44 protein-coding genes, 1 tRNA gene and 1 pseudogene are annotated in these 52,729 nt (G+C 33.9%); 21 read left to right on the forward strand and 25 right to left on the reverse strand.

Annotation, left to right across the window (positions count from 1 at the left end; all coding sequences use genetic code 11):
• Positions 1-302: 302 nt before the first annotated feature.
• The 6 genes from H2O64_RS18945 to H2O64_RS18970 all read right to left on the reverse strand — a co-directional run bounded on the left by H2O64_RS18945 (position 303) and on the right by H2O64_RS18970 (position 6,035).
• Positions 303-953, reverse strand: coding sequence for a response regulator transcription factor (locus H2O64_RS18945; RefSeq protein WP_187563799.1), 651 nt, complete (start codon positions 951-953; stop codon positions 303-305).
• Positions 954-1,111: 158 nt separating this feature from the next.
• Positions 1,112-2,938 (reverse strand): tetratricopeptide repeat-containing sensor histidine kinase, encoded by a 1,827-nt coding sequence (locus H2O64_RS18950; RefSeq protein WP_187563800.1) that lies wholly within the window; start codon positions 2,936-2,938, stop codon positions 1,112-1,114.
• 253 nt (positions 2,939-3,191) lie between these two features.
• The gene (locus H2O64_RS18955; protein ID WP_187563801.1) at positions 3,192-3,881 is read right to left on the reverse strand and encodes a DUF6498-containing protein; all 690 of its coding nucleotides are present in this window, start codon (positions 3,879-3,881) and stop codon (positions 3,192-3,194) included.
• A gap of 87 nt (positions 3,882-3,968) precedes the next feature.
• Entirely contained in the window at positions 3,969-4,583 is a 615-nt protein-coding gene (locus H2O64_RS18960; protein ID WP_187563802.1) for a hypothetical protein, read from the reverse strand.
• An 8-nt stretch (positions 4,584-4,591) separates the two neighbouring features.
• Positions 4,592-5,293, reverse strand: a complete 702-nt coding sequence (locus tag H2O64_RS18965) for a hypothetical protein (RefSeq protein WP_187563803.1) — start codon at positions 5,291-5,293, stop codon at positions 4,592-4,594.
• Between the two features lie 103 nt (positions 5,294-5,396).
• The gene (locus tag H2O64_RS18970) at positions 5,397-6,035 is read right to left on the reverse strand and encodes a tetratricopeptide repeat protein (RefSeq protein ID WP_187563804.1); all 639 of its coding nucleotides are present in this window, start codon (positions 6,033-6,035) and stop codon (positions 5,397-5,399) included.
• A gap of 186 nt (positions 6,036-6,221) precedes the next feature.
• On the opposite strand from H2O64_RS18970, the gene H2O64_RS24245 reads away from it, so the two are divergent.
• The 4 genes from H2O64_RS24245 to H2O64_RS18985 all read left to right on the forward strand — a co-directional run bounded on the left by H2O64_RS24245 (position 6,222) and on the right by H2O64_RS18985 (position 8,344).
• Positions 6,222-6,353: a hypothetical protein gene (locus H2O64_RS24245; protein ID WP_262890651.1), complete on the forward strand. Its 132-nt coding sequence runs from the start codon at positions 6,222-6,224 to the stop codon at positions 6,351-6,353.
• Positions 6,354-6,393: 40 nt separating this feature from the next.
• On the forward strand, positions 6,394-6,753 hold the full coding sequence (locus tag H2O64_RS18975; protein ID WP_187563805.1) for a hypothetical protein: 360 nt from the start codon (positions 6,394-6,396) through the stop codon (positions 6,751-6,753).
• Positions 6,754-6,764: 11 nt separating this feature from the next.
• Complete coding sequence (locus H2O64_RS18980; RefSeq protein WP_187563806.1) at positions 6,765-7,301, forward strand: hypothetical protein; 537 nt, start codon at positions 6,765-6,767, stop codon at positions 7,299-7,301.
• Between the two features lie 113 nt (positions 7,302-7,414).
• Complete coding sequence (locus tag H2O64_RS18985) at positions 7,415-8,344, forward strand: hypothetical protein (RefSeq protein ID WP_187563807.1); 930 nt, start codon at positions 7,415-7,417, stop codon at positions 8,342-8,344.
• Here the strand turns inward: H2O64_RS18985 and H2O64_RS24250 are convergent.
• From H2O64_RS24250 to H2O64_RS18995, 3 genes and pseudogenes are all read right to left on the reverse strand, one after another.
• A complete protein-coding gene (locus H2O64_RS24250) occupies positions 8,327-8,452 on the reverse strand; it encodes a hypothetical protein (protein ID WP_262890652.1) in 126 nt (41 codons plus the stop codon). The two genes, H2O64_RS18985 and H2O64_RS24250, sit on opposite strands and share 18 nt — an antisense overlap.
• Positions 8,453-8,825: 373 nt before the next feature.
• Positions 8,826-9,797, reverse strand: a complete 972-nt coding sequence (locus H2O64_RS18990) for a methyltransferase domain-containing protein (RefSeq protein ID WP_187563808.1) — start codon at positions 9,795-9,797, stop codon at positions 8,826-8,828.
• A 317-nt stretch (positions 9,798-10,114) separates the two neighbouring features.
• Positions 10,115-10,291: pseudogene (locus H2O64_RS18995) on the reverse strand (SusD/RagB family nutrient-binding outer membrane lipoprotein); the annotation flags it as partial.
• Between the two features lie 262 nt (positions 10,292-10,553).
• On the opposite strand from H2O64_RS18995, the gene H2O64_RS19000 reads away from it, so the two are divergent.
• From H2O64_RS19000 to H2O64_RS19010, 3 genes are read left to right on the forward strand one after another with little or no spacing between them, the layout of a single operon-like run.
• Positions 10,554-10,943, forward strand: coding sequence for a DUF4345 domain-containing protein (locus H2O64_RS19000; protein WP_187563810.1), 390 nt, complete (start codon positions 10,554-10,556; stop codon positions 10,941-10,943).
• A 54-nt stretch (positions 10,944-10,997) separates the two neighbouring features.
• Complete coding sequence (locus tag H2O64_RS19005; RefSeq protein ID WP_187563811.1) at positions 10,998-12,278, forward strand: FAD-dependent oxidoreductase; 1,281 nt, start codon at positions 10,998-11,000, stop codon at positions 12,276-12,278.
• A gap of 4 nt (positions 12,279-12,282) precedes the next feature.
• Positions 12,283-12,750 (forward strand): DinB family protein, encoded by a 468-nt coding sequence (locus tag H2O64_RS19010; RefSeq protein ID WP_187563812.1) that lies wholly within the window; start codon positions 12,283-12,285, stop codon positions 12,748-12,750.
• A gap of 756 nt (positions 12,751-13,506) precedes the next feature.
• On the opposite strand, the gene H2O64_RS19015 is transcribed toward H2O64_RS19010, so the two are convergent.
• Both H2O64_RS19015 and H2O64_RS19020 read right to left on the reverse strand, forming a co-directional pair.
• Complete coding sequence (locus H2O64_RS19015) at positions 13,507-14,238, reverse strand: hypothetical protein (protein WP_187563813.1); 732 nt, start codon at positions 14,236-14,238, stop codon at positions 13,507-13,509.
• 617 nt (positions 14,239-14,855) lie between these two features.
• A complete protein-coding gene (locus H2O64_RS19020) occupies positions 14,856-15,029 on the reverse strand; it encodes a hypothetical protein (protein ID WP_187563814.1) in 174 nt (57 codons plus the stop codon).
• Between the two features lie 366 nt (positions 15,030-15,395).
• On the opposite strand from H2O64_RS19020, the gene H2O64_RS19025 reads away from it, so the two are divergent.
• Positions 15,396-18,599 carry an AsmA-like C-terminal region-containing protein gene (locus tag H2O64_RS19025; protein ID WP_187563815.1) on the forward strand — a complete coding sequence of 1,068 codons (3,204 nt, stop codon included), beginning with the start codon at positions 15,396-15,398 and terminating at the stop codon, positions 18,597-18,599.
• Positions 18,600-18,850: 251 nt separating this feature from the next.
• Here H2O64_RS19025 and H2O64_RS19030 read toward each other — a convergent pair.
• The 3 genes from H2O64_RS19030 to H2O64_RS19040 all read right to left on the reverse strand — a co-directional run bounded on the left by H2O64_RS19030 (position 18,851) and on the right by H2O64_RS19040 (position 21,079).
• Positions 18,851-18,923: transfer RNA gene (locus H2O64_RS19030), tRNA-Met, on the reverse strand.
• A gap of 58 nt (positions 18,924-18,981) precedes the next feature.
• Positions 18,982-19,164, reverse strand: coding sequence for a CPXCG motif-containing cysteine-rich protein (locus H2O64_RS19035; RefSeq protein WP_187563816.1), 183 nt, complete (start codon positions 19,162-19,164; stop codon positions 18,982-18,984).
• Between the two features lies 1 nt (position 19,165).
• Positions 19,166-21,079 carry an ABC-F family ATP-binding cassette domain-containing protein gene (locus H2O64_RS19040; RefSeq protein WP_187563817.1) on the reverse strand — a complete coding sequence of 638 codons (1,914 nt, stop codon included), beginning with the start codon at positions 21,077-21,079 and terminating at the stop codon, positions 19,166-19,168.
• 85 nt (positions 21,080-21,164) lie between these two features.
• Between H2O64_RS19040 and H2O64_RS19045 the strand changes: the two genes are divergently transcribed.
• Positions 21,165-21,554: a DUF983 domain-containing protein gene (locus tag H2O64_RS19045; RefSeq protein WP_187563818.1), complete on the forward strand. Its 390-nt coding sequence runs from the start codon at positions 21,165-21,167 to the stop codon at positions 21,552-21,554.
• Between the two features lie 16 nt (positions 21,555-21,570).
• On the opposite strand, the gene H2O64_RS19050 is transcribed toward H2O64_RS19045, so the two are convergent.
• The 11 genes from H2O64_RS19050 to H2O64_RS19100 all read right to left on the reverse strand — a co-directional run bounded on the left by H2O64_RS19050 (position 21,571) and on the right by H2O64_RS19100 (position 35,635).
• Entirely contained in the window at positions 21,571-22,680 is a 1,110-nt protein-coding gene (locus H2O64_RS19050; RefSeq protein ID WP_187563819.1) for an NAD(P)/FAD-dependent oxidoreductase, read from the reverse strand.
• A gap of 188 nt (positions 22,681-22,868) precedes the next feature.
• Positions 22,869-23,765, reverse strand: coding sequence for a type IX secretion system ring subunit PorN/GldN (gene porN, locus H2O64_RS19055; protein ID WP_187563820.1), 897 nt, complete (start codon positions 23,763-23,765; stop codon positions 22,869-22,871).
• A 19-nt stretch (positions 23,766-23,784) separates the two neighbouring features.
• Positions 23,785-25,347 carry a type IX secretion system motor protein PorM/GldM gene (gene porM / locus H2O64_RS19060; RefSeq protein WP_187563821.1) on the reverse strand — a complete coding sequence of 521 codons (1,563 nt, stop codon included), beginning with the start codon at positions 25,345-25,347 and terminating at the stop codon, positions 23,785-23,787.
• A 51-nt stretch (positions 25,348-25,398) separates the two neighbouring features.
• Positions 25,399-26,031: a type IX secretion system motor protein PorL/GldL gene (gene porL, locus H2O64_RS19065; RefSeq protein ID WP_187563822.1), complete on the reverse strand. Its 633-nt coding sequence runs from the start codon at positions 26,029-26,031 to the stop codon at positions 25,399-25,401.
• A gap of 95 nt (positions 26,032-26,126) precedes the next feature.
• The gene (gene porK, locus H2O64_RS19070) at positions 26,127-27,488 is read right to left on the reverse strand and encodes a T9SS ring complex lipoprotein PorK/GldK (RefSeq protein WP_187563823.1); all 1,362 of its coding nucleotides are present in this window, start codon (positions 27,486-27,488) and stop codon (positions 26,127-26,129) included.
• Between the two features lie 150 nt (positions 27,489-27,638).
• Positions 27,639-28,808: a formimidoylglutamase gene (locus H2O64_RS19075; RefSeq protein WP_187563824.1), complete on the reverse strand. Its 1,170-nt coding sequence runs from the start codon at positions 28,806-28,808 to the stop codon at positions 27,639-27,641.
• Positions 28,808-31,315, reverse strand: a complete 2,508-nt coding sequence (topA, locus tag H2O64_RS19080) for a type I DNA topoisomerase (protein WP_187563825.1) — start codon at positions 31,313-31,315, stop codon at positions 28,808-28,810. Before topA ends, H2O64_RS19075 begins: the two co-directional genes overlap by 1 nt.
• Positions 31,316-31,420: 105 nt before the next feature.
• A complete protein-coding gene (locus H2O64_RS19085; RefSeq protein WP_187563826.1) occupies positions 31,421-32,617 on the reverse strand; it encodes a hypothetical protein in 1,197 nt (398 codons plus the stop codon).
• Complete coding sequence (locus H2O64_RS19090; protein WP_187563827.1) at positions 32,604-33,200, reverse strand: RNA polymerase sigma factor; 597 nt, start codon at positions 33,198-33,200, stop codon at positions 32,604-32,606. Before H2O64_RS19090 ends, H2O64_RS19085 begins: the two co-directional genes overlap by 14 nt.
• Positions 33,194-34,261, reverse strand: a complete 1,068-nt coding sequence (locus tag H2O64_RS19095; RefSeq protein WP_187563828.1) for a hypothetical protein — start codon at positions 34,259-34,261, stop codon at positions 33,194-33,196. Before H2O64_RS19095 ends, H2O64_RS19090 begins: the two co-directional genes overlap by 7 nt.
• A gap of 138 nt (positions 34,262-34,399) precedes the next feature.
• Positions 34,400-35,635 (reverse strand): LVIVD repeat-containing protein, encoded by a 1,236-nt coding sequence (locus H2O64_RS19100; protein ID WP_187563829.1) that lies wholly within the window; start codon positions 35,633-35,635, stop codon positions 34,400-34,402.
• Positions 35,636-35,801: 166 nt separating this feature from the next.
• Between H2O64_RS19100 and miaB the strand changes: the two genes are divergently transcribed.
• The 12 genes from miaB (at position 35,802) to H2O64_RS19160 (ending at position 52,393) form a co-directional block, all read left to right on the forward strand.
• Entirely contained in the window at positions 35,802-37,247 is a 1,446-nt protein-coding gene (gene miaB, locus H2O64_RS19105) for a tRNA (N6-isopentenyl adenosine(37)-C2)-methylthiotransferase MiaB (RefSeq protein WP_187563844.1), read from the forward strand.
• A gap of 40 nt (positions 37,248-37,287) precedes the next feature.
• Positions 37,288-38,241 (forward strand): hypothetical protein, encoded by a 954-nt coding sequence (locus tag H2O64_RS19110; RefSeq protein WP_187563830.1) that lies wholly within the window; start codon positions 37,288-37,290, stop codon positions 38,239-38,241.
• A 48-nt stretch (positions 38,242-38,289) separates the two neighbouring features.
• The gene (locus tag H2O64_RS19115; RefSeq protein WP_187563831.1) at positions 38,290-39,279 is read left to right on the forward strand and encodes a hypothetical protein; all 990 of its coding nucleotides are present in this window, start codon (positions 38,290-38,292) and stop codon (positions 39,277-39,279) included.
• Between the two features lie 18 nt (positions 39,280-39,297).
• Entirely contained in the window at positions 39,298-40,557 is a 1,260-nt protein-coding gene (locus tag H2O64_RS19120; protein WP_187563832.1) for a sigma 54-interacting transcriptional regulator, read from the forward strand.
• 6 nt (positions 40,558-40,563) lie between these two features.
• Positions 40,564-41,067 carry an LptE family protein gene (gene lptE, locus H2O64_RS19125; protein ID WP_187563833.1) on the forward strand — a complete coding sequence of 168 codons (504 nt, stop codon included), beginning with the start codon at positions 40,564-40,566 and terminating at the stop codon, positions 41,065-41,067.
• A 1-nt stretch (position 41,068) separates the two neighbouring features.
• A complete protein-coding gene (locus H2O64_RS19130) occupies positions 41,069-42,061 on the forward strand; it encodes a hypothetical protein (RefSeq protein WP_187563834.1) in 993 nt (330 codons plus the stop codon).
• 5 nt (positions 42,062-42,066) lie between these two features.
• Complete coding sequence (gene secG, locus H2O64_RS19135) at positions 42,067-42,420, forward strand: preprotein translocase subunit SecG (protein WP_187563835.1); 354 nt, start codon at positions 42,067-42,069, stop codon at positions 42,418-42,420.
• 150 nt (positions 42,421-42,570) lie between these two features.
• Entirely contained in the window at positions 42,571-42,849 is a 279-nt protein-coding gene (locus H2O64_RS19140; RefSeq protein WP_187563836.1) for a co-chaperone GroES, read from the forward strand.
• A gap of 84 nt (positions 42,850-42,933) precedes the next feature.
• Positions 42,934-44,568, forward strand: coding sequence for a chaperonin GroEL (groL, locus tag H2O64_RS19145; protein WP_187563837.1), 1,635 nt, complete (start codon positions 42,934-42,936; stop codon positions 44,566-44,568).
• Between the two features lie 124 nt (positions 44,569-44,692).
• Positions 44,693-47,035, forward strand: a complete 2,343-nt coding sequence (locus H2O64_RS19150) for a hypothetical protein (RefSeq protein ID WP_187563838.1) — start codon at positions 44,693-44,695, stop codon at positions 47,033-47,035.
• Between the two features lie 161 nt (positions 47,036-47,196).
• Positions 47,197-49,533 (forward strand): hypothetical protein, encoded by a 2,337-nt coding sequence (locus H2O64_RS19155; protein ID WP_187563839.1) that lies wholly within the window; start codon positions 47,197-47,199, stop codon positions 49,531-49,533.
• Positions 49,534-49,936: 403 nt separating this feature from the next.
• The gene (locus H2O64_RS19160; protein WP_187563840.1) at positions 49,937-52,393 is read left to right on the forward strand and encodes a hypothetical protein; all 2,457 of its coding nucleotides are present in this window, start codon (positions 49,937-49,939) and stop codon (positions 52,391-52,393) included.
• Positions 52,394-52,729 lie beyond the last annotated feature (336 nt).

Genomic DNA, 52,729 nt, shown 5'->3' on the forward strand with positions numbered 1-52,729 from the left:
TCGCTTCGCTTTTAGAAACGGCTGCGCCTTTGGTATCGCTTCGCTGTTAGATTCACTTCACTTCGACAAGCTCAGTGTGAACGCTCTTGGTATTTTAGTTGGTTTGCTTTGTCATTCCTGCGAAGGCAGGAATCCATTTCATTTTTTGGCACGAGTTACATTTGTTTTAGCAACTTTATGTGACCTTGAAGCAAGTTCAAGGTGACGAAATCTTCAAACAGATCTAAAAATCTAACTTTCTAATAAAGTCCAATAATCTAAATGAGTCCAACAAATCTAACATGTCTAAAAATCCAAGAAGTCTAAATAAGCTTCTGCGATTTTGCTTTTTGAACGGCTTCCATTTTGTTGTGTACTTGCAATTTTCGGTAAGTATTTTCAATGTGTTTTCGGATCGTTCCAGAAGATATAAATAGATTCTCCGCAATTTCATTATAATTCAGGCCTTTGCTTAGTTGTAATAAAACGTCCGTTTCACGTTTGGTGAGTTTTACTTTTTCCACATCGGAATCAACAGTAATAGTTAACGGATTCCTGAGTAAATTCAGCGCTTTTAACGCAATACTTGGCGACATTGGCGCGCCGTCATTCACAACTTCCAAGATTGATTTATGAATGTTTTCCGCGTTGATTTCTTTCAACAAATAACCATCTGCGCCCGCTTGAATTGCTTTAAAGATATGTTCTTCATCATCAAACACTGTCAACATTATGATTTTAATTTGCGGATGTTTTTCTTTGATGATTTCCGTTGCTTTGATTCCATCCATTACTGGCATTTGAATGTCCATCAAAATAACATCTACATTATGATTTTCTTCTAATTTCCCAATCATTTCTGCACCATTTGCCGCTTTAAACTTAAATACAAAATCGTCAAAGAAAGATAACTTTTCAATGACGGCTTTTGCCAAAAAGTGATTGTCTTCCGCGATGGCTATTTTGAGTTTCATGGTTTTTGGATATTAGGTATTAGGTATTAGGTATTAGGTATTAGGTATTAGGTAAAATATTATTTCTTTTAAAATTTAAAAATAATCATCAACACTTTTTAATTTCGCTATCCAAACATTTTCAAATTTTCAAATCAACACATTGATAAATTGCTACATCAAATATGATATTTCACCGTAATTGTCGTTCCTTTTGATGGTTCGGAATGAATATCAATATTCGCGTTGATTTCATCCATACGTTTTTGCATATTGTACAATCCGTTTCCAAGTTGAACGGTTTCTTTTTCAAATCCAATTCCGTTGTCTTTTATTTGTACTCGTAATTGCTTTTCCGTTTCGCTAAAATCTACTGTTACTAAGGTTGGTTCTGCGTATTTCAGTGAATTATTTACTGCTTCTTGAACAACTCTGAATAAATGCATTCCTTCAATTGCTGTAAATACAATTGGCATTTCTACTTCATTATTGAACTCAAATTTAACGTTCTCCTTTGCCTTTTTTGCTTTTTCAATAAACGCCAATACTCTACTTTGTAAGTCTGTAATAGAAATTTCATCTTTGTTCATTGCCCAAATCGTATCGCGTAATTGATCAATCGTTGCAGATGTAAATTCACTAATGTAACTGAGTTTGTCTTTGAATTCGTCTGAAGTTTCTTTGGAAGCGTATTTTAAATTATCAATCGACGAAATGATAAACGATAGTTGTGCGCCAATATTATCGTGTAAATCGCGTGAAATTCGTAACCGCTGTTCTTGCAATTTGTTTTGTGTTTCTATTTCTCTCAACGCAACTTTTAGCTTGTTTTCCTTGACTAATTGTGTGTTTTTTAATTTTTGTTGATTGTAAAATAGATAGCCCAAAATAAAGATTACCAATGCCAAACCTAACGCGCCATAGATTTGATATTGCCGTGTATTTAACAATAATTGTTTTTCGGCAATATCTGTACGCTGTTCTAAAATTTCGCGCTCTTTCTCGGCAGTTTTATACTTGGTTTTTGCTTCTGAAATTCCATCCGCAAAACGTTTGTCGAAATTTACAATACTCAATCCGTAAATAGAATCGCCAAAACTACTCGCAGCTTTAAAATCTTCCATTTTCACCAACGTGCGTTTTTTTTCTACATACGCATATAATAACGATGGATTATCGTCAGCATCTTTATACGTTTTGATGGCTTTATCTAACATTTTATTAGCCTGTGCGTATTTTTTATCTTTTGCTAACAAGTTTCCCTTTTTAATCAATGCGAAGCCTTCTTGACTCAAGCTTTTATCTTTTTTGGCAAAATATATTGCGCTGTCTAAAAGTCGAAGTGCTTCTTCTTTGTTTTTTTGCTGGTTATACGCTTCTGCCAATAAACTGTAATTGGAAGCGAGTTTAGTATTATTTTTTCTTTTTCGATTGATTGAAATCGCTTGATTTAATCCAATAATTGCATCGTTAAACAATGCTGGATTTGGTAGTAGCATACCATTTTCAATATCGAGAGCGCCAACATTCGCAATAGCACTCGCTTTCAAATCTTCTGTAACATACTGGCTATTTTCTATGACAGCTAACATATGTACTTTGGCTTCTTCTCGCCTGTTTATGTAGTAATAACAAATACCGATTTTATAACGTCCGCGATAGTAATTTTTGTAATCATCTTGTCGTTTGAAAAATTCCGCTGCTTTTAGCAATACGTTCATTGCTTTATCCGATTGTGTATCGCGGATTAACATAGAACCTCTGATTAAGTCTGCTCTGTAATTATAGGATGAATCTTGCGTTTTGGGAAGTAACGCGTCTAACTTTGCTAAGTAGACTCGCATAGAATCGAGTTCGCGTTTTTGAATGAAGTCTTCGCTTTTTTGCTCGTAGAGTTCAAATAATGCACTGGCTTCTTTTTTCGCTTTCGCTGAATTTGACACTGTGTTTTGCCCAATTAGCAAGCCAGAGAATAAAAGCAAGAATGTTAGTATGCGTTGTTTCATCTTTATAAAGATAGAAAAATGTTTTGGTTGAGTGTGTTTTGTGTGATTTTATCACACTAACAATATTCCATCTTTTTTAGTAAAATTCCAATACGATGAGTTGCGTATTTTTTTGAATAGTTTTATTCGATTTGTCATTCCTGCGTGGTCACTGAGTTTATCAAAGTGAAGGCAGGAATCTTTAACGTCATTTAGATTTCTATGACATTTGCAAACGATTTTGGCAAAAGTCTGATTCGCATACGGATTGGTTTTAAGGATTTTTCATTTTGGAAAAGTCTATTTTACCTTTGAACAAATTTTTCTCTGGATTTGATACAATATAGAAATCAATCAGTGCTTTTATTCCAACAATGAGCAACGCCACAATATCGATCGCAAACGAGAAGATGAAGAAGAAAAATCCGAGTATTACAGCAAATTGCTGCACCACAATTCTCCCGTAAGGACCTAAAAAACTTTGCTCTATTGTGATGTTTTGATACGCTTTTGGCACTATGAAATTCAGATAGAAATCTGCAATGTTAAAAATAGCTAATGATATTAAAATTGGGTAGATTCCTTCGTAGGTTGTTAAGATATGTTCTATGTTTTGCAGAATGCTGAATGGATCAATTTTAGGGTCTTTCATTTCCAATAATACAAAGACAAAAATAGATTGAATCGCCACAAAAAACGTGTAATGAACTATGAAAAAAAGAATCATTCCGCCGCCATTATTTGCTGTACGTTTCACTCCTGTTGTATTGGCATACTTTAAAATTCTGTACATTTTCACAACGTGAATCGCGCCAATGATTAGCGTTTCCATAAAATACGCCATTACAATCGAAAACGCATCCGTTTCTCCTGTGAGCAATAAAGTTGCCACAAAGAGTACGTTAAACCATATAAATGCGTTTTGACGATTGGGAATGATCTGTATGTTTATTTTTTGTTTCATTTTAAAAGAATACAGATACGTACATATGTTATATTCTAGCTTCTTGTGTGATGCTGAATCAAGTTCAGCATGACGATTATTTAGTATTTACCTTAAATATTCAAAAGTTTTCCAAACAGTTGAAATTGCAAGTTTGTCTTTGAAGTCTTCATAAATTTTTACTTGATCATCTCTTGCCGCCATAAGCATGATAATGTGTGTGTTTCCATGAGGATTTGGTTTCGCGATGACATTGAAGAAATAACGTCCAACAAATAGGTCACTTAGTCCTTCTTTCATTGTTCCAATGGCTTGTAATGACAAGTATTTTTCTCCGTCAAATTGTAACATTCCCATAGTATCTTCTTCTATTTCGTATCCGCCACTTTTGAGCATATCACGGATTTGCTTCATAAACGCTTGTCCATCTTTTTCTAGTGACATTCCATCCATGGTAATGTAGCCAAAAGAAAACATTTCGGTTACGATACTATCTTTGTTAACTTCTTGAATCATTCCGTACGAATAGCCTTTTTTGCCTTCTACAGGTTTTTCTAATTTTAATTGCTTTGGAATGTCTACTATGAAATGAACTTCTGGTTTGTCTATTTTTTCAGCAAATTCGGGCGTTACTTCATACGTAATAACTTCTTGTTTGGTTTCGCATTGAACAAAAGCGAAGTGTATGATAAGTGAGAATGCGATGAGTTTTATTTTTTTCATCGGTATTATTATTTGTGCTCTACAATTTTCATAGTGTTCATCAATTCATCACACATGTGTATTTTAACAGTTTGATTATTGAATACATTTTTAGACAATTTGTCTTTAAACATATATAATAAACTAACGGTATTTTTGTCTTCTATTCGACTTTTGTCTAAAACCATTTTAAAAATGTAAGCATCATTTTCTTTGTCTAATGCGACTGTTTTACGGTTTTGATCGTCTGAAAAACCAAATTCAATTAAGAAGTCTTTTAACTTTTCTGCTTCGGCAAGTGTTACATTTTTAGTATAACGAACTTCCGTTGCTTTTGCCATAATTGTTTGTATAGCATCTGCCAATTTGTGTACGCGCAACGTAGTAAACGAATCGTCGCACAAGTGCAAATCAACAGGTAAATCCATATAGTCTGAGAGTTCTTTTGGGAAGATGTTAAACACGCTTTCCATCGATTTGTCATTCAAAAAATCGTCTTTGATTACCATTTTAAAAATATAATTTTCACCATCTTTTAAAAACTGCACAGATTTTCCAGCTCCATCAGCAAATCCAGAAGTGACCAAGCTTTCGCCTAATTTATCTGCTTGTGCTTCTGTGACTCCATCTTTATAATAAACTTCCGTTCCGTTGAAGATCTTTTTTTCGCCATAGTTAGCACAGGAAACTAATAATGCGATTGCAGCAAGTAGTGTGATTATTTTTTTCATAATGATGTTGTTATTAAGTTATAAAAGTCATTTTTTGACATTTTTCATTGTTACAAAACTCAGCATTTCTCTAAGTTTTAACAATACGACGAATTACGTATTTTTAAGGCTTTTTGCATTTTCCATAATACCGATTTACGTTTCCTGTATATCCAAGTGCTATTGCTTTCTTCCAGTTTTCACAAGCTTTTACAAGGTTTTGCATCATATCGTATACATTTCCTTTATTGGAATAAGCTTTTGCATAATTTGCATCATACCCAATGGCTTTTTCAAAATAACTCAAGGCTTCAGCTACATTTCCTTTTTTCGCATGGCACACTCCAATACTATTGTACACTTTTGGCTGATTTTCGTCTATGCCTACCGAATTCATGTAATCTAATATTGCTTCATTTAAAAAACCCATTGCATCGTGTGCGCCACCACGATAAAAGAAAGCTTCTGCATGTTTCGGTTCAAGTTCAATGACTTTGGTATAATTGGCTATTGCCGCTTTATAATTTTTATAATCTTCTCCAGCGTTTTGCTTGTTGATTAATGCTGTGTGAAATCCTGCTTTATATAAATAAGCTGTTGTCAATGTGCTGTCTAAAGAAATGGCTTGCTCACAAAGTTTAATGCTTTCTTTGTAGTGATGTTGTTCTTTTTTAACCAAAGCACTATCTAATAATACTTTTGTAGTTTGCGCATTCGCGAAAGAAAAAACGCTTAAAAAAATAACTATGTACGTATGTTTCATTTATTAAAAAGTTTACACCTTAAAATTCCGTTTTTATAGGGTTTAAAACAATACGAAGAATTACGTATTTGTGAAGTCATACAATATGAACAGTTCTCTGTTAGATTTGACGCTTCTCAATAAAAATATGTACATTGCTTGTGTATAGTCACAAAAAAATAACCCTAACCATTAAAGCTTAATCGTATGAATGAAACCTCTATTCCGTGTCCTGTTTGTAAAACATCAATTGCAGTAAATTTTCAACAATTATTAACAGGAACACCATTTAAGTGCAAAGGATGTGAGTCTGAAATCAGTCTTGGAGATAAAAATTAGTACTAATACCAATAAGACTCAAAAAACATAAATTATAACTATGTTGAACGTACTTTTTGTCGTTATTATTGGCTTTATCACAATTGCTATATTTGATGCTATTGGCGCTATTCTTTCTAGAAAACTAAATTTTAATTATGCGCTATTAACGATAGGCTCAATTAGTATTTATGCAACTATTGCCGTTTATACAGCAATATATGGCGGCATACTTATCGGAATCATTTCTAGTTTTTTAATGGGTTTGTTTGATGCAACTGTTGGATTAAAAATTTCAGAAAAATTTAAAGCAAATATCCCTGATAAAAGCATTACATTTAAGATAGATTTTAAAACAGTATTCGCTGTAAGTATTTTTGCCACAGTTATTGGCACAATTGCTATTTTACTCATCCTTTAAAAATAAATTTTATGAAATCTAATTTTACGTACATCGTACTTTTTCTGAGTTTACTTTTATGTGTGAATTGTGCTGAAAAAGATAAAAAAACAGCAAAGCCAACGACTGATATAGAAGCTGAAAAGCAAGCGAAGTCAAAGGATTCTATCAAAGATGCAGCAACAATAGAAGAAATAGAAAACATCAAAAGCAAGATTGTACACCACTATATTTGTTACAAAAATGATGACAAAACTTCAATGCAACTTTCTATTGCTTTCAATGATGAAGGAAATGCATTGTTTGTAAAATATAAAGGTCAAAAAGGTACAATTCCATTAAAAAATGTAAAAGAAGATTATGAAGAAGGTGGCGCATATCCAACAATTACGCAGTTTTATCATGAGATGTATGAAGGTAAAAAGAACGGCGTTTACGAATTAACACATTCGGGAAATTGGGATTACGCAACGTATACCAGTGAAAAAGATGGTGAACAATTCAAATTTACAATTGATCATGAAACGACTGTTGTTGCTGGCGAATACAGAAAGACACCTTGTTTTTAAGCAATTAAAATAGCACAAAAAATTCAAAAAGCAACTTGTATACATGAGTTGCTTTTTTGTTGGTATACTTATTGGTGTAGTTAAAAAGTTATTATTTCCTAGAGCCTAATCGCATGAACAACAAACTTTTACTAGCATTCTTTTTCTTCATTTGCAACCAATTCGTTCAGGCGCAACATTGTGAATATGACAATGCACAATTGATCGGAATGCTGCCACATGCAGAAAATTCAAATCAAATTATTGAAGGTTTAAAAATTACATGGATTGATAAAGACGGAAATCCTGTGTTGTTAAATAAGACACCATATCAAGATGATCCAAAAGCATATTCAATAGAAAAATCATCATTAATTGCTTGGCGAAATCCTCACTTATATCTTTCATTTTTAAATGAAAAACGAAACTTACAAAAACGGTACTTTCCATTCGCAAGTAATCATTATATATTGATAAGTAGTTTTTATGGACAAGATATTTTCGTTAAAATAGAAGATATTGACAAAGAACATAATGGTGGACATTTTGAAACCAAAATAGTGACTGTTCCCGCAGCATATATTCTAAAATTATGCGGCTATCGACATCCTTCTCTCAAACATGAAACTACTTATAAAGCAATCAATATCGAATTAAAACGTTTAGATAAAGACAAAAAAAATGCTGTTGAGAAGCAATTTGGAGATTATAATTTTGATGGATTTGAAGATTATAGAATTCTCACACAAGTATATTACGCAAGCTATGATTATTTTATTTACAATACCACTACAAATACGTACATAAAAGATACGTTTTTAAGCACGATGAGTAACACCATTTTCGATTGGACACATAAAAACTTTCGAGGTGGGCAGTTAATTATTTTAAATAAACTTTCGCGACAAGCGGATCACTATGATTTTTACGAAGGAAAATTAACGGTCGTACATCGATCTATTTGCACACAAGTACATGAAAACTCTGAACGCAGTGATTGTACCATTTATAGATTAAAAAAAGGAAAATTAGAATTTGCCGAATATTTACAAGGTGCAGAGTAACGTACTTTTACATAGTTCTTTTTCTCGTTCGGGCAGAATCTCCATGTTGTCCCACAATCCTGTTTGAAGCGTGGCTGCATACGAAACTGAAAATTCGTTTTTAAGCATGATTTTCACGGCTTCTTCATGATTATACTTAATGTATAATAGTTCACGCTAAAACCATCTGTAAAATCGTAACCGCAATCAATAGAACCAATTGCCAAATGGTGACGTTGTCCATGATTTTACAGTTATTATATTTTACTACTTTTGTTTTTAATCAGTTAACACTTCATTGCAAATGTTTTTACACGGAACTTTTGATCTTGGGCTCTCCGATTACCTTTTTTGGGTTGGTATGATTTTAATAGTGATCATCATTATCGCCGTCTTAAAAGCACTGTTTACTACTAAAAAGTAATTACCGTTAAGTACTCTTTATAATTGTGATTAGTATGCGAATGTATTTGCGTTTTTGACAGATGATGTCAAAAATGTTTTATTTTTTAAAAATTAAAGTTCCACGTTGATATCTGCATACGTCTTTCACATTTTGAAGCTGCTTATATTTTTTAATCACATCTTCATGAATTTCGTCTGCTGACAACGGATTATGCGCCCTGTAATTTTCTCCTTTAAAGTCAATCACAGTGAGATCATTTTCTTTACACAATTCAAGATAAAACAGATACGAAAGTCTATTTGTATACGCAATATCGTTTCCTGCCCAGTACTTCCAAGTCTTATCTGAATACTTTAAAAAGTTGAACTCCGAGATGTTTTTGTCTTGAAAAAATCCTGGATTTGTAAAATGATCTATAAAATTAATAGTATGAACCGCAAAACCATCTTTCGTTAACCAACTTTTCATTTTCTGGAATAATTCCGTTAAAAATGTTGGCGGAATATGCTCAAAAACAACTTGCGAACAGATATAATCAAACGAAGTACTTTGTTTCTCAATATCGCTCAATGTGTACTTTGGAATGTATGTAATATTGCAAGATTCAAACAAACTTTTGAGGGTTTGAAACGATTGTAGTTGCGCTATTTTTTCTTTAATTTCAGTCGAACTGAATGTGCTTTTTGCTGCAATTCTCGTTAAGAAATCATCATGATCAATGTGTTTAATTTGCTTCTGGAACGTTTTGATTGAAACATCTTTGGAAATATCCACCGTGATAATTTTGTCAAATCCTAACAAGTGTAAAATCACAGGCGAAATCAACGAATATCCTGTCCCGATTTCCAACGCTGTTTTTGTATTTCCTGTTTTCATCTCGACTCCGCTCGATGTGACAGTTGTTGAATGTTGAGTTTCATCAAACTTACGCAAACATTCATACGCTTGATACAGACAGACATTTTTGTGATAGTCTTTTTTCAACGTAGCAGGAATGTGATTGAGCTTATCGCCAATCTTCGTAAAATGCAATAGCTTTTGTAGGCTTGCTTTTAGTTTCCAGTTCATGCTTATGGTTCTAGGTTCTAGGTTCTAGGTTCTAGGTTCTAGGTTCTAGGTTCTAGGTTTAAAATTAAAAAATGTTTTTTTTGCCACGAATTCACAAATGCTTTTTCTTCTCAATACTCAATACGAATAGTTAACTTCTTGTTCGTTATTTGTTTCACTCTTCACTCATCACTTTTAACTCTTAACTTATATTATTTGCTTGCGAAAATACGAAAACTGAGCATTATTGAGATTAAAATATATTTTGATCGAAAATACCTAGCGAAGCCATCGAAGTTTTACATTTAAAATTCAACATTTAGAATTTAAAATTTCCTTTATTCATTCCGCCAAACAAGAACATTAATACTATTTCCATTCGTTGCTTGTGCTGCTTGATTGTAATTTATAGTGTTTAACGTCGCTTCTTCCGCAGGATATGGCATACGTACAGGAATCAATCCGTTGTTGAGACTCGCCGAAAATGCTGGCAAATTCGGAAATCCTGTTTTTTGAACTTTTTCAAGAATTTGTGCGTTAAAGTATGAGAAACAATTTTTCTCCACCAACAATTGTTTTGTGCTGCGATTCTTCTTGAGAGGAATTTGCAAAGATCAAAATTGCAGTCGCATTTGTTGGTTTCAACACGTAAGTTATAAGGTGTTTTGTAATATTTGGGTTTAGTTAGCTAATTTATTAAAACCTTACACTTGTTTTTTATTTTTTTTGACTAATTTTAACATATATTTAAGAAAATATTGAAACCGATTACACAAATTGAAAGAATTAAATAAAAACCTACATTTATCTTTGTCTGCCATTGCCGTCGTGGTTGTTGGCATCACCTACGGATTGTATCCGAGCACTTTTTTGCCTTTATTTTTTGATTTTAATGTAGAAACAACTGATCTTAATCATGTTTTTAGAGCTATGATGGGTTCTTATTTTGCACTTGGAATGTATTGGGCATATAGTGTGTGTTTTCATAAACATTGGCGTGGTGCCACCTATTCTGTTGTGTTTTTTATGGGCGGATTAGCAGCTGGACGTTTGTTAAGTATTTTTATAGACGGCATTCCTTCGTTAGCATTTACCATTGGAACTGTATTGGAAATTATTTTCGTGATTTGGGGCTGTTATAATTTGAAAGCATATCCTGAAAGTTAATCATATTACAATAGTTTTAATTATTTTTATGGTAATTTTTTAGTTCAAATTATAATGAAAAAAGAAGCGTATAAAATTTATATTGTTGGTGCTGGAATTAGTGGATTGATTGCTGCAAAAGTGCTCGAGAATCATGGTTTTCATCCTATAATTATTGAAGCGACCGATCGTGTTGGTGGACGTGTAAAGACAGATATTGTGAATGGTTATCAACTTGATCATGGTTTTCAAGTTTTGTTAACAGCGTATCCAGCGGCAAAAGCCTATTTGGATTATGAAACACTTGATTTACAAGAGTTTTTACCTGGCACAACTATTTTTTCTGATGGAAAGCGGCAAACTATTGGCGATCCGTTGCGAAAACTTTCTTTGTTGTTTCCGACTTTATTTTCTGGAATTGGAACTTTTTCCGATAAGCTAAAAATTCTAAAGTTAAATACTTCTTTAAAGAAAAAATCACTCACTGAAATTTTTGAACAACCAGAAACAACTACGCTTGCCTATTTGCAAAATTTAGGTTTTTCGGAAGCGATGATTTCTCAGTTTTTTAAACCGTTTTTTAGTGGAATTTTTCTAGAATCGAAATTGGAAACTTCTAGTAGAATGTTTGAGTTTGTGTATAAGATGTTTGGCGAAGGATTTGCCGTACTTCCAAAAGCTGGAATTGAAGCGATTCCAAAGCAACTTTCATCCAAATTAAAACAGACTACGTTTCACTTTAATACGCGTGTACAAAATATTGAAGATGGAAAAATCACGTTAGAGAATAGTGACATTTTAGAAAGTAATTTTACAATTGTTGCCACAGAAGCGAGCAACTTGATTTCAAATTTGAAATCGCAAGAAACGGAATGGAAATCATGTGATACCTTGTATTTTGAAACTTCAAAACGTATGATTTCAAAACCTTTGATTGGATTGATTGCAGATTCAAACAGCCTTATAAATAATATTTTTTATCATCATAGTTTGCAAACAACTTCGTCTGGCGACAAGGAATTGTTGTCCGTAACAATTGTTGATTCGCATGATTTATCTAGCGAAAGCTTGATTGAAAAAGTAAAAGAGGAATTGAAACTTCATTGCGGAATTGATTCGTGTACTTTTTTGAAACAGTATACAATTCCGAAAGCATTGCCCAATTTGCAACAACTTCAATATACGATGTTGCCATCCGAAACGCGTTTGACCACACATACTTTTTTAGCAGGCGATGTACAACTCAACGGCTCCGTAAATGCTGCAATGTTGGCAGGAGAAGCCGCAGCGTTAGGTGTGATTGAAGCGTTGAAAAGCTCTGTAAACCCTGATGATTTAAAATCTGAATATTCTTAATAGTATGAGATTAGCAACACATATCGCAAAACATTTTAGAGAAGTTCATTTTGGAGGAAATTGGACAGGCACAAGTTTTAAAGAAATTATGGAAGGCATCACTTATGAGCAAGCTACGACCAAAGTGCAAGACTTGAATACGATTCTTACGTTGGTTTTTCATGTTAATTATTATGTTGCGGCTGTTTTGAAAGTGTTTCAAGGTGAAGCGTTGAATGCGAAAGATGAATTAAGTTTTGATCATCCACAAATTACTTCACAAGCTGAATGGGAAGTTTTTTTAGCGAAGGTTTGGAAAGATGCCGAACAGTTTGCTGATGAAGTAGCGAAGTTACCTGACGATTGTTTTGATCAAGATTTTACCGATAAAAAGTATGGGAGTTATTACCGAAATATTCATGGAATTATTGAACATACGCATTATCATATTGGGCAGATTTCATTGATTAAAAAGCTATTGTTGAAACGATAATACTGCTTTTTTAATCTTAAGAAAGCTTATATAAAACAGAAAAGTCGAAAGAAAAAATCTTCCGACCATAATTGTCTTAAGTTCGTTTTAAAAGTTAGCGTTATCTAAAACGCCTTTTCATATTCCATGCAATGGAATTTGAGTTACTAAATACTGTTGTTTTAACTCCTGTTTTAGTTACTGCGGATACTGTATTACTAATTGTTTTCATGTTGATAATTTTTTAATTGTTTTTTTGAATGATGAATTTGTTCTCACTATAATAGACGAGCTATGATTTCTAATGTTACACATTCATGATTACTTAACAGATGATTAACTTATAACATGCAAACTGTTAAAAGAAACCAAATTAATCTATCGTTTAATAACAGAAAAAGCCAGAAGAAAAAATCTTCCGACTTTGAATGAACCGTAGTTCGCTTCTAAAATGATTTAATTTATAGTCTATGGCAATCTCTACGATTGGTATCAGTACATATTGTCTGATTATCAATCGTAATTCTATTTCCTCCTTTAATATTGATAAAGTTAGAAATAGATATTTTGTTAAGTTTTAGTGACTTTAAATTTCTTTTTTTCATGATAATAAAATTTTGATTAAATAATAAAATATGAAAAGAAATTATGAATTACTTACGGTAACACCATACTTAACATTTAGATTATAATTCAAGATAAGGCATCATTTTATAAAAAAACCTCCTTGAGAATTCAAGAAGGTTTTAGCTATGTTAAACGGAGTTATACCTGTTTTTAGTCTTCTAAGAAATCTTTTAGGATCTCTTTTAATACTAGTGTATCATTTTCCGTATTTCGAATTAATTTGTTTGCTTCGTCACATTCAAATTGAGCATGATTGATCTTCATGTAACGCATACTTTTATTGAGAACAGCTTCTTTTTTAAGCTCGTCATAGTATTTTATTTGTGCTATTCGTGCTTGTTCTTTTTCATCCAATTCACTAACCGCAGTCGTTTGCTTGAAAAATTCAATGACTAGTTTTAAGTCTTTGTAATACGCATCTAAAGGTAGCTTTGTTCTGCCTTTTCCTCTTTTGTGAAGATTTCCTACTAAGGTGTCAAACGTATGTTTTCTTGAGGCTTTTTTGTCTAATAATTCATCACATAGATTTATGAGATAGTTCTCATCACTGTTTTGAATATCGAGTAAGTGTTGTTCTTTTTTGCTGATCTCAGGAATCACTTCTTTTGGCTCATATTCCTTACCTTCTCTCACGATATACCAATATGTATTTTCCGTTCTTCTTTCGGCATGTACCGTAGGTATTTTTGCGAGTTCCGATTTTTGATCTAGTCGGCGCAATACTTTTCGCATTGGAAACCCTTTTTTTTCATCTTTTTCAAAGATCCCAGCTGCAACTAATGCAGGCATGATTGTTTTTACTGGAATCCAATCAATAGTAGGGTTTGCATTAAAATACTGAGCTATTGCCTCATTAATCTTTGCTATATTTTCATCAGTCATACGATTGTATTTTACCAGTTTCGCTTTAAGTTTGAGTCATCCTAAAATAGGTTGACAGTTTTCATATAAATTAAGCCCACAAAAGTAAGTGTTTTAAAGTTAAGACTCTAATGAGGTCTTTTATCATTTTCTAAAAATTAATAGAAGACTAGAATTTCATGTTTTTAATGGATGCATACATTTTTTGAAAAGCATTCAGATCTTTTGAAAGCTTCATGAACTAATCTTAATTATACATTTAGATAAAATGTTTATTTTTAATGAAGAAAACTATTACTAAATAATAAAATCGAATAAAGGGAAAAAAGAAAAATGGTTCCCTTCAAAAAACTTTAATGGTTGATTGGCACAATATTAGTTCCATTAGTAATTTATTTGTTAACTCTGATATTTTTACCTCAAAAAAAGGTGTCTAGTAACCCACAATAATTAATGGGGATCACAATACAATCATATAAAATTCCCATAGAAAAACCCTATAAGGATGTTTTATTTAATGCATTGGATATCATTTAATCAGGTTTTAAATGAACAATAAATATTCTAAAACTTCTTGATATAAATAGAAAGCAAAAGAAAAGCGAACCAAAGTTCGCTTTGTTCAAGATTCTTAATCACTAAAGACGGCATACCGTATCTGCACATTTAGTGTCTTGACAAGGATCTGGAGGTGGTAAGGTACAATCTCTGTGCCTTGAATACCAACATTCGCCATTTAAATCTCTAGAACGTTTTATGCCACCTGCAACAATAGAAGTCATTGATTCAGTATTTAAATTGGCAATACCCATTTTCTTAATACTAAGTTTTTTAATGCGTTTTTTCATAATAAATGATTTTAAGATTAAATATGTAAGCAAGTAATAATAAAAAGTAAGAGCAAAAAAGGAAAATAAGTGACGTTTTATAAAATATCAACCTTAAAAACAAAAACTCCAATCATTACAATTGAAGTTTTTAGGAATCAATATTTTTCTATAATCAAGAGAAAATAATGAACTTACTATATCCATGCTTTAAGGAAAAAATGACTTTAAAATATCTAATCAATGAATGCAGTTGATTCAAAACTAAATCATGTTCTAAAACAAGGTTTTTTCATACTAATTCGTTACTTTTAAAGCCAAACACCTTTCTAATTCTAAAAGACAGCTACTTTGAAGATTAAAAAATTATGGAAACGAATTTTATTAGGACTCATCTTAGTTCCTATTTTATTAGTAGGAGGTCTAATATTATATGTTCAGAGCAACCAATCTGAAATTATTAAAGGAGAGATCGCAAAATTAAATACAGAACATAAAGGCCTTATTAGTGTTGGTGAGAGTGAATTATCCCTTTTTGGCAACTTCCCATATATCTCTGTAAAGGTGTATGATTTACAAATTTTTGAAACAAAAGAAGACAATGCGCCTGTCATAATGGATGTAAAAGATATTTACATTGGTTTTAACCTTTGGGATATTGTAAATGGAAATTATGATATTCAATCTTTAGTAGTTGAAGATGGCACTTTTAATATTGTTATTCACGAAAATAATACTACTAATATTCAAAACTCCCTAGCTAGTACTTCTGATACAGAAACTCCTGCTACTAATATTCATCTAAAAAAGATTAAACTTAAAAATCTAGATATTCACACTTTAGATGAAGCCACTAATACAGATGTCGAAAAATTTATATATGCTGGCACAGGTAGTTTTAGCCAAAAAGACAGTATCATCGCTGGGCATATCGACACAGATTTTGAATTAAATGTGATAAAAAATAGAGATACAACCTTCATTCATAAAAAACATTTTGAAGTTCATACAGATCTGGTATTTAATGAATATACTGGTATTCTTGACATACAACCCTCAGGTATTGTAATGGAAAATGGTGATTTTGAGTTAGAAGGTTCTATAGATATAAAAAATGACGTAGACCTTGACCTTTCTATTAAAGGAACAAAGCCCAATTTTGATATGCTTATAGCATTTGCTCCAGCAGATGTAATACCTGTATTAGAGAAATACAGAAATGCTGGTAAAATCTATTTTAATGCTAGTATACAAGGACCAGCTAATAAAGGAAATAGGCCTTTTATTAACGCCCGTTTCGGAGCTGAAAAAGCTTTTTTAGAAAATACTGAAAGTGGGAAAAAAATAGATGAAATGGGCTTTAATGGTCATTTTACGAATGGAGAAAATAGAGATGCAAGTACCATGGAATTTTCGCTAACCGATATGACTGCGTCTTTGGAAAAGGGAGAATTTAAAGGAACTCTTTTTGTGAAGAATTTTGAATCTCCAGAAGTGAACATGCAAATAAACTCAAATTTTAACCTCAATTTTATTGCAGATTTTTTTGACCTAAAGCAAGTAGAAGATGCCTCAGGACAAGTTTCGCTGAAAATGAGTTTTCACGATATTATTGATATTGATAACCCCGAAAAGGCGTTACAAAAACTCAATCAAGCCTACTTTGCAGAATTAATTGTAAAAGATGTAAGTTTAGTTGCGAAAGAACTTCCTGCTCCTTTAGATAGTTTAAATGTACACTTGGTGATGAATGGCAAGGAAGCAACCCTAAACCAGTTTAAACTATTGATGGGAAATTCAGATCTATCTGTAAGTGGTTTTCTTTCGGACTTACCTGCAATTGTACATCACACTGACATTCCAGTAGAAGTCCATTTAGATATTGCCTCTAATTACTTAGATATTGCCCAATTAACTAGTTTTTCAAAACAAGACACAATACAAACCGGTTTCGATGAACAAATAAAAGAGCTGAGCTTAGGGCTTTCTTTTAAAGCGTCTGCAAAAGATTTTACAGAATCTAAATATTTACCGAAAGGTGAATTTTTTATTGATAGTTTATATGCAGACTTGAAACATTATCCCCATAAATTACATGATTTCCATGCCGATGTATTAATCGACAGCTTAGACTTGCAACTAGCAGATTTCACGGGATATATAGATGATAGTGATTTTCATTTTGATGGACTCATACATGATTATGCCTTTTGGATGCAACCCGAACTTAACGGAGATGTAGACTTAGATATCAATCTTACTTCTAAGAAGCTACGATTGGAAGATGTTTTTTCGTATATGGGAGAAAATTATGTTCCAGAAGATTACAGACATGAAGAATTTGATGATTTGGCATTACATTTTACCTCTAGTATGCATTATAAAGACTCTGCTTTACACTCCATCGATTTGGCTTTAGATAAATTAGATACAAAAATGAAAGTACATCCACTTCGCTTTCATGATTTTAGAGGAAACATACATTACGAAGATCAACATGTGGTGATAAAAGACTTTCATGGTGAAATAGGAACCACCAATTTTAATTTCGATTTAAACTATTATTTAGGGGAAAATCAGCAAATAAAGAAAAGAGATAATTATCTCAAATTAAAAGCAAATTATATTGACTATGATGCACTTTTCAATTTTGATTTAAGTCCACCAAAACCAGCAGCGGCTGTTGCTTCAAAAACTGCAGATGTAAAAGAACATGCAGATGCCTTCAATTTATATGAATTGCCATTTACGGACATGCAATTTAAAGTAGATATCGCTCACTTTATGTACCATAGAATTGATCTTCAAAAGATCAAAGCAGATTTAAGAATAACACCCAACCATTATATTTATGTAGATACGTTACATATGGATGCTGCAGGAGGGAATATTCGATTAAGCGGCTACTTTAATGGTAGCGACCCAAAACATATCTATCTGCAGCCAGATTTAGTGATGAATAATGTTGATTTAGATAAATTACTGTTCAAATTTGAAAATTTTGGGCAAGACCATCTCGTTTCAGAAAATTTACAAGGAAAACTCACCTCTAGAATTACAGGAAAGATTAGAGTATACCCAGATTTGGTGCCTGATTTGGACCAATCAACTATAGAAATGGACGTAAAAGTATTAAATGGAAGATTAAAAAATTACGATCCAATGCTGGCACTTTCAGATTATATGGGAAATAAAAATCTGCAAAACATTCGGTTTGACACCTTACAGAATAGCTTGGATATAAAGAAAGGGAAAATTAACATTCCCTCTATGACGATCGAATCTACTTTGGGTCATATAGAATTGTCTGGCACACATGATCAAAATCAAAATATCGACTATTACATACGTATTCCTTGGAAAACTGTAAAAAAAGCTGCTTGGCAAAAATTATTTGGACGCAAGAAGGATACTATTACTAATGAAGAACAAGAAGATGAGATTGTAGAAATAGATCCTAACAAAAGAATAAGATATCTCAATCTAAAGGTCAAAGGAAACATAAATGACTATAAGATTTCATTGGGTAAAAAGAAGAAGAAGAAGAAAAAGTAAAAGTGCATCACACTAGTAACCTTTTCACAACTGATAATTCCCTCGCAATTAGCGCCAGTAGATTAAGTTTAAAAAAACACTTTCAGTTATTTAGTAACATGCCAAAAATTCAAAGAAGACAATCTTAAGTAGCTATAAATCATCTATTTTCGGCTTATAGAAATTCTATTTGGAATGCATCTATGCCTTTTCGTTAGATAAAAACGCCTAAAAACAAAAAAAGCCTCACATTTCTGTGAAGCTTTGCTTAGTAGCGGGAACTGGACTCGAACCAGTGACCTTCGGGTTATGAGCCCGACGAGCTACCTACTGCTCTATCCCGCGCTATTGGATTGCAAATATACAAGGTTTTTTGATTCTACCAATAAAAAAATTATTTTTTTTATTGTTCTATGTTTTGAGCATCAAATCCCATGATTATTCCGTCTTCACTTTGCACTGTCAGCTCAATGGGATTACAGCAAACCTCACAATCTTCAATGTACTTTTGCTCACGGACTGAAGTGTCAATTAACATAGATATTTCTTCCCAACAATAGGGACATTGAAAAAAATGTTCGTTCATATTAACTTAGTTCATCCATTTGTTCTTGTAATTCTTCCCAATTTTCCATCAAAGTTTCCAAGGTTTTCTTTTTCCCTTGATACGAATCAAAGAAGTTGGGCTTGGCAATCGTTGCTTCATAATCAGTCGCCAATTCCATATCAATGTCTTTGATTTCTTTTTCTAAATCAGAAATACTTCGTTCAACTTTGTTGAGTTTGTTACTGAGCGATTTTAGCTTTTTCTGTGCTTCGTACGTTTGCTTGGTATCTTCCGTTTTTACAACTTCTTGTTTCACAACTGTTCGCTTTTCTACTTCGCGTAAGTTGGCAACTTTTCGTTCTTCTAGGTAATAGTTAATATCGCCGAGATATTCTTTTATTTTTTGATCTTTGAATTCGTACACTTTGTTTGTTAAACCTTGTAAAAAATCACGATCATGCGAGACTAATATTAAGGTTCCTTCAAAGTTTTGCATTGCCGTTTTTAAAACATTTTTAGATTTGATGTCTAAGTGATTCGTCGGTTCATCCATCACTAACACATTAAACGGCTGCAATAGCATTTTACACAACGCCAAACGGTTTCGTTCGCCTCCCGAAAGCACTTTTACTTTTTTCTCCGCTTCTTCACCTCTGAATAAGAAAGCACCAAGCATGTCACGTACTTTTGGACGTGTTTTTTCGTCAGCAGCTTCAATCATGGTTTCTTCTACTGTCAATTCGCCATTTAGATATTCTGCCTGATTCTGCGCGAAATACCCAATTTGTACATTATGACCTAAAGCTAGTTTTCCGCCATGCGAAATTTCATTGACAATGATTTTTGCTAAGGTCGATTTTCCTTGTCCATTTTGACCGACAAATGCAATTTTACTGCTTCTTTCCACAAATAAATCTACATTTGACAATACTTGCTTTTCGCCGTATTGCTTTGAGATGTTTTCTCCTTCTAGGACTACTTTTCCAGGTTGAATTGATATTGGAAATTGAATTGTCATCACCGAATTGTCATCTTCATCGACTTCGATACGATCAATTTTATCCAATTTTTTTATGAGCGATTGTGCCATCGTTGCTTTGGAAGCTTTCGCTCTAAATTTCTCAATTAACTTTTCAGTATGCTGAATCTGCTTTGCTTGATTTTTTTGTGTTGCTTTTTGCTGCTCGCGAATTTCTTCTCGTTGTATTAAATATTTCGAATATGGTTTGTTGTAATCGTAAATTCTACCTAATGAAATTTCAATGGTTCTGTTGGTTACATTATCGAGAAACATTTTATCGTGCGAAACAATAATTACAACACCTGGAAACGTTTTTAAGAACTGTTCTAACCAAATGATAGATTCTATATCTAAATGGTTTGTTGGCTCATCTAAGAGTAGAATATCGTTTTTTTGAAGTAGGAGTTTTGCCAACTCAATTCGCATACGCCAACCACCAGAAAATGTGTCTGTTTTTTTGTCAAAATCTTCTCGGTTAAAACCCAATCCTTGTAAAACACGTTCCGTATCTCCTTTGTAGTTGTATCCACCTAAGATTTCATATCGTATGGTATATTCACTTAAGTCTTCTATGAGTTGTGTGTACGATTGGCTATCATAATCGGTTCGTTCTGCTAATTGATGATTTATTTGATCAATTTTAAGTTCCAATTCACGAATTTGTCCAAAAGCTTCATAACTTTCTTCAAGTACCGTGCGTCCTTGCGTAAATTCGATATCTTGTTTCAAAAAACCAATTTCAATGTCTTTATCGGTTGCCATTGATCCTTCATCAGGTTCGCTTTCCTTGGCTAGAATTTTTAATAACGTGGATTTTCCTGCGCCATTTTTTCCAATGAGTCCAACGCTGTCGCCAGCATTCAAACGGAAAGCTATGTCTTTGAATAAGTAAGTTCCGCCAAAAGCAACGGCTATGTTATGAATATTTATCATGTGTGTGACAAAAGTTACAGTTTTATGAAATGGAAGTCTTATTTTTGTGTGAAGTAAGACTAGCTATTTAATCTATATTTTGCAAATGTTAAAAAAAGGATCGAAATTATATAGTATTTTAACGGGAACTTGTCCAAAATGTCATAATGAACGCATGTATAAGGTTCGAAATCCGTATAAGTTAAATGCTACATTGAAAATGAACGAAACATGTGCACATTGTGGAACTCGCTATAAAATTGAACCTTCATTTTTTTATGGTGCCATGTATGTTAGTTATGGTGTTGGAATTGGGTTTGCATTTGCCGCATTTTTTGTTTCTCGATATTTGATTGGAACCAACTTATTGACTTCCTTTTTTGCTATTATGGGAACAATGATTGGTTTTATGCCTGTGATTATGCGTTTGTCGCGAAATATCTGGATTAATCTTTTTATGTCTTACGACAAGAATTTAGATCGAAATAGCAAGTAATTATTTTAACTAGAAACTAATCTTTTCGGTTTAAATTGTCTGCTCTTCGTTTGTCGTCCAACTCTTTGGCAACACTTTTTCTATAACGTTTTTCAAAGCGTTTGATATCGATTTCCTTTGGCAGCTCTGCTTGATGCGCTAGATGGTTATAGAGTTGTTTTGCAACTGTAGGTCCAATCATTACACCACGTGTTCCCAAACCGTTTAAAATAGCCATTTTCGGATGCATTGGATGCGTTCCAACTAAAGGTCTTCTATCAACTACCGTTGGGCGAATTCCAGCTATTTGATCTACAATTTCATAATCAGATGTGATCAGTTTTGATAATTTTTCTACAAGTTCAGTTTTTGCTTCTTCGGTTATTGTATTTGTTTTGTCTTCCCAATTGTACGTTGCACCAATTCGATAGCGATCATTTCCCATCGGAATGATGAATACTGATGATTTTAGCACGCTGTTTACTTTTAAATCGGGCGCTTTTATGGTGAGCAATTCGCCTTTTGTTCCGTTTAGTGGCAAATAGTTAAAGTATGGATTTTCCTTGATTCCGAAACCCTCACAGAAGATGATATTTTTTGCTTCTATGTTTTGATAGCTCACTGAAGTTTCATTAAGAATTAGATTTTCATATTGAAAACGCTCCGTACGCAACCCATTTTTAGTTTCGAGATAGTTTCGATATGCTTTGAGGAGTTTTGCTGTGTAAATTCTCCCTGTTTCTTTTACTTTACCAAGTGAGAAAGGCGCATTCACAGCTTTGTTTGTGTTTACAACAAGATTCGTATCAAGGTATTTTGAGAGTTTTGGTTTATCGGAAGCTTCAAACCATGTATTTTGTTCTTCTACAGTGGCAAATCTTCGCATCACCACTAGTTTATCATCGAACTGAGTATCTAGCTTTTTTTCTAATGCTTCGTAAAAAGGCAACGCAATGGCAAGTTGTTCATCTGCGTTCCAAGCAAGCGTAAATCGTTTTAGCGTTACCGGATTGTATAATCCGCCAGCAACAGTTGATGAATGTTGCGAATTGTCTTCAAAGACGACATACGTTTTCCCTGCTGCTTCTAGTTGTTCACAAAAAGCAATTCCGGCTAAGCCCAATCCAACAATTATATAATCTACCATAGTGCAAAAATAGAAGGTCTTGAGTTTGAGTACAAACTATCAACAATAAAAAAAAATCAGCTTCAATTCAACTTACAATCTCTAGTACTTCTAAGCGACTTCTCAAAGTAAATTTATGATCAAAAGTGATTGTAAAAAAAAAGACTGCCTTTTCAGACAGCCTCTTTTGTATTGTTATGTTATGAGTATTAGTAATTCCACATATCTTGTTCTCTTCCTCTAATCTTTTCTTTGATTCGTTCAGATTCTAATAACTGCATGAGTGAATTTTCTTTTACATATTCTTTTACACGTCGATCTCCTTGAACGTTTTCCTCTTTATAGATTAATCCATTAAAGCGTCGTGCGTTTAATAGGTGATCAAATGATAAAGGTTTTGCTGCATTTCGATCATTGAATGCTTTTGATTCATGAAGGATTTCTCTAACATCTGGATAAAATACCCAAAATAACTCGATTAAATCTTGTTGAGCTCCATCTTGATCAATAAATTTTACATCTGGTGCTACAGGAGCGATTGCTAATAATCTATATTTCAATTCTCCTTGACGTTTGTCAAAATACCAAACACCTTTTACGTGATATTCTTCAATATCAGCAGCAGTTAGATCTCTAATTTCAATGTATTCATCAGAAAGTTTTTCACCTCTGTTGAGTTGGTCAAAACCAGCATCTAATGTATCTACTGTTCGTAAACTGTTTAGAATTTGCTCGTACGTTCTAACTTCTGTAAAGTTTCCATCAGCATATACTTTTTCAATGCTTTTGCTTTTTACGTTTCTTATAAGTACATCGTATAAAGAACGTCTGTCAGCACGCATACCGATACTATCTATTGGATAATATAATGGAAAGTTTATTCTTTCATCCAAATCAATGATTTCCCATGTCGTAGCTGACCAAAGAATGTCTCTATCATCTACATATCCATACGGTAATGGACCATCGTTATCCGCATCTTTTTGTGCTTGCGTTTTTGCTCCTATTTCACCAGGATCTTTGGCATTCAATAAATTTGCTTGCCCAAGTACTGTTCCTGTGATTAGGAATGCAAATGCTGCTGTAAATAATCCTTTCCAATTCATAACAAATGTTTTAATAATTTTAGTTTGTAATTTCAATAATTACAGGCGCTACTCTTTTGATGAGCGGACCAGAACTTTTAGCCTTGATATTAAGGATTTGTACTGTTTGCCCTCTTTTCGCTCTATTTAAAGCACTTTTAGCTCTTGAATCTAATTTGCTACCGTTCACCGTAATTGTTGGTTGTCCAGGCACTTTAAAATCAAATTGTGTTACTCTTAATGGTAAATCAAAATCGAAATCATCTAGTTTCGCTTGAACCGTTCCTTTTTCTACACCTGATTTACTCATTTTTGTAGATCCAGCAACTCCTCTAAAGTAACCTGTTGGTGCAGGAATTTCTTTAATTCTGAATTCCTTATTGTCACCAACTCGTGTTCCATCATCTAAAGTTGCAGAAACGCTAATCGTTACCTTTGCCCCACCTTGTGGCTTCATGTTATATTTACCAGTACTTACTTTATTTAATCCTGGTGCTGTTGCACTTACTTTATTGTCTGATACTCCCGCAAATGATATTGTCATTGGGTTATCAACTCCACGATATACAACGTTCATTTTGTCTGCAGAAATTGTTGCAGAGTTTGGACGTGGTACTACAACGTAGTTTCCAACGAATGGGATCGGTAATTCTTCTCCTTTTTCAACAAACGTGAAAACTCCTTTTACTTCGTGCTCTCCTACATTTCCAGTTTTAAACTTTAAACGTGCATTTCCAACAGAATCTATATTACCCTCTTCTGTAAGTGAAATATCCTTTCCGTTTACATTTAATTTTGAAGGTGTTACATCTGCATACTTACCTAATACAACTGTTCCTCTAAATTCTTCTCCAGCGAAGAATGCATTTTTATCAGGAATTACAATTGCTGTGTAATTTTTCAATGTAATGGCTTCGTCAAGTGAATTCCCTAAGAATAAGTTATACAGGTTTGCTTCTGTAGTTTTAACATCATTCTGCATTGCTGTAATTTTAGCATACGAAGCAATTGCAGGAAACCCTTTGAAGTTGTAGTCTAAATAACCTAATTCATCGCCTTCTTCATTAGTTATATCTGACAAATCAAAACGTTTCTCAAAGTTCTCAATTGCTGCTCTGTAACTTTCATCATTACCAAGTACACCTCTAATATCTGATTTGTATTTGTTTATTGATGCCATTACTGAATCACCTTTAATAGTAAGTCTATCTCCGGTAAACCATTGTTCATCAAGGTAGTCACCTTTATCCATTTGCTCATAAGGTAAGTCGCCATTTTCTTCTCTTTCATATCCACCACCTTCAACGATATCTTTCTTAAGATCTGCAAGATACGAGTTAAACCTATCTGAGATTCCTTTAATTACTTTTGCCTTTTCAGCTGGAACTTTAAATTCAACCTTCTCTTCTGCTTTTTGTTCTAAACCTTTAAGAAGTGTTTCATTAGATTTATCTGTTAATTCGTTTGTACTTACGAATTTTGAGTTCATTGAACCAAACGCTGATAGTACTTCTTTGGTCATTGTCATCGCGATCATCGCAATGAATACCAAGTACATCAGGTTTATCATTTTCTGCCTTGCGGATTGTTTTCCTCCTGCCATTTCTAATTAGTTTTTTTGTTAATTTTTTGTTGAATTAAATTATACTACTAATTAGTTTTTGTTCATTGCAGATAACATTCCACCATATACACCATTTAAAGAGGAAAGGTTTGATGCTAATGATTGCATTTGCTCTTTTAGTTTCGTTGCATTTTCAACAGCTTCATCGTTAATCATTGCTTGACGGTTAGCGCTGTCCATCTGCACTTTGTAAAGACTGTTTAGAGACTCCATTTGTGCAGCCGCTAATGACATTTCTTCACTATATTTTTTAGTTGAAGCAATTGCATCAACAGTTGGAGAGATACTTTTTGCAACTCCTTCAAAGTTACGGATGCTTGATCCTAAGCTTACCATTAACTCGCTATCAATTTTAGCATCTTTTAATAAGTTATCTAATTTTTTTGACAATAATCCTTCTGCGTCCTTAGCTTCTTCTTTCTTAGCTTTTGCTTTAGCAGAACCTCCTGATAATTCAGGGTATACTAATGACCAATCTAATTCGTCTGATTGTCTTTCAAAAGCTGAATATGTAAATACTCCTGCTTCTACGATCATTCCAATCGTTAAGATCAAACTTCCATAAGGCCAGTGTTGAATTTTAAATAATGCTCCTAATATTACAATTGCCGCTCCAAGTCCATATACCATGTTCGTTAGCGTAATCTTGCCATTCTTTGCCATAATAATCTAATTTAGTTTAGTGTTTAGTTAATAAAATTTAAGTGTTGGGTTAACCTAGATTTTCTTGTTTAGTATTTAGTTTAATAGTGTTTTTATTATCTTGGACCTTGTCCTACGACATCAGTTCCCATGTAACTTTGCACAGTTCTGAACCCGATGTAACTTCTAGCTGAATCTCTGTATTCGAAGTCTCTTGTACTTACTTGTAAGAAGTACTCAACATCTTTCCATGATCCACCACGAATTACTTTACGCGCATTTAAGGTGTCATTTACATTTGGACTCATTGTAGACATATATTCATACGAACTAGGATCATAAGACGAAGCTGTCCATTCAGCAACGTTTCCTGCCATGTTGTATAAGTTAAAGTCATTTGGCTCATACGCATCAGCTTCAACAGTGTATAAAGCTTGATCGGCTGCGTAGTTACCTCTTAGTGGCTTAAAGTTCGCCAAGAAACATCCTCTATCATTCATTGTGTAAGGTCCTCCCCAAGGGTAAGTTGCTCCTTCTAATCCACCTCTTGCAGCATATTCCCATTCTGCTTCAGATGGCAATCTGAATTTATTGATTTGATGACGTTTTCTTTCTCTTCTGTAGATATTCTTTTTTAATGTTCTCCATTCACAGAAGGCTTTTGCTTGTTTCCAAGTAACACCAACTACTGGATAGTCATTGTATGCATCATGCCAAAAGTAGTCATTGTGCATTGGTTCGTTATATGAGTATTCGAAGTCTCTAATCCAAACGGTTGTATCTGGATAAATTTCTAAGTTTTCTCTTTTGATGAATTCAGTACGCTTTAAACCTTTGTTTTTCGCTGCACTTTCAATATCCATCCACGTGTATTGGAATCTTACTTTCGTCCAATTGAGTGTACGTTGTCCATTATATGATTCTGCTTCTGGAATTAACATAGAGTCCATTACTTCAGCATAGAATTCATCAGGAATTTCAGAGTAATCCCAAATTAATTCTTCATCATTTAATCTTCTACCTTCATAACCTGTAACTCCAAGACCTACATAGTTATCTAAGTTATACTTTTCCCAAGGTGTTAGGTCTGCTGTATCCGCATCTTTAAAAGCGTATTTTGCAATACCATCTTCTGCAGGATCAGTTTTTCCTTCTTCATCAGCTAGAATTGCTAGTTTTGTTCTGATAATAGAATCTCTTACCCAATACACGAATTCTCGATATTCACTGTTTGTGATTTCGGTTTCATCCATGTAAAACGAAGGTACTGTAACGGTTTTAGTAGGTGCATTTTTGGTTTGAGCAATGTCATCATCAGACTTACCCATAATGAACGAACCACCAGGAACTAGTGACATTCCAAATGGCTTTTCAGGATGCCATTTTTTTCCTTTGACACCAACTAGCTCACCTCGATCTTTAGAACCACAGCTGTAAAGAAATGCTAAAAGGGCTGTTAATACAACAATCTTTTTCATACGGAATTATTGAGGTTAATACGTTTTTTATAGATTTTAAGGGCGTAAACCTATCTATTTATTTTCAAAAAAACAATTTTTTATTCTAAAAACTAATGGTTTTAGATTGCTTTTTTAAATATAATTTTTAGGTTTTGTTAACACGCTTATTTAATTTATACTTTTTTTATACGCCATCCACCATCTTTCAGGGATTATTTGATTGCATGCATTCAAATAATCTTGGTGTGTGCAAGGTAATAACGTATGTCTTTTTAATTTATTATTCAAACTTGAAATAAATGGTATTTCTATCCACCATCTTTCAGTTCTGTTACTTTTGTAAAAGATCATCTCTTCTACATCATTTGGCACAATATACTTCAAATAATCATCTTTTGACGCAAATGGATAATCATTAACACGATAATTTACCCCTTCAATGAAATACCAGATCATTTGCGCTACCAACATTGCTGTGATTTCTTCGTCTCTAGAATTTTTATATTCAAAGATTCCAAATGAAGATACTTTGTCGCTAATTCCCGCATAACGACTGATGGCACAGATTTCTTTTCCGTCCAACCCGTTTGGTGATGTATTTTGGTTTCCGCTTACTTCAGAAGCTTTTACCGCAGACAAATCGATTCCCACAATATCCGCATCACGCGTAATTGGCTCAACAATACTTATGTCATTTGATACCTTTCCTAAACGATACGTATCAAAAAACAATTTCTGCATTAAGTCTATTTCTTCTTGTGCATTGAAATAGGTTTGATAACCAATGTTGCTGTAATTAAATAAATTGTGTGGCGCTTCAACAATAATTTTCCCCATGTACGAATGATTGCTCACCGTTTGACTCACTGCACCAAAATCAAATTTATTGTCAACATTGACAATGTTCACCATTTGCTCCAAGTTGTCATACGCTCTGTACATAGCGTACATTAAATCTTGACTTCCACCTATGATGATAGGAATGATATTTTTTTTGAGTAGCGGCTCCATGATTGTTTTTAAAGCTGCATACGTATCATCTACCGTTTCACCTTTATGCAGATTTCCAAGATCTACTATTTTATGACTCCAGTTTCCTGGAAATAAACTAAAAAGTGCTTTTCTAATTTCTAATAGATTGAGTTCTTCGCCCAAATAGTTGATATCACTCCGATTTTCCAATACGGCAATTATTGCAAATTTTGCATCCGCTACCGTTTCAGGAATTCCATGTTTGGAAGTATGAACCGTTATTTGGTTTCCTAATGCTTGTTTGGACAGTAATTCATTATGAGCAATCAATAAATCATTGACTGGTGATAGAAATTCAAATTCCATTATTTTTTAGCTTTTGCTTTTGCTTTAGGCTTCGCTTTTGCCTTTGCTTTCGCTTTTTTCTTCGGAGTTTTCTCCTCAATCATTTTTTGAACTTCTTCCAACGTTAGTTTTGTTGCATCTACCGTTTTTGGAAGTTCTATTTTTATTTTTCCTTTGAGAATGTTGCTGCGTCCCCAACGTGCTTTTTCCACGCGGATTCCTTCTGCTTCCCAATTATGGATAACTTTATCAATCTCTTTTTGCTTTTTCTCTTCTATCAATTGCTCAATATCTTCTTGCGAAAGATTGTCAAAGTCATATTTTTTATTCACATTGATAAAGATTCCGTTCCACTTAAGGAAAGGACCAAAACGCCCTACTCCTTTGGTTACATCATGCGTTTCGTATTGTGCTATTGGCGCATCTGCTTCTTCACGTGCTTTAATCAATTCCAAAGCTCTGTCCATTTCTACACTTAATGGATCTTCTCCTTTGTCAAGTGAAATGAATTTTTTACCCAATTTTACATACGGACCAAAACGACCGTTGTTTACCTCAACAGTTTCACCTTTGTACTCTCCAAGTGCTTTTGGCAACTGAAATAAATCCATTGCTTGTTCAAAAGTGATCGTGTTTAATTGCTGATCAGGACTTAGACTCGCAAATTTTGGTTTTTCTTCATCGTCAACGGTTCCAACTTGAACCATCGGTCCAAATTTCCCTAAGCGCACACTTACTTGTTTTCCTGATACTGGATCTTTTCCTAAGATACGTTCTCCAGATTCGCGCTCAGCATTTTCTTTTACATCTTCTACTTTTGGATGAAAGTCATTGTAGAAAGTTTTCATCATGTCTTTCCACTCTTCTTTTCCTTCTGCAATATCATCAAAGTCTTGTTCTACTTTCGCTGTGAAGTTATAATCTAGAATTGAAGCGAAATTTTTCACCAAGAAATCATTTACAATCATTCCAATATCGGTTGGCACTAATTTCCCTTTGTCCGAACCAACTTTTTCTGTCAATTCTTTTTCAATGATTTTATTCGCTTTTAAGGTAAGTTGCTCGTAGTTTCTTTCTACGCCATCAACTGTTCCTTTTTCAACGTAACCTCTGTTTTGAATTGTAGAAATGGTTGGCGCATAAGTAGACGGTCTTCCAATTCCTAGTTCTTCTAATTGTTTTACGAGAGATGCTTCCGTAAATCTATAAGGTGCTTGTGTATATCTTTGTGTGGCAGTTATGTATTGGTTTGCAAGTTTTTCACCAACTTTTAGCGCTGGTAACATTCCGTCTTGCTCTTCGTCTTCATCATCTTTTCCTTCTAGGTATACTTTTAGGAAACCTTCAAATTTTAACACTTCTCCGTTTGCTGTAAAGCGTTCATTGTGCGTATCAACTTCAATTTTAGCATTGGTACGTTCCAATTGTGCATCGCTCATTTGAGATGCAACAGTACGTTTCCAGATTAATTCGTATAAACGAACCTGATCGTATTCAGCACTTACGCTATGGTTTTCCATATTCGTAGGTCTGATTGCCTCATGCGCTTCTTGTGCACCTTTTGCTTTGCTTTTATAGTTTCTTGGCTTGCTATATGCTTCTCCATACGAACGAATGATTTCTGCTTCCGCTGCACTTTTTGCATCGTTAGACAAGTTTACACTATCTGTTCTCATGTATGTAATGTAACCTGCTTCGTACAAACGCTGTGCCAATGTCATTGTTTTACTTACTGAGAAATATAGCTTTCGCGATGCTTCTTGTTGTAGTGTTGATGTCGTAAATGGCGCGGCTGGTGATTTTTTTGCTGGCTTTGTTTCTAGGTTGGCAATTTTGAAGTTTGCGCCCACATTTTTAGCCAAAAAATCTTTTGCTGCTTGATGCGTTGGAAATGTTTTGTTGAGTTTTGCTTTGAATTTTTTTCCTTCAGAGTTTAAGAATTCGGCAGCTACTTTGAAAGATGCTTGTGGCTTGAAGTCTTGAATACTGCGTTCACGCTCAACTATTAAACGTACAGAAACCGATTGCACTCTTCCGGCAGATAATCCACCTTTTACTTTTCTCCAAAGTACTGGCGACAATTCATATCCTACTAATCTGTCTAAGATTCTTCGGGCTTGTTGTGCATTTACTAAGTTGTAATCAATGTCTCTTGGATTGTCTATTGCTTTTAGAATCGCGGTTTTGGTAATTTCATGAAAAACGATTCGCTTTGTACGCTCTGGCGTAAGCTTTAATGTTTCTGCCAAATGCCATGCAATTGCTTCTCCTTCACGATCCTCATCACTAGCGAGCCAAACCATTTCTGCTTTCTTCGCTAAGTCCTTTAGCTTTTTTACAACTGCTTTTTTATCATCGGAGACAATATATTGTGGTTCAAAATCACCATCTACATTTACACCTAATTCTTTGGAAGGTAAGTCTGCAATGTGTCCAAAACTCGATTCTACTTTATAATCTTTTCCAAGAAATTTTTCGATCGTTTTTGCTTTTGCGGGTGACTCAACAATTACCAGATTCTTTGCCATACATTGATTTTTCAGAGTACAAAAGTATATAGATTTTTAAATATTGACGTACTTTTTTTGTTTTTATACTTTTTTTATACTTAGAATGAATCATTTTTGGGAACTTTAAAAATCATATTTTACTCCAATGATAAATCCTCCATATTTCTTATTTCCGAGATAATCAATGTAAGGTGAGAGTTCATATTTGAATACAAGTGCAATTTTCTTGTAGTTCAATGCGGTCGCCAATCCGTAATTAATTTTTTGCTCAAAAAAGTTTGCGTTAATGTTGTTGAAAAGCTCATTGTTTGGCGAGTAGATTTCATATCCTAAGTACGCACCAGCTTCTATTCCAAAATTCCCAAACCTTTTTTCGATATTCGTATTTATATTTAGACTCAATTCACCACTATTGAAACTGATAGAATCATTTTTGAACCTTAAATTCCTAAATTGCAACGCAGCTCCATAGTTAAGAGAGTAGTTGTTTTTTAGCTTTTTTTCTTTTGTATACGATACTTCTATGACATACGATTTTGAAATTTCGTAATTGTTAGAAGTGAAAAACCCGTTCAGCCCAACCATTAAGTCTAAGTTTTCGGAGAAGTCAGTTGCTTTTGCCTTTTTAGATTTCTTTTTACGTTTCTTTTTGAGTGTTTCTGGCGTGATGAGTTCCCAAGGAAATAGTTTTACACCTACATTTTCTAGCAAGAATGCTTCATCTCCATCATTTTCAGCAATACCAAATTGATTTTTATTTTGCGAGTTTGTGATCGAGTTTAACTTATTATTGGATGCAGCTTTATTTTTTTCGTTGTTTAATTTTGAATTGATTCCTGCCTTCGTTTCCACAATTCCATTTTCATTTCCAGAAACCGTATTTGAAGTTTTACGCGGTTGTTTGTTTGTTGCAGCTTTTGTTGCTGACGTGTCCGTTCCAGCTTGACTGGTATTATTTTTAGAGATTAAAGTGGAATCTGAAGTAGCGTCTGAAACTGAAGTTGAATCAAGATCTGAAGTTGAAATCACCTTTGTATTTGCGCTATTGTTTGAATTGTTATTGTTGCCAGATTTTATTTGTTGTAAATTTTTGTTCGTTACCGAATTGTTCTCAATGTCACTATCGGAATTGAAATTGATTCCTTGATAGATTCCAAAAGAACCCAAAAGTGCAAACAGGAAGATGAAAACGAAAAATATGCTGCGCTTTTTACGCTTCATTTTCCCCTGAATATCATTCCAACCGCCTTTGGAAGGAACTGCTGTACGATTTGAAAGCTCGCTTTTGGCAAGCGCGTCTATGTAATCAAAATCTTCCATTGGACTTTTTTATGGTGGTTATTTGTTCTTTTAATAGTTTTCGGGCTCTGAATAAACGTGTTTTTGAAGTCGGCTCTGGTATTTTTAAGAGTTCTGAAATTTCTCGATGCGAATATCCTTCTATCGCATAGAGATTGAAAACCACTTTAAACTCCATAGGGAGCTGCATGACTAAACGCTGAATTTCAGAGACTTCTTCTACAGGTTCCTGATAGGTTTTTTGATGTTCTAAAATCGTTTCACTTTGATCGGAGATGATGAATTTCTTTTTCCGTAGAAAAGACAAACTTTCTCTAATCATAATTTTACGGACCCAACCTTCAAAACTTCCTTCCGATTTATATGTTTTGATGTTGAAAAAGACTTTTACAAAACCATTATTCATAACTTCTTCCGCCATGGAACGATCAGAAATAAAGTTCAAACAAGCACCTAACATTTTGGGTGCGAGCGATTCGTAAACTGCTTTTTGAACCAGTTCGTCGCTTGCCCGCAATCCATCAATGTTATGTATTTCCTTTTTCGTATTTCCCAATAATGGTTGACCTATTTGGTGGTTTTGTATTTTTATTACTTTTAGCAACTTATAGACTGAATTTCAATTGGTATGAGTATAAAATCTGTGCTCCCAATATAATCAATACGCACATATATTATTTGCACACTCGCTGTGTTTTGATACGAAGTTTGCGACAACGGATTGACTTGATTGTTAGCATCTTCTTCAGTTTCGTAGAAAGCAATTGTATCATCTATTGTGAGTTCGTCTAAGTTACTTATTTGAATAATGCAAGGTATGTAATCTTCAAATATAAATTCTGAAATTTCTGAACCAACAACATCTTCACATTCTACAAAGACCAATGTAGTACAGTAATTTTCTTCGTCACATTCTTTTGTTAGTAAAAATGTTCCTGTGTCATTTGTAAACGTCATTTCATCGTTTGATAAAAGTTGTGTTTTCCAATCAAAATTCCAATCGATTCCAGTCATATCAGTCATATCAATAATGTTAATTGTAATGTTTGTATGTAATTCGTCTTCAATAAAGTACACAATTCGCGCACCTTCATATTCAATTCCGTTGTTGTAGAATTTTAAGGTTCCGTCGTTTGCAATGTTGAATACCGCATTTTCATAGGTGTCTTCGCCGTCTGTGTGACTTACAATCCAAACGCATTCTTCTTGTACTAAACGACAATTCCCTGCTATTTGATCTTGTTGTGCTAAAATACAATCGTCAATTGCTTGTTTGAGTTCGTCTTTGTTTTGAATTAAAAATTCATCGCCATTGTCAAGAATACTTTGAATTGGAAAACTGATTCCAATACTGTTTCCGGCTGCGATTCCTTCTAAAATGCTACTAAATTGCGGATCGCTTGAAACTACATGTTGTGCTACTGGCAATAAATCAGTATTAAATTCTAACAGTGTAAACGAATAGAGAAATTTGATACACGTAATTTCATCATCATCGTCTGTTTCGGCTACGCGCTCAATGAGACCGAATAATTCAGATTCTTTTTGAATTAGGTTTTCAATATCGACAGTTCCGACTTCTTCATTATCGTCCAAATCGGAACACGAAAAAGTGAAGAATCCGATAAAGGCGAATATTGCTATTTTTAAAAGTTGATTTTTCATTATAATGGTTTTGTTAATGTTTCTATTGGTATAGACGTGTTGATTTTTGAAAAGGTTCCCAAAAAGAATAAAAAAAGCCTACTTTTTTAAAAATAGGCTTGTATCAAAAGCGTTCTGCTGATATGTTTTTATATTTATTTATTGAATTGTAAACTCGCTTAAGAGTTCAATTCCTGTATCAGTGTAGCTATATTGTGTTAGTTTGTTAGCGCCGATCATAAGTAATTTATCTCCTAACGGAATGACATCATACGCATTGATACTTGCGTATGTTTGAAGTAGTTGCAAGTTTGACACATCTGCTTTGTTGTATACTTTTAATCCGGAAGCACCATCACATATAAATAAGTGATCGTTTTTGATTCCTAAACCATACGGTTCGTCCATGAAATAAGTTTCTTCCAGTTGCGGATTGTAAATGTCTGTGATGTTTATAATTTCTAGTCTACTTTCCAACATTTGCGTTTCGCCATCCATACAACTTGCGCCAGCACGAAGGGTTACATACGCATAGTTCCCATCAACTACCACAGGATCACAAAATTTTAAATGATCAAAATCTGAAATGTATTGTGGTGAACTTGGTTGTGAAATGTCATAAATATACATTCCCGATCTGGTTCCGATGAATAACTTATCATTTTCATGAAAAATAGTTTCTGCTTCCCAAGTGACATATTCTTCATTCACTTTTACAGGCGAAGTTAAATTTTGAATATCAAATACATTTATTTTAGAATTATCTACTGCATATAAATAATCGTTTACAATTTTGAAGCGCGCTAATGATCCTCCTGAACCAGAAGAATTACCGCTTGAATCACCTACTGAGATCGCTTCGTCATCATACTGTATCACTTCTCTACGCTCAACGGTAACTTGCCAACCGACAATGATATCGTTTTGATAATCATAGTCATCCCAATTATAAAACTGGGCTTCTTCAGGGTATTCAATATAGTTTTCAAGAACATTTTCTACACGTCCAACCATTTGTATATTATTAATGTCAGCAATATTAAAAACGACTAAATCCATTCCGCTATCTGCATACAAATAATCACCTTTTATAGAAACATCTCTGTTTAATGGAATTTTTAAGAAGTTGATTCTTGATGGCTGCAACGGATTTCTATTGTCAATGACATGAACACCTTTGTCTACATCATTTATAAAAATATACTGTTGATACGCATATATTTTTCCAGATGTTGTAATATTCTGTACAGGTAAGATTTCTACGGAAGATCGCAATTCTTCGACACTTAATGTAATTGGTTTTGCAACTTTATAATACTCAAATTGCTGATCGTCAGAAGAACAGGATACGAAAAGACATCCTATTAAAAATAAGAATAGATACTTAAATTTCATGGCGCGTTGGTTTTAATTAGATACAATATAGATACATTTTCACAAATAGGGTTGCGTAGCGCTGCAAACTATTTTTATTTAACATGTCATTATGTCACTTGTTTTGAAATAATTCTATCTTTGCATCTTAATTGATAGAGAACTCACGGATCACATTATACTTATGGTGGAGAAGATTATAGACGAAGAGAAACAGGGAGAACATATTGTTTTAACCCAAAATCCTACAAACACACGAAAACTATATATTGAAAGCTATGGTTGTCAGATGAATTTTGCAGATAGCGAAGTAGTGGCTTCTATTTTAGCAAAAGAAGGATTCAACACCACAAATCGTTTAGAAGAAGCTGATTTGGTGTTGGTGAATACGTGTTCTATCAGAGACAAAGCAGAACAAACGGTTCGGAAACGTCTAGAAAAATACAACGCTGTCAAAAGACTCAATCCAAAAATGAAAGTTGGTGTATTGGGCTGTATGGCAGAACGCTTAAAAAGTAAATTCTTAGAAGAAGAAAAAATTGTAGATATGGTCGTTGGACCAGATGCATACAAGGATTTACCAAATTTACTCCAAGAAATTGACGCTGGACGCGACGCAATAAACGTAGTACTTTCAAAAGATGAAACCTACGGTGACATTTCACCTGTTCGTTTAAATACAAACGGAATTAACGCATTGGTTTCCATCACGAGAGGTTGCGATAATATGTGTACGTTTTGTGTAGTTCCGTTTACGCGTGGACGCGAACGTAGCCGTGATCCACAATCGATTATTGAGGAAATTCAAGAGTTATCGGATAAAAATTTCAAAGAAATCACGCTCTTAGGTCAAAATGTAGATAGCTTTTTATGGTATGGCGGCGGCTTGAAGAAAGATTTCGAAAAAGCATCTGATATGGAAAAAGCAACTGCAGTAGATTTTGCAAAGTTGTTGGATATGGTAGCGAGAAAATTTCCAAAATTACGCATTCGTTTCTCTACATCAAACCCGCAAGACATGCATGAAAATGTATTTCACGTCATGGCTGCGCACAAAAATATATGTAAACACATTCACTTGCCAGTACAAAGTGGAAGTGATCGCATCTTAAAAGAAATGAATCGTTTGCATACGCGTGAAGAATATTTTACCTTGATAGACAAGATTCGCGAAATATTGCCAAATTGTGGAATCTCGCAAGATTTAATTGCTGGTTTTCCAACAGAAACGGAAGAAGATCATCAAGATACACTTTCGTTAATGGAATATGTAAAATATGATTTTGGATACATGTTTACCTATTCGGAACGCCCAGGAACTATGGCTGCACGAAAAATGGAAGACGATATTCCTGAAGCCACCAAAAAACGAAGACTTGCAGAAATCATTGAACTGCAACGATCGCATAGTGCCTACAGAACAAAATCGCATCTAAATACAGTAAAAGAAGTACTCATTGAAGGAACTTCCAAAAAATCCGATGCACATTGGATGGGAAGAAGTTCTCAAAATACGGTGGTAGTTTTTCCAAAAGAAAACTATCAATTGGGTGAATTTGTAAATGTAAAAATACACGATTGCACTTCAGCTACCTTAATTGGTGAAGCTATTGGACTTTCAGAAAATAACTAAACATGAAATCACTTTCATGTACAATCAAAAAACGGAACTAATGAAAAAAACTCTTTTAATCACCTCGATACTACTAGCATTTGTATGTTTTTCGTGTGATGACGAACTTTTAGACAGTGACATTGTCATTCAGAATCCAACAACAGGTACGCCAACCGATCCAACCGATCCGACTGATCCAACAGATCCGACTGATCCGACTGACCCAACAACAGGCACGTTGACAACTTACAACTATGATGTAGATTCTACACTACCGCTTTTTGGAACGATCAATACAAATACAGATTTTAACATCTCAGGAGGCGTTGTAACTTCTGTTAATATTGAAGTAATTTTTGGAGGAGTACCAACTGATGCTGTTGGCGTGTACACACGCGATGGAAATGGCAGAATTATTCGTTTAGATGCTACTACCGAAGGTGTTCCGTCTGAGGCTACAACTATAAATTACACTGGCGATAACATTTCAGAAATAGTATATGAAGATTTACTAGATCCAACCGAGAATTACACACATAGTTTTGCGTATGCTGGAAATACAGTCACACGAACAACTACGGACACCAATGAAAGCATCGTGTATACGTTTGATACAAATAGTCAATTGATTTCAGTAGAAGCACTTTCAGGAACAACAAGTACGCAAACAGAAACACTCACATACGCAGGCGGAAATTGTGTAGCTACGACAACAACAGGATCAAACAATGGATCATTCACACTTACGTATGATACCTTTACAAATCCTTCAAAAGCAGTATTTAATGACCAATATCTATTCAGTATTTTTAATATCGAATACGAAGATGAAGTAGGAACTACAATTGCAACTTTTCACAGCACTAACAATTGGACAGGAGGTCAAGACAGTGGACAAAATGTTGTATACACTATAACTTACAATACAGACAATAACATCACAAGTAGAGCTGGAACATTTGATTTAGGTGATGGTTTTTTATTTACATTAGATGAGACATTTCAATATTAATAGTTTGAATTATTAAATTGTAAAAGAAAAGTATTTAACAATAAACCGATGAAAAAAACATTTTTACTTACCACAATATTACTAGCTTTTTTCTGCTTTTCATGTGACAATGAACCGTATGATGGTGAAATTTTCATAGAAACTCCTATCATAGTAAATCCAACAGATCCAGTAGACCCTGTTGATCCCGTAGACCCAGTAGACCCGACAACACCAGGAAGTTCATTACAACTTAATGATTATGATTATATCAAAAATTTTTCTGATGTCGCAGGAGGCGGTGAAACTACCTTTATTACTGATTTTGTAATTAACACAAACAATCAATTTACAGCTCAAAATACGAGTATTACCTTTTTCGGAATTACCGTTAATGGTGTTGGTAATGTTATTAGAGATCAAAATAGTAGAGTTACAGAACTCAGAACTACGGTAGATGGTGTAGTCATCAATAGAACTATTGTAACCTACAACTTAAACAAAATTTCACAAATTGATTACGAAGATTTACAAGATGCCGCAGATAGTTTCACATTTGCATTCATACATAACAACAACGTGATTACACGCACAAAAGAAGGAACAAACTTTTCTACGAGGTTTACATTTGATGCGACCACGAGTAAACTTGTCAATAGAGAAACCATGGAAAATGATATCGTAATCAAAACAGAAGCTATTTCGTATGATACTGCTGGAAACTTAACTTCTACTGTCTTTACAGGACAAGATGCAAACACATTTACGTACACGTATGATAATAATACAAATCCTTTGCGCAATTCGCTAAACGATTTATACGTGTTTTCTATCTTAAATGATGAATATGATGATCAATACGAACATTGGCAAGCGGTTATATACAGTACTAACAATTTAATAAGTGCTACTACATCACAAGGCAGTTCTAACTTAGATGTTCAGTATGACGCAAACAATAGAATTATGAGTAGAAACGGAACAATTTTTACATCAGTTCCGACAATTTCTAATGATGTAACGATTACAATTGACGAAACATTTCAATACATAAATTAAAAATATAACAACAAACACATGGAATCCATTCAAGCGATCAAACAACGTTTTGGAATCATTGGCAACGATGCTGGACTCAATCGTGCCATTGAAAAAGCCATACAAGTATCGCCAACCGATATTTCTGTGCTCGTAACGGGTGAAAGTGGTGTTGGAAAAGAAAGTATTCCTAAAATAATTCACTCGCTTTCGCATAGAAAACACGGAAAATACATTGCTGTAAACTGTGGAGCTATTCCAGAAGGAACAATTGACAGTGAACTATTTGGACACGAAAAAGGTGCTTTTACAGGCGCTACACAAACACGAAACGGATATTTTGAAGTTGCCGATAATGGAACCATCTTTTTAGATGAAGTTGGAGAATTACCACTTACAACACAAGTGCGTTTACTAAGAGTTTTAGAAAATGGCGAATTTATCAAAGTAGGTTCTTCTAAAGTGCAAAAAACGGACGTTCGAATTGTGGCAGCAACCAATGTAAACATGTTTGACGCCATCAAAAAAGGAAAATTCAGAGAAGACTTATATTATCGTTTAAGCACGGTAGATATTGCGCTTCCACCATTGCGCGCACGTAAAGATGACATTCACTTACTCTTCCGAAAGTTTGCGTCTGACTTTGCCATGAAATATAAAATGCCTTCCATTCGTTTGGATGAAAACGCTACGCAGCTATTAATAAAATATCGCTGGAGCGGAAACATTAGGCAACTAAGAAACGTAGCAGAACAAATTTCTGTTTTGGAAGAAAACAGAACGATTACCGCAGAAACACTCAGTCGCTATTTACCAAATACTTCTGGGAATTTACCAGCAGTCATTGAAAGCTCAAAAAGTGAAAGTGATTTCAGTTCGGAACGCGAAATTTTGTACAAAGTACTTTTCGATATGAAAAGTGATTTGAATGACTTAAAAAAACTCACGATGGAGCTGATGCAAAGTGGTGTTTCAGAAAAAGTCAAAGACGAAAACGAAAGTCTCATTCAAAAAATTTATGGTGAAGACGACAATGAAGATGTTTTTCAGGAAGAAGAAAATTCACCTGTAAAACTACTGCCTATTTCTTCAGAAACGAACGTAGTCGTTCCAGAAACAGATAAATATCACTTTGCCGAAGAAATTGAAGAAGAAGAAACACTTTCATTACACGATAAAGAATTAGAATTGATCAAAAAATCATTAGAGCGCAACAAAGGAAAACGAAAAGCAGCTGCTAGAGAATTAGGAATTTCTGAACGCACGCTTTATAGAAAAATCAAACAATTTGATTTATAAAATTATATGAAAAAGATAAAAATAATCATCGTTACGCTCATCGTAGCAATCACAGTAGTAAGTTGTGGCGTATACAACTTTACTGGAACTGGAGACTTGAATGCAAAAACGTATCAAGTAAACTTTTTCCAAAATAATGCGCCAATAATTGAACCTGGTTTGGATAGAGATTTTACACTTGCCTTGCAAGATTTAATACTAAACCAAACAAGCTTAGATTTAGTAAGAGCCAATGGCGACTTAGTATACGAAGGTGAAATTGTAGAATATCGTGTATCGCCAATGAGTGCTACGTCAAACAATACGGCTGCGCAAAACCGTTTAACGATTGGTGTGCAAGTTCGTTTTACACACACAAATAGACCTGAAGACGATTTTGACCAACGTTTCTCATTCTTCTTTGATTATCCAGCATCCACACAATTAATAAATGTACAAGATGCTGCGTATCTAGAAATTTTTGAACGAATCACACAAGATATATTCAACGCAAGTTTAGCAAAATGGTAATATGAACATTTCTGATTTTACATACATATTACAAAATCCAAAGCAAATCAATGTTTCGCAAACCGAAGCAATTGAAGCGATTACGAAAGAATTTCCATACTTTCAAGCTGCGCGTGTTGTACACTTAAAAGGATTAAAAAATCAGGATAGTTTCAAATACAATCAAAGCTTAAAAGTAACGGCTGCCTACACAAACGATCGTAGCATTCTGTTCGATTTTATTACTTCTAGAACGTTTGATCAGCATGAAATTTCGAGTACTATCAAAGAATTACACACCAATACAAGTGAAATTGAAGTTGATGTTGAAGAAGTAAAAGTGGATCAAAATCTTCGTATGGAAGACGCGATTAAGACAAAAATTCAGGAAGCTAATGCCATTCTTGATCCCGATTTATTTCAACCAAAAGTAATTCCTGTACCAATTGCAGCAATTACGGAAACTCCAAAAGAGAAAGAAAAAAAGAAGAAGAAAAAGAAGAAAAACAAAGAGAAGAAAGCGAAAAACAAAACAGTCGAAGTTGTCCAAATAGAAACTCCAGAAGAAACCTTAAAACTTGGAAAACCATTAACATTTGAAAAAAGTGAAAAGCACTCTTTCTCGGAATGGTTACAACTCACAAGTCTAAAACCAATTGATCGATCTGAGGAAAAAGAAGCTGCGCAAGAAGCTAAAATAGCGGAAAAAAAACCTGAAAATGAAGTTTCAAATGACGAAAAAGCAAAAAGATTTGATCTCATAGACAAGTTTATAGATAAAAAACCAAAGATAAAACCAGCGGCAACATTGGAGAAAACAATCAACCTAGCAAACGAGTCAAACGTAGACCAGTCAATGCTTATGACGGAAACTTTGGCAAAAGTTTATTTAGAACAAAAGAAATATAAAAAAGCAATTAAAGCTTATGATATTTTAATTTTGAAATATCCAGAAAAAAGTGGTTTCTTTGCAGACCAAATTCGAGCAATAAAAAAATTACAACAAAATAATTAGTACAAATGAGTTCAACTTATTACATTTTTATAATCTTAATCCTTATTGTAGCATTTTTATTAATGTTAGTAATAATGGTACAGAACCCAAAAGGTGGTGGATTATCTTCTTCTTTTGGCGGTGGCGGAAACCAACAAATCGGTGGTGTGCAGAAAACAACAGACTTTTTAGATAAAAGTACGTGGGCTTTGGCAACTATTTTAATTGGATTAATCTTAGTAACTAACTTTACAAACTTAAGTAGTGCTAGTAATAAATCTAAAATTACAGGAGATGCAGTTCCAACTACACAACAAGATACTACTCCTGCAGCTGATGACACGAACACATTAGATACAACAAAAAAAGAAGGTGAATAAAAATCCTTTCTAATACTATAAAAAAATGCCAGCTTATGACAAGCTGGCATTTTTTATTTCAATTTGTCAGCATTCGCACAATGGCACAATTTCTGACTAAATGATACCCGTAAATAATAACATAATTAATCAAATTAAATATTCAACAAAATGAGCAAAGTTAATATCAGACCACTCGCAGATAGAGTTTTGATTGCCCCATTGCCAGCAGCTACAAAAACTGCTTCAGGACTTTACATTCCAGATTCAGCGCAAGAAAAGCAGCAACGAGGAACAGTAGTTGCTATTGGATCAGGTAAAAAAGACGAACCTTTAACAGTAAAAGTTGGTGATACGGTTCTTTATGGAAAATTCTCTGGAACTGAAATCAAGTTTGAAGGAACTGATTACATCATCATGAGAGAAGAAGACATTTTAGCAATTATTTAATTGCAACGCTTTACGCGGATTAAATAACATAGTACAACAACTCTAGCCAAAAGCAAATAGCGAAAGGCTAACAACTAAAAAAACATGGCAAAAGATATAAAATTTGATATTGAAGCTCGCGACGGACTAAAACGCGGAGTGGACGCATTAGCAAACGCAGTAAAAGTAACCTTAGGACCAAAAGGAAGAAACGTAATCATAAGTAAATCATTTGGCGCGCCATCAGTAACAAAAGATGGTGTAACTGTTGCAAAAGAAATTGAGTTAGAGAATCCCTTAGAAAATATGGGAGCGCAAATGGTAAAAGAAGTTGCTTCTCGTACAAATGATTTAGCAGGAGACGGAACAACAACCGCTACTGTTTTAGCGCAAGCAATTGTAAAAGAAGGATTGAAAAATGTTGCTGCTGGTGCAAACCCAATGGACTTAAAAAGAGGAATTGACAAAGCAGTTATTGCAATTGTTGAAGACTTAAACAAACAAGCTAAAAAAGTTGGCGATTCTTCAGAAAAAATAAAGCAAATTGCTTCTATTTCTGCAAATAACGATGAAGTTGTCGGTGATTTAATCGCGAAAGCTTTTGGAAAAGTTGGAAAAGAAGGTGTTATTACTGTTGAAGAAGCAAAAGGAACAGACACGTATGTAGATGTTGTAGAAGGAATGCAGTTTGACAGAGGATTTTTATCACCATATTTTGTGACAAACTCTGAAAAGATGGAAGTAGAATTGGACAGTCCTTATATCTTATTATTCGATAAGAAGATTTCTTCCATGAAAGACTTAATGCCCGTATTGGAACCAGTTGCACAAACTGGAAAACCATTATTAATCATTGCAGAAGATGTTGACGGAGAAGCATTAGCAACTTTAGTAGTAAACAAACTAAGAGGTGCATTAAAAATTGCAGCTGTAAAAGCACCAGGATTTGGTGACCGTAGAAAAGCAATGTTGGAAGACATCGCAATCTTAACAGGCGGAACCGTTATTTCGGAAGAAAGAGGTTTCACCTTAGAGAATACGACTATTGACATGTTGGGAACTGCTGAAAAAATTACAATTGACAAAGACAATACAACCGTTGTAAACGGTTTTGGAGATGCAGATATGATCAAAACACGTGTTGGACAAATCAAAGCACAAATAGAATCAACTACATCTGATTACGATAAAGAAAAATTGCAAGAACGTTTGGCTAAATTAGCTGGTGGTGTTGCTGTTTTATATGTTGGAGCTGCTTCTGAAGTAGAAATGAAAGAGAAAAAAGACAGAGTTGATGATGCATTAAACGCAACAAGAGCAGCTGTAGAAGAAGGAATTGTTGCCGGTGGTGGCGTTGCTTTAGTTCGTGCGAAAGGTGTGTTAGAAAGTATTACGACAGACAACTTAGACGAAGTAACCGGAATCAAAATTATTGCACGTGCCATTGAAGAGCCATTACGTACCATTGTTTCTAACGCTGGTGGCGAAGGAAGTGTTGTGGTTTCAAAAGTAATGGAAGGTAAAAAAGATTTTGGATACAATGCAAAAACAGATGAGTATGTAGACATGCTAAAAGCTGGAATCATTGATCCTAAAAAAGTAACTCGTATTGCTTTAGAAAATGCAGCTTCTGTTGCAGGAATGATTTTAACCACAGAATGTGCGTTGGTTGACATCAAAGAAGAAGCTTCTGCTGGTGGAATGCCACCAATGGGCGGCGGTATGCCTGGAATGATGTAAGCATCAAAACAATATAAAATTTTAAAACTCCGAAAAAATATTTCGGAGTTTTTTTATATATAATGTTTTTTGGTATTCTTTTTGTGGAGTTTTCTTAATAAAAAAACATTAACACCAATTTACCATGAAAAAAAAATATTTGCTATTATTTATTGCGATCACCACAATTTTTAGTGTCTTTGGTCAACAAGAAAAAAACATTGAAGACGAATATTCCGCGTACTTCACACTTCCGAGAGAATCATTGTACTTACACTTAAACAAAACAAGCTATTTTACAGGAGAAGAAATTTGGTTCAAAGGATACACTTACGACAAAAAAAACCAACTTACCTCAAAAGCTACTACAAACATTAATGTTGGGATATACGATGAAACAGGAAAGCAACTTAAAAAAGCACTCTTTAAAGCTGAAAATGGCGTTGCACAAGGAAATTTTTCAGTCGATTCTACTTTCGTAGCTGGAACGTATTACATCAAAGCAGAAACCAATTGGATGAAAAACTTCAAGGAAAATGATGCATACATTCAGAAAATAGAAGTTTTCACCGAACAAGAAACAATAAAAAACAATGTGTATACTGATGAACAATTCGATTTTCAGTTTTTACCAGAAGGCGGACATATTGTAGCAAACACACTCAGTAATGTTGGTTTCAAAGTCATTAATGATCAAGGAAAAGGTGTTTCAGTTTCAGGAATTGTATATGATGAAGATCAAAAACAAGTCGCTTCCTTTGAAGGAAATCCGCTTGGTATGGGGAAATTTTTATTCCAACCAAAAGCAAATCATCAATATACTGCTGAAATCAAATTAGAAAACGGAACGATTCTTACCGAAACGTTGCCAAAAGCGAAAGAAACAGGTATTTCCATGATTCTAAACAATCCGTTTCCTGACAAAATTATCATCAATTTTAGCACTAACGAAAAAACCTTAGCGTACAATCCATCAAAACAATACAAAGTACTCATTCATCAAAATGGAAACCTTAAAACATTGTTATTGACATTTGATGATGCTACTGAAAAAATAATCAGTGTTCCGAAAAAAGACGTATTCAAAGGTGTCAATACAATTACCGTTTTTGACAACAATGAAAACCCAATTTTAGAGCGTTTATTTTTTAATGATTATTTCGTAAAAAAAGCAAACCTGAATATTTCAAAACTAAACACGGTTAATGATTCTATATTATTATCAATTAACGAATTAGCGTTACAAGAAAACGCAAATATTAGCATTTCTGTATTACCAGAAACAACAAAAAGTTACAATCCGAAGCATAACATTCTTTCTAATTTTTACTTAAAACCACATATAAAAGGTTTTGTTGAAAATCCGCAATACTATTTCTATAATATGAATCGAAAGAAAAAGTATGAGCTTGATATTTTATTATTGACACAAGGTTGGAGTCGCTACGATTGGAATGATATTTTTGGAAGTAAGCCCAATGGATTGAATCGTTTTGAAAACGGAATTACCATTCGCGGAAGAGTAAACAAACCAACTTCTGGTATAGATCGTTTGTTTTTACATGCAACAAAAAACCATTCTGCACGATTCATCACCTTAGAAGAAGATCAAAAATTTACTCTTGAAAATTTCTTTCTAGAAGAAGGTGAAGAAATTCGCTTCTCGTATGCAACTAAGAAAGGAATTTTCAGAAAACCAAGCATGTATCTTCGATTCAACATTACAAACAAAGAAGATCAAATTTCGGAAGTTATTTTAAACGATACAAAAACAACAAACACAGCGTCAGCAAGTTTTTCACTACCAAAAGATTTTATCTACAAAAACACTGAAGTACTGGACGAAGTTGTGGTAAAAACTGATAAAAGAACAAAATACAGAGATCCAATTTTACAAAATGGAGTCGTGACAGACATTACATTGGAAGAATATAATCGTTTTTACAACATTACAGACTTTATTGGCTTCAATGGCTTTTATCAAGTTTCTGAACAATTAGGTCGTGTTTCTATTGTGACAAGAAGGCGTCCGCAAGCGTCACCTGTAATTTATTTTGATGACGTTCGATTGCTCAACTTTAACATTCTATCTAACTTTTCTACGGCAAATGTAGAACGTATTATCATGGACAGAAACGGCATAGGCGAAGGTATGAATGCTGGTTTTGGTGGAGTTATTAAAATTTACACACGTAAAACGCCATTATTTAAAAGAGGTGAAGGCGAAGAAATGTATCTAGGCTCTAAAGCTCCTTTTGCTTTTGCAACTACAAAAAAATATTATGCGCCAAAATATGCTTCCTTCCAAAGCGATGTTTTTCAAGAATATGGCGCTATTTCGTGGATTCCAGAATTGAAGTTAGAAAAAGCGCAAGCAAGCAACTTCAAAATCTATGACACAAAAACAGATAACATTACCTTATACATTGAAGGAATTTCTGAAAATGGTGATTTAATTTCTGAGAAAAAGACGATTCAAATACGCTAATAGGCTGAATCAGCTCAGTGTGAACGTTTCAACTATATTCCAAAGAACTGCTTTTAAGATGTTAAAAGCAGTTTTGTTTTTTTATAAACATTGGGACGTTTTTAAGAAAAGACTCACTTAGAATTCCATATTTTTGTAATGTTAAAACCAACCTATTCAACATGAAATACAAGCACCTATTCCTTTTTATCTTTCTACTAAGCATATCACCTATTTTTAGTCAACAAGAAAAAAATATTGAAGACGAATACTCCGCGTATTTCACACTTCCCAGAGAATCATTGTATTTACACCTAAACAAAACAAGTTATTTCTCAGGAGAAGAAATTTGGTTTAAAGGCTATACCTACGATCAAAAAAACCAACTCACTTCAAAAGCCACCTCAAACATTAATGTTGGTATTTATGATGCAGAAGGAAAGCAGTTTAAAAAAGCATTGTTTAAAGCTGAAAATGGAGCAATGCAAGGAAGCTTTAAAATTGATTCTACCTTTTCTGCGGGAACGTATTATATAAAAGCAGAAACGAATTGGATGAAAAACTTCAAGGAAAATGATGCCTATATTCAAAAAATAGAAATCTTTACAGAACAAGTAGCCAAAAAAGACATAGTTACTAAAAAAGAGCGCTTCGATTTCCAGTTTTTACCAGAAGGTGGACATATGGTTGCTGACACAAAAAACGCAATTGGTTTTAAAGCTATTAATGAAAACGGAAAAGGTGTAGTTGCTTCAGGAATTGTATATGATGAAAACAAAAATGAAGTCGCTTCCTTTGAAGGGAATTCGCTTGGCATGGGGAAATTTTTATTTCAACCAAAAGCAAATCATCAATATACTGCTGAGGTCAAGTTAGAAAATAGAACACTACAAACAGTAGTCTTACCAAAATCTAAAGAACGTGGTATTTCTATGATTGTCAACAATCCATTTCCGGATAAAATCATCATCAATTTTAATACAAATAATGAAACTTTAGCAAATAATCCATCAAAAAAATATAAAGTACTAATTCATCAAAATGGGAACTTAAAAACGATTGCACTGAATTTTGATACTACAGAAAAAACAATTAGTGTCCTAAAAAAAGACCTTTTTAAAGGTGTCAACACCATTACGGTTTTTGACAACAATGAAAACCCTGTCTTAGAACGCTTGTTTTTCAATGATTACTTCGTAAAGAAAGCTAATATTAATATTTCAAAACTAAACACTACAAACGATTCTATACTATTTTCTATCAACAAATTAAACTTAGAAGAAAATGCAAATATTAGCATTTCGGTATTACCAGAAGTAACAAAAAGTTACAATCCTAAACACAATATCCTTTCTAATTTTCACTTAAAACCACATATCAAAGGTTTTATAGAAAATCCGCAGTACTATTTCCAAGATATGGATCGAAAGAAAAAATATGAACTTGATATTTTATTATTAACGCAAGGTTGGAGTCGCTATGATTGGAATGATATTTTTGGCAGTAAACCCAATGGATTAAATCGTTTTGAAAATGGAATTACTGTTCACGGAAAAGTAAATCGTCCAAACTCAGGAGTTAAACGCATCTTTTTATATGCGACGAAAAATCAACCAGCAAGTTTTATCGATTTAAATGAAAATCAAGAATTTACCATCGATAATTTCTTTTTGGAACAAGGAGAAGAAATTCGTTTCTCGCACATGAACAACAAAGGAGTCTTCAAAAAACCAAGTATGTATCTTCGATTTAACGTGTCGAATAATAAAGATTACATTTCGGATGTATTATTAGAAAACTCACAAACTACACAAACAGAAACGATTAATTTTACCGTTCCAGATAACTTTTTCTATGAGGATTCTCAGTTATTAGATGCTGTAGTTGTGGTAAAAAATCGGAACGAAGTATATAAAGATCCTATTTTGGTAAATGCCAAAGTAACCGATTTTACAGAGCAAGAATACAACCGTTTTATCAATATTACCGATTTTATAAACTACAACGGTTATAAAGTTTCAGAACAACTTGGTAAAGTTTCTATAATCACCCGAAGAGCTCCAAAAGCAGCACCTGTCATTTATTTTGACAATGTGCGAATCACAGATTTTAGCATACTTTTCAATCTTTCATCTTTCAATATTGAACGTGTTGTGATTGACAGAACAGGAGTTGGTGAAGGTGTAAATGCAGGTTTTGGTGGTGTCATAAAAATTTACACACGTAAAACACCATTATTCAAAAAAGGCGATGTAAGCAAAATGTATGTGAGTTCAAAAGCTCCATATGCGTTTGCTGTAACTAAAACATATTATTCGCCTAATTACACTTCATATCGCAGCAATACATTTCAAAAATATGGAGCTATTGCATGGATTCCTGAATTGAAGTTAACCAAAACGCAAGCTTCAAACTTCAAAGTGTATGATACACGCACCAAAAACATTACGCTATTCATTGAAGGAATTTCGGAAAGTGGTGATTTAATTTCTGAAAAAAGAACCATTCAAGTACGCTAACACTTCGGCTCCGCTCAGTGTAAACACTTTGACGGAGTTTATCTTGAGCAAAGTCGAAAGGCTCAGCGTCAACGTTCCGACGAAATTCATCTTGCGTAAAGTTGAAAGGTAAAAACAGCTCATTTCTTGTTTTGACTAAAAAATAGAAAAAAAATAAGTATCTTTAATTCAACTAATAATTTCAAACCATTGCTTTTGTTCCCTTTAAAATCATAGGTTGTATTGGTTAAGAATTCCCATTCTTTAATAATTTCTAAAAGACGGACGTCTAATTTCTAATAAGAAAACCGTCATTAAGAGTGAATTTATCCCGTAAAAATTCTCTTTTAGAAAACTATATTCAAGAAATAACTTCTTGTTTAACTAATTTTAGAAAAATTAAACCGATTAACCCATGTTAACTATGAAAAAGCATTACCACCTTTTTTGTGTCTTTTCACTAATTTCATTGCATGTTTTTGCGCAAACCGCAAGTTCTATTAGTGAACGTTACCAAGCACACTTTAAATATTCTGAAGAAGAAGCCGTATTTGTCCATTTAAACAAAACCACCTATTTAGTCGGTGAAGAAATTTGGTTTAAAGGCTACATTTTCAACAAACGAAATGAAGAAATCTCAGCAATCTCTACCAATTTGCACGTAGGTTTGTATGATGAAAATGGCAAGCAAGTAACCAAAGAATTATTCCGGATTCGAAATGGATGTACCAATGGAAACTTAAAATTAGACACATCTGTTCGTTCAGGAACCTATTATATAAAAGCTGCAACACAGCAAATGGTTGATGAACAATCTGCGGAAGTATTTATTGAAGAAATTACGATTTATGGCAAAGATATTCCTGTTCAAAAAATAGCAGATTCAACTACAAAAAAATATGACATTCAGTTTTTACCAGAAGGCGGACATCTTGTAAAAGGTGTTGAAAATACAATTGCTTTCAAAGCTATTAATCAAGAAGGAAAAGGTGTTTACGTCAATGGAATTATTTATGATGCAAGCGGCAATGAAGTCATTACGTATGAAAGTAACAATCTAGGTTTTGGCGTTTTTAAACTATTGCCCGAAAATAGAATTCAATACAAAGCAACAACTACTTTTGAAGAAGATAAAACAAGCGAACAAGTACTGCCAAAAGTCGCACCAACAGGAATTGCAATTCAGGTTGATAATTTAGCAAAAGATACCTTGAAAATTTCGCTCAGTACAAATCCAGAAACGTTACGCAGCATTGTTTCAAAAGAATACACATTACTAATTCACAAAGATGGCTGGGCGCGTTCCATGCCTTTTTCGTTTAAAAATACGGAGACAGTCGATTTGTCAATTGCTCGAAACAGACTGTTTAATGGTGTAAATACCATTACGTTATTTGATGGTAAAACACCTGTTTTGGAACGTATGTTTTTCAACAGAAAAGTAGTAAAAGAATTATCTGTAATGGTCAAAAAAACAGAAACAGAAGGCGATTTCTCTAAGTTTTCGCTCTATTTAATTAAAAACAAACCAAGGATCAGAGAAGCCAATGTGAGCATTTCCATTCTTCCAGCTACTAGCGAAGGGTACGATCCGGCGCATACTATTTTTTCTAGTTTCTATTTAAAACCATACATCCGTGGCGAAATAGAAAATCCGAAGTATTACTTTCCAAACAAAACAAAAACAAGAAGAAAAGCATTGGATGCGTTACTTATTACACAAGGTTGGAGTAAGTATGATTGGACAGCTATTTTTCAAGAGCAACCAAAACAACCGATAGCTTCACAAGGAATTACCATCAAAGGAACGGTAAACTTTCCTTTAAAAGGCATCAAAGGCATGTTTTTACACGACACAAAAGATCAAAAAGCACAATACATTCCTATTGATGACGAACGAAAATTTGTGGTCTATAATTTATATCCGGAAGCGGACGAAAAACTACGTTTCTCCTATATAAGTAATAAAAAAGAGTTTTCGCAACCAAAATTATATTTACGATACAATGTATCAAGCAAAAAAGATGCACTTCCTGAAAACGCAACTATCGATCGTGTTTTTAATGGTAAAAATAATATTTTCAGTCTTCCCGATGATTTTTTCCCTTCAGAAGCAGAAGCACTAGACAAAGTAGTTTTGAACGCTAAAAACAAGAATAAGAAGGAAAAAAAAGATCCGACGATGGTAAATGGAGTAGAAACAAAAATTACCGAAGTAGAATATTTGCGTTATCAAAGAGTTAGTGAATTCATTCAATACAACGGCAGTTTTGATGTTGTAGAAGGTTTGTCTTTAGGAAGACTAGAAATTACTTCAAGAAGAATGTTAACGCTCGGCGGATTACCCAGTACAAGAGAAGAACCATCTGTAGCTGGAGCTTCTACTACCGTTTCTATGACAAAAGGCAGTGGTAATGTATCTCCTTTAGTATTTATTGATGGTAATCCTTTAAAAAATTTCAATGTATTGGCCAACTTATCTATGGCAAGAGTAGAACGCATCATTATTGACAAAACAGGTTTGGGTTATGGAATGCGCGGAACAGGCGGTGTTATTAAAATATTCACACGAAAAACACCTTTAACACAAACCTCAACTGCAAGAAGAGATTCTTATGTATACAGTGTGCCGCCAATAGGATTTAGTGTTGCCAAACAATATTATACACCCAAATATCAATCGTTTTCAAATGATGCCTTTTTGAAATATGGTGCTGTCGATTGGCTACCAAATATTTACATTCCAAGAAGAGGTTCGTCTGATTTCATTGTAAAACACAAAGACTTAAAAGGCATTACGATGTTTATTGAAGGTGTTTCTAAAGATGGAAGTCTGATCTCTCAAAAAAGAACAATTACATTAATAGAAGACGAAGAATAACCTGCTGTTTAAAGGTGAGTTCGAGCTAATTGAATTACTTAATTTCGACACAAAATTCTTTCAGAATTTCACTCAATTTGACGTAATTCAAACTAAAAAATCGTCAATTCGAGTGATTTTCGAGAGAAAATCGTATCGAGAATAGGTTTTTTAGTGTATACAAACTTGTATCGAACTCGCTTTATTTTAAAAGCAAAAGTCGTCTAACAATCCAAGAGCGAAGCGATCCAAGAGCGAAGCGATCCAAGAGCGAAGCGATCCAAGAGCGAAGCGATCCAAGAGCGAAGCGATCCAAGAGCGAAGCGATCCAAGAGCGAAGCGATCCAAGAGCGAAGC

Source organism: Kordia aestuariivivens, assembly GCF_014397005.1.
In the GTDB taxonomy this organism is placed as follows: domain Bacteria; phylum Bacteroidota; class Bacteroidia; order Flavobacteriales; family Flavobacteriaceae; genus Kordia; species Kordia aestuariivivens.

Excerpts from the sequence above, each read along its gene's own strand:
- H2O64_RS18945 (WP_187563799.1), bottom strand. The coding sequence starts at position 953 with ATGAAACTCAAAATAGCCATCGCGGAAGACAATCACTTTTTGGCAAAA.
- H2O64_RS18950 (WP_187563800.1), bottom strand. The coding sequence starts at position 2,938 with ATGAAACAACGCATACTAACATTCTTGCTTTTATTCTCTGGCTTGCTA.
- H2O64_RS18955 (WP_187563801.1), bottom strand. The coding sequence starts at position 3,881 with ATGAAACAAAAAATAAACATACAGATCATTCCCAATCGTCAAAACGCA.
- H2O64_RS18960 (WP_187563802.1), bottom strand. The coding sequence starts at position 4,583 with ATGAAAAAAATAAAACTCATCGCATTCTCACTTATCATACACTTCGCT.
- H2O64_RS18965 (WP_187563803.1), bottom strand. The coding sequence starts at position 5,293 with ATGAAAAAAATAATCACACTACTTGCTGCAATCGCATTATTAGTTTCC.
- H2O64_RS18970 (WP_187563804.1), bottom strand. The coding sequence starts at position 6,035 with ATGAAACATACGTACATAGTTATTTTTTTAAGCGTTTTTTCTTTCGCG.
- H2O64_RS24245 (WP_262890651.1), top strand. The coding sequence starts at position 6,222 with ATGAATGAAACCTCTATTCCGTGTCCTGTTTGTAAAACATCAATTGCA.
- H2O64_RS18975 (WP_187563805.1), top strand. The coding sequence starts at position 6,394 with ATGTTGAACGTACTTTTTGTCGTTATTATTGGCTTTATCACAATTGCT.
- H2O64_RS18980 (WP_187563806.1), top strand. The coding sequence starts at position 6,765 with ATGAAATCTAATTTTACGTACATCGTACTTTTTCTGAGTTTACTTTTA.
- H2O64_RS18985 (WP_187563807.1), top strand. The coding sequence starts at position 7,415 with ATGAACAACAAACTTTTACTAGCATTCTTTTTCTTCATTTGCAACCAA.
- H2O64_RS24250 (WP_262890652.1), bottom strand. The coding sequence starts at position 8,452 with ATGCTTAAAAACGAATTTTCAGTTTCGTATGCAGCCACGCTTCAAACA.
- H2O64_RS18990 (WP_187563808.1), bottom strand. The coding sequence starts at position 9,797 with ATGAACTGGAAACTAAAAGCAAGCCTACAAAAGCTATTGCATTTTACG.
- H2O64_RS19005 (WP_187563811.1), top strand. The coding sequence starts at position 10,998 with ATGAAAAAAGAAGCGTATAAAATTTATATTGTTGGTGCTGGAATTAGT.
- H2O64_RS19010 (WP_187563812.1), top strand. The coding sequence starts at position 12,283 with ATGAGATTAGCAACACATATCGCAAAACATTTTAGAGAAGTTCATTTT.
- H2O64_RS19015 (WP_187563813.1), bottom strand. The coding sequence starts at position 14,238 with ATGACTGATGAAAATATAGCAAAGATTAATGAGGCAATAGCTCAGTAT.
- H2O64_RS19020 (WP_187563814.1), bottom strand. The coding sequence starts at position 15,029 with ATGGGTATTGCCAATTTAAATACTGAATCAATGACTTCTATTGTTGCA.
- H2O64_RS19035 (WP_187563816.1), bottom strand. The coding sequence starts at position 19,164 with ATGAACGAACATTTTTTTCAATGTCCCTATTGTTGGGAAGAAATATCT.
- H2O64_RS19040 (WP_187563817.1), bottom strand. The coding sequence starts at position 21,079 with ATGATAAATATTCATAACATAGCCGTTGCTTTTGGCGGAACTTACTTA.
- H2O64_RS19045 (WP_187563818.1), top strand. The coding sequence starts at position 21,165 with ATGTTAAAAAAAGGATCGAAATTATATAGTATTTTAACGGGAACTTGT.
- H2O64_RS19050 (WP_187563819.1), bottom strand. The coding sequence starts at position 22,680 with ATGGTAGATTATATAATTGTTGGATTGGGCTTAGCCGGAATTGCTTTT.
- porN (WP_187563820.1), bottom strand. The coding sequence starts at position 23,765 with ATGAATTGGAAAGGATTATTTACAGCAGCATTTGCATTCCTAATCACA.
- porM (WP_187563821.1), bottom strand. The coding sequence starts at position 25,347 with ATGGCAGGAGGAAAACAATCCGCAAGGCAGAAAATGATAAACCTGATG.
- porL (WP_187563822.1), bottom strand. The coding sequence starts at position 26,031 with ATGGCAAAGAATGGCAAGATTACGCTAACGAACATGGTATATGGACTT.
- porK (WP_187563823.1), bottom strand. The coding sequence starts at position 27,488 with ATGAAAAAGATTGTTGTATTAACAGCCCTTTTAGCATTTCTTTACAGC.
- H2O64_RS19075 (WP_187563824.1), bottom strand. The coding sequence starts at position 28,808 with ATGGAATTTGAATTTCTATCACCAGTCAATGATTTATTGATTGCTCAT.
- topA (WP_187563825.1), bottom strand. The coding sequence starts at position 31,315 with ATGGCAAAGAATCTGGTAATTGTTGAGTCACCCGCAAAAGCAAAAACG.
- H2O64_RS19085 (WP_187563826.1), bottom strand. The coding sequence starts at position 32,617 with ATGGAAGATTTTGATTACATAGACGCGCTTGCCAAAAGCGAGCTTTCA.
- H2O64_RS19095 (WP_187563828.1), bottom strand. The coding sequence starts at position 34,261 with ATGAAAAATCAACTTTTAAAAATAGCAATATTCGCCTTTATCGGATTC.
- H2O64_RS19100 (WP_187563829.1), bottom strand. The coding sequence starts at position 35,635 with ATGAAATTTAAGTATCTATTCTTATTTTTAATAGGATGTCTTTTCGTA.
- H2O64_RS19110 (WP_187563830.1), top strand. The coding sequence starts at position 37,288 with ATGAAAAAAACTCTTTTAATCACCTCGATACTACTAGCATTTGTATGT.
- H2O64_RS19115 (WP_187563831.1), top strand. The coding sequence starts at position 38,290 with ATGAAAAAAACATTTTTACTTACCACAATATTACTAGCTTTTTTCTGC.
- H2O64_RS19120 (WP_187563832.1), top strand. The coding sequence starts at position 39,298 with ATGGAATCCATTCAAGCGATCAAACAACGTTTTGGAATCATTGGCAAC.
- lptE (WP_187563833.1), top strand. The coding sequence starts at position 40,564 with ATGAAAAAGATAAAAATAATCATCGTTACGCTCATCGTAGCAATCACA.
- H2O64_RS19130 (WP_187563834.1), top strand. The coding sequence starts at position 41,069 with ATGAACATTTCTGATTTTACATACATATTACAAAATCCAAAGCAAATC.
- secG (WP_187563835.1), top strand. The coding sequence starts at position 42,067 with ATGAGTTCAACTTATTACATTTTTATAATCTTAATCCTTATTGTAGCA.
- H2O64_RS19140 (WP_187563836.1), top strand. The coding sequence starts at position 42,571 with ATGAGCAAAGTTAATATCAGACCACTCGCAGATAGAGTTTTGATTGCC.
- groL (WP_187563837.1), top strand. The coding sequence starts at position 42,934 with ATGGCAAAAGATATAAAATTTGATATTGAAGCTCGCGACGGACTAAAA.
- H2O64_RS19150 (WP_187563838.1), top strand. The coding sequence starts at position 44,693 with ATGAAAAAAAAATATTTGCTATTATTTATTGCGATCACCACAATTTTT.
- H2O64_RS19155 (WP_187563839.1), top strand. The coding sequence starts at position 47,197 with ATGAAATACAAGCACCTATTCCTTTTTATCTTTCTACTAAGCATATCA.
- H2O64_RS19160 (WP_187563840.1), top strand. The coding sequence starts at position 49,937 with ATGAAAAAGCATTACCACCTTTTTTGTGTCTTTTCACTAATTTCATTG.